56 protein-coding genes and 1 tRNA gene (2 of these 57 running past the window's edge) are annotated in these 56673 nt (G+C 65.7%); 41 read left to right on the forward strand and 16 right to left on the reverse strand.

Features of this window, described 5'->3' with window-relative positions:
- Positions 1–1122 carry the 5' portion of an aromatic acid exporter family protein gene (locus KTR40_RS01610; RefSeq protein WP_139027527.1) on the reverse strand. Its footprint begins 6 nt before the window's first position, so 1122 of the gene's 1128 nt are visible here — the first part of the coding sequence; it begins with the start codon at positions 1120–1122; its stop codon lies off the left edge, out of view.
- A gap of 256 nt (positions 1123–1378) precedes the next feature.
- On the opposite strand from KTR40_RS01610, the gene pstS reads away from it, so the two are divergent.
- The 5 genes from pstS (at position 1379) to KTR40_RS01635 (ending at position 5946) form a co-directional block, all read left to right on the forward strand.
- The gene (gene pstS, locus KTR40_RS01615; protein WP_139027528.1) at positions 1379–2500 is read left to right on the forward strand and encodes a phosphate ABC transporter substrate-binding protein PstS; all 1122 of its coding nucleotides are present in this window, start codon (positions 1379–1381) and stop codon (positions 2498–2500) included.
- Between the two features lie 106 nt (positions 2501–2606).
- Positions 2607–3539: a phosphate ABC transporter permease subunit PstC gene (pstC, locus tag KTR40_RS01620; RefSeq protein WP_139027529.1), complete on the forward strand. Its 933-nt coding sequence runs from the start codon at positions 2607–2609 to the stop codon at positions 3537–3539.
- Positions 3540–4652: a phosphate ABC transporter permease PstA gene (pstA, locus tag KTR40_RS01625; RefSeq protein WP_139027530.1), complete on the forward strand. Its 1113-nt coding sequence runs from the start codon at positions 3540–3542 to the stop codon at positions 4650–4652.
- 80 nt (positions 4653–4732) lie between these two features.
- Positions 4733–5512, forward strand: coding sequence for a phosphate ABC transporter ATP-binding protein PstB (gene pstB / locus KTR40_RS01630; protein ID WP_009357830.1), 780 nt, complete (start codon positions 4733–4735; stop codon positions 5510–5512).
- Between the two features lie 170 nt (positions 5513–5682).
- Entirely contained in the window at positions 5683–5946 is a 264-nt protein-coding gene (locus tag KTR40_RS01635) for a hypothetical protein (protein ID WP_139027531.1), read from the forward strand.
- 66 nt (positions 5947–6012) lie between these two features.
- Here the strand turns inward: KTR40_RS01635 and KTR40_RS01640 are convergent, their stop codons facing one another.
- From KTR40_RS01640 to KTR40_RS01655, 4 genes are all read right to left on the reverse strand, one after another.
- Positions 6013–6420 (reverse strand): hypothetical protein, encoded by a 408-nt coding sequence (locus KTR40_RS01640; RefSeq protein WP_139027532.1) that lies wholly within the window; start codon positions 6418–6420, stop codon positions 6013–6015.
- A gap of 207 nt (positions 6421–6627) precedes the next feature.
- Complete coding sequence (locus tag KTR40_RS01645) at positions 6628–7641, reverse strand: inorganic phosphate transporter (protein WP_139027533.1); 1014 nt, start codon at positions 7639–7641, stop codon at positions 6628–6630.
- Position 7642: 1 nt separating this feature from the next.
- The gene (locus tag KTR40_RS01650; protein WP_139027534.1) at positions 7643–8260 is read right to left on the reverse strand and encodes a DUF47 domain-containing protein; all 618 of its coding nucleotides are present in this window, start codon (positions 8258–8260) and stop codon (positions 7643–7645) included.
- Between the two features lie 315 nt (positions 8261–8575).
- On the reverse strand, positions 8576–9235 hold the full coding sequence (locus tag KTR40_RS01655) for a hypothetical protein (protein ID WP_139027535.1): 660 nt from the start codon (positions 9233–9235) through the stop codon (positions 8576–8578).
- A 188-nt stretch (positions 9236–9423) separates the two neighbouring features.
- On the opposite strand from KTR40_RS01655, the gene KTR40_RS01660 reads away from it, so the two are divergent.
- From KTR40_RS01660 to KTR40_RS01685, 6 genes are all read left to right on the forward strand, one after another.
- Positions 9424–9496: transfer RNA gene (locus tag KTR40_RS01660), tRNA-Lys, on the forward strand.
- Between the two features lie 182 nt (positions 9497–9678).
- Positions 9679–10695 carry a LacI family DNA-binding transcriptional regulator gene (locus tag KTR40_RS01665; RefSeq protein ID WP_228405080.1) on the forward strand — a complete coding sequence of 339 codons (1017 nt, stop codon included), beginning with the start codon at positions 9679–9681 and terminating at the stop codon, positions 10693–10695.
- Between the two features lie 119 nt (positions 10696–10814).
- Positions 10815–11648, forward strand: a complete 834-nt coding sequence (locus KTR40_RS01670; protein ID WP_228405081.1) for a DUF4397 domain-containing protein — start codon at positions 10815–10817, stop codon at positions 11646–11648.
- 124 nt (positions 11649–11772) lie between these two features.
- Positions 11773–12495 carry a class F sortase gene (locus tag KTR40_RS01675; RefSeq protein ID WP_228405082.1) on the forward strand — a complete coding sequence of 241 codons (723 nt, stop codon included), beginning with the start codon at positions 11773–11775 and terminating at the stop codon, positions 12493–12495.
- A 50-nt stretch (positions 12496–12545) separates the two neighbouring features.
- Positions 12546–13124, forward strand: coding sequence for an RNA polymerase sigma factor (locus tag KTR40_RS01680; protein ID WP_139027539.1), 579 nt, complete (start codon positions 12546–12548; stop codon positions 13122–13124).
- Complete coding sequence (locus KTR40_RS01685; RefSeq protein WP_228405083.1) at positions 13111–13980, forward strand: anti-sigma factor; 870 nt, start codon at positions 13111–13113, stop codon at positions 13978–13980. The genes KTR40_RS01680 and KTR40_RS01685 overlap by 14 nt, the downstream gene beginning before the upstream one ends.
- Here KTR40_RS01685 and KTR40_RS01690 read toward each other — a convergent pair.
- Positions 13942–14481: a hypothetical protein gene (locus KTR40_RS01690; RefSeq protein ID WP_228405084.1), complete on the reverse strand. Its 540-nt coding sequence runs from the start codon at positions 14479–14481 to the stop codon at positions 13942–13944. The genes KTR40_RS01685 and KTR40_RS01690 overlap by 39 nt on opposite strands.
- A gap of 174 nt (positions 14482–14655) precedes the next feature.
- On the opposite strand from KTR40_RS01690, the gene araB reads away from it, so the two are divergent.
- From araB to araA, 3 genes are read left to right on the forward strand one after another with little or no spacing between them, the layout of a single operon-like run.
- On the forward strand, positions 14656–16404 hold the full coding sequence (araB, locus tag KTR40_RS01695) for a ribulokinase (RefSeq protein ID WP_139027542.1): 1749 nt from the start codon (positions 14656–14658) through the stop codon (positions 16402–16404).
- Positions 16401–17114 carry an L-ribulose-5-phosphate 4-epimerase gene (locus KTR40_RS01700; protein WP_139027543.1) on the forward strand — a complete coding sequence of 238 codons (714 nt, stop codon included), beginning with the start codon at positions 16401–16403 and terminating at the stop codon, positions 17112–17114. Before araB ends, KTR40_RS01700 begins: the two co-directional genes overlap by 4 nt.
- A gap of 45 nt (positions 17115–17159) precedes the next feature.
- Entirely contained in the window at positions 17160–18680 is a 1521-nt protein-coding gene (gene araA, locus KTR40_RS01705) for an L-arabinose isomerase (protein ID WP_228405085.1), read from the forward strand.
- Positions 18681–18731: 51 nt separating this feature from the next.
- Here the strand turns inward: araA and KTR40_RS01710 are convergent, their stop codons facing one another.
- On the reverse strand, positions 18732–19628 hold the full coding sequence (locus KTR40_RS01710; protein ID WP_228405086.1) for an ANTAR domain-containing protein: 897 nt from the start codon (positions 19626–19628) through the stop codon (positions 18732–18734).
- Between the two features lie 390 nt (positions 19629–20018).
- On the opposite strand from KTR40_RS01710, the gene KTR40_RS01715 reads away from it, so the two are divergent.
- From KTR40_RS01715 to KTR40_RS01785, 15 genes are all read left to right on the forward strand, one after another.
- The gene (locus KTR40_RS01715; RefSeq protein WP_228406223.1) at positions 20019–21509 is read left to right on the forward strand and encodes an alpha-N-arabinofuranosidase; all 1491 of its coding nucleotides are present in this window, start codon (positions 20019–20021) and stop codon (positions 21507–21509) included.
- 137 nt (positions 21510–21646) lie between these two features.
- Positions 21647–22231, forward strand: a complete 585-nt coding sequence (locus tag KTR40_RS01720; RefSeq protein ID WP_228405087.1) for an HhH-GPD-type base excision DNA repair protein — start codon at positions 21647–21649, stop codon at positions 22229–22231.
- 258 nt (positions 22232–22489) lie between these two features.
- Entirely contained in the window at positions 22490–23614 is a 1125-nt protein-coding gene (gene chvE, locus KTR40_RS01725) for a multiple monosaccharide ABC transporter substrate-binding protein (protein ID WP_228405088.1), read from the forward strand.
- 94 nt (positions 23615–23708) lie between these two features.
- Complete coding sequence (gene mmsA, locus KTR40_RS01730) at positions 23709–25238, forward strand: multiple monosaccharide ABC transporter ATP-binding protein (protein ID WP_139027547.1); 1530 nt, start codon at positions 23709–23711, stop codon at positions 25236–25238.
- A 5-nt stretch (positions 25239–25243) separates the two neighbouring features.
- Positions 25244–26530 (forward strand): multiple monosaccharide ABC transporter permease, encoded by a 1287-nt coding sequence (gene mmsB / locus KTR40_RS01735; RefSeq protein WP_228405089.1) that lies wholly within the window; start codon positions 25244–25246, stop codon positions 26528–26530.
- Between the two features lie 195 nt (positions 26531–26725).
- Positions 26726–27730, forward strand: coding sequence for a LacI family DNA-binding transcriptional regulator (locus tag KTR40_RS01740; RefSeq protein ID WP_228405090.1), 1005 nt, complete (start codon positions 26726–26728; stop codon positions 27728–27730).
- A gap of 53 nt (positions 27731–27783) precedes the next feature.
- On the forward strand, positions 27784–28335 hold the full coding sequence (locus KTR40_RS01745) for a cysteine hydrolase family protein (RefSeq protein WP_139027550.1): 552 nt from the start codon (positions 27784–27786) through the stop codon (positions 28333–28335).
- Positions 28336–28539: 204 nt separating this feature from the next.
- Positions 28540–28842: an urease subunit gamma gene (locus KTR40_RS01750; RefSeq protein ID WP_139027551.1), complete on the forward strand. Its 303-nt coding sequence runs from the start codon at positions 28540–28542 to the stop codon at positions 28840–28842.
- A gap of 11 nt (positions 28843–28853) precedes the next feature.
- The gene (locus KTR40_RS01755; RefSeq protein ID WP_228405091.1) at positions 28854–29207 is read left to right on the forward strand and encodes an urease subunit beta; all 354 of its coding nucleotides are present in this window, start codon (positions 28854–28856) and stop codon (positions 29205–29207) included.
- The gene (ureC, locus tag KTR40_RS01760) at positions 29204–30961 is read left to right on the forward strand and encodes an urease subunit alpha (RefSeq protein ID WP_228405092.1); all 1758 of its coding nucleotides are present in this window, start codon (positions 29204–29206) and stop codon (positions 30959–30961) included. Before KTR40_RS01755 ends, ureC begins: the two co-directional genes overlap by 4 nt.
- A 23-nt stretch (positions 30962–30984) precedes the next feature.
- Entirely contained in the window at positions 30985–31464 is a 480-nt protein-coding gene (gene ureE, locus KTR40_RS01765) for an urease accessory protein UreE (protein WP_228405093.1), read from the forward strand.
- 150 nt (positions 31465–31614) lie between these two features.
- Complete coding sequence (locus KTR40_RS01770) at positions 31615–32283, forward strand: urease accessory protein UreF (RefSeq protein WP_228405094.1); 669 nt, start codon at positions 31615–31617, stop codon at positions 32281–32283.
- Positions 32284–32308: 25 nt separating this feature from the next.
- Positions 32309–32926 (forward strand): urease accessory protein UreG, encoded by a 618-nt coding sequence (ureG, locus tag KTR40_RS01775; RefSeq protein ID WP_139027556.1) that lies wholly within the window; start codon positions 32309–32311, stop codon positions 32924–32926.
- Entirely contained in the window at positions 32923–33888 is a 966-nt protein-coding gene (locus KTR40_RS01780) for an urease accessory protein UreD (protein WP_228405095.1), read from the forward strand. Before ureG ends, KTR40_RS01780 begins: the two co-directional genes overlap by 4 nt.
- Positions 33888–34976, forward strand: coding sequence for a HoxN/HupN/NixA family nickel/cobalt transporter (locus KTR40_RS01785; RefSeq protein ID WP_228405096.1), 1089 nt, complete (start codon positions 33888–33890; stop codon positions 34974–34976). Before KTR40_RS01780 ends, KTR40_RS01785 begins: the two co-directional genes overlap by 1 nt.
- A 41-nt stretch (positions 34977–35017) precedes the next feature.
- Here KTR40_RS01785 and KTR40_RS01790 read toward each other — a convergent pair whose 3' ends face one another.
- The 6 genes from KTR40_RS01790 to KTR40_RS01815 form a co-directional block, all read right to left on the reverse strand.
- The gene (locus KTR40_RS01790; RefSeq protein WP_228405097.1) at positions 35018–35476 is read right to left on the reverse strand and encodes a DapH/DapD/GlmU-related protein; all 459 of its coding nucleotides are present in this window, start codon (positions 35474–35476) and stop codon (positions 35018–35020) included.
- A gap of 98 nt (positions 35477–35574) precedes the next feature.
- Positions 35575–37899, reverse strand: coding sequence for a maltose alpha-D-glucosyltransferase (gene treS, locus KTR40_RS01795; RefSeq protein ID WP_228405098.1), 2325 nt, complete (start codon positions 37897–37899; stop codon positions 35575–35577).
- 125 nt (positions 37900–38024) lie between these two features.
- Positions 38025–38684 carry a GntR family transcriptional regulator gene (locus KTR40_RS01800; protein WP_139027561.1) on the reverse strand — a complete coding sequence of 220 codons (660 nt, stop codon included), beginning with the start codon at positions 38682–38684 and terminating at the stop codon, positions 38025–38027.
- A gap of 119 nt (positions 38685–38803) precedes the next feature.
- Positions 38804–39823: a transketolase family protein gene (locus KTR40_RS01805; protein WP_228405099.1), complete on the reverse strand. Its 1020-nt coding sequence runs from the start codon at positions 39821–39823 to the stop codon at positions 38804–38806.
- Positions 39820–40692 (reverse strand): transketolase, encoded by an 873-nt coding sequence (locus KTR40_RS01810; RefSeq protein ID WP_228405100.1) that lies wholly within the window; start codon positions 40690–40692, stop codon positions 39820–39822. Before KTR40_RS01810 ends, KTR40_RS01805 begins: the two co-directional genes overlap by 4 nt.
- 35 nt (positions 40693–40727) lie before the next feature.
- Complete coding sequence (locus KTR40_RS01815) at positions 40728–42065, reverse strand: MFS transporter (RefSeq protein ID WP_228405101.1); 1338 nt, start codon at positions 42063–42065, stop codon at positions 40728–40730.
- Between the two features lie 181 nt (positions 42066–42246).
- On the opposite strand from KTR40_RS01815, the gene KTR40_RS01820 reads away from it, so the two are divergent.
- The 9 genes from KTR40_RS01820 to KTR40_RS01860 all read left to right on the forward strand — a co-directional run bounded on the left by KTR40_RS01820 (position 42247) and on the right by KTR40_RS01860 (position 51065).
- Entirely contained in the window at positions 42247–43071 is an 825-nt protein-coding gene (locus KTR40_RS01820; RefSeq protein ID WP_228405102.1) for a sugar phosphate isomerase/epimerase, read from the forward strand.
- Between the two features lie 91 nt (positions 43072–43162).
- Entirely contained in the window at positions 43163–43936 is a 774-nt protein-coding gene (locus tag KTR40_RS01825; RefSeq protein ID WP_228405103.1) for an SDR family NAD(P)-dependent oxidoreductase, read from the forward strand.
- A 62-nt stretch (positions 43937–43998) separates the two neighbouring features.
- A complete protein-coding gene (locus KTR40_RS01830) occupies positions 43999–45744 on the forward strand; it encodes a dihydroxyacetone kinase family protein (RefSeq protein WP_228405104.1) in 1746 nt (581 codons plus the stop codon).
- The gene (locus tag KTR40_RS01835; RefSeq protein ID WP_228405105.1) at positions 45741–46232 is read left to right on the forward strand and encodes a ribose-5-phosphate isomerase; all 492 of its coding nucleotides are present in this window, start codon (positions 45741–45743) and stop codon (positions 46230–46232) included. Before KTR40_RS01830 ends, KTR40_RS01835 begins: the two co-directional genes overlap by 4 nt.
- 106 nt (positions 46233–46338) lie before the next feature.
- Positions 46339–47052: a FadR/GntR family transcriptional regulator gene (locus tag KTR40_RS01840; RefSeq protein WP_139027568.1), complete on the forward strand. Its 714-nt coding sequence runs from the start codon at positions 46339–46341 to the stop codon at positions 47050–47052.
- Positions 47053–47273: 221 nt separating this feature from the next.
- The gene (locus tag KTR40_RS01845; RefSeq protein WP_139027569.1) at positions 47274–48644 is read left to right on the forward strand and encodes an MFS transporter; all 1371 of its coding nucleotides are present in this window, start codon (positions 47274–47276) and stop codon (positions 48642–48644) included.
- Positions 48645–48671: 27 nt separating this feature from the next.
- A complete protein-coding gene (locus tag KTR40_RS01850; protein WP_139027570.1) occupies positions 48672–49445 on the forward strand; it encodes an SDR family NAD(P)-dependent oxidoreductase in 774 nt (257 codons plus the stop codon).
- A 135-nt stretch (positions 49446–49580) separates the two neighbouring features.
- The gene (locus KTR40_RS01855) at positions 49581–50021 is read left to right on the forward strand and encodes an SRPBCC family protein (RefSeq protein WP_139027571.1); all 441 of its coding nucleotides are present in this window, start codon (positions 49581–49583) and stop codon (positions 50019–50021) included.
- A gap of 291 nt (positions 50022–50312) precedes the next feature.
- Positions 50313–51065 (forward strand): GAF and ANTAR domain-containing protein, encoded by a 753-nt coding sequence (locus tag KTR40_RS01860; protein ID WP_139027572.1) that lies wholly within the window; start codon positions 50313–50315, stop codon positions 51063–51065.
- Here KTR40_RS01860 and KTR40_RS01865 read toward each other — a convergent pair.
- On the reverse strand, positions 51050–51340 hold the full coding sequence (locus tag KTR40_RS01865; RefSeq protein ID WP_139027573.1) for a hypothetical protein: 291 nt from the start codon (positions 51338–51340) through the stop codon (positions 51050–51052). The genes KTR40_RS01860 and KTR40_RS01865 overlap by 16 nt on opposite strands.
- Before the next feature lie 175 nt (positions 51341–51515).
- Positions 51516–52367 carry a helix-turn-helix transcriptional regulator gene (locus KTR40_RS01870; protein WP_370633156.1) on the reverse strand — a complete coding sequence of 284 codons (852 nt, stop codon included), beginning with the start codon at positions 52365–52367 and terminating at the stop codon, positions 51516–51518.
- Positions 52368–52442: 75 nt separating this feature from the next.
- Between KTR40_RS01870 and ilvD the strand changes: the two genes are divergently transcribed.
- Both ilvD and KTR40_RS01880 read left to right on the forward strand, forming a co-directional pair.
- Positions 52443–54308: a dihydroxy-acid dehydratase gene (gene ilvD, locus KTR40_RS01875; protein ID WP_228405106.1), complete on the forward strand. Its 1866-nt coding sequence runs from the start codon at positions 52443–52445 to the stop codon at positions 54306–54308.
- An 85-nt stretch (positions 54309–54393) separates the two neighbouring features.
- On the forward strand, positions 54394–54858 hold the full coding sequence (locus tag KTR40_RS01880) for a phage tail protein (protein WP_228405107.1): 465 nt from the start codon (positions 54394–54396) through the stop codon (positions 54856–54858).
- A 31-nt stretch (positions 54859–54889) separates the two neighbouring features.
- On the opposite strand, the gene KTR40_RS01885 is transcribed toward KTR40_RS01880, so the two are convergent.
- Positions 54890–55657 carry a FadR/GntR family transcriptional regulator gene (locus KTR40_RS01885; RefSeq protein WP_228405108.1) on the reverse strand — a complete coding sequence of 256 codons (768 nt, stop codon included), beginning with the start codon at positions 55655–55657 and terminating at the stop codon, positions 54890–54892.
- A 141-nt stretch (positions 55658–55798) separates the two neighbouring features.
- Here KTR40_RS01885 and KTR40_RS01890 point away from each other — a divergent pair, with 141 nt between their 5' ends.
- On the forward strand, positions 55799–56673 hold the 5' portion of the coding sequence (locus KTR40_RS01890; RefSeq protein ID WP_139027578.1) for an ABC transporter substrate-binding protein. It continues 421 nt past the right edge of the window; the window shows 875 of its 1296 coding nt (coding positions 1–875); the start codon lies at positions 55799–55801; its stop codon lies off the right edge, out of view.

Consider the following 56673-nt stretch of genomic DNA (forward strand, 5'->3'; position numbering starts at 1 on the left):
CGCGGGCAGCACGTCCCGGGCCTCGCGGGCGTCCATGCCCGTGGCTTCCAGCAAATCCACCATCAGCGGCCGGTAGAGCATCACCACCGTTTCGCCCTCCAGCCGCTGCACCCCCAGGAGCTTCGGATGCAGGCGCAGGGCGATCTCGCTGAGGTCCTGGCGGGCCGTGCGCATGTGGGCGCGGCGGACGCCGTCGTGCGTTTCCGCCAAGCCGAGCGAAAGCTCGTCAATGGCGGCAGCGGTCTCCTGCAGCACCTCCGCGATGTTTTCCGTGGCCTCATCGGACAGTGCCGCGTGGTTGATGGCGCTGGTGAGGCGGCGGGCGAAGACGCGGCTGTTCCGCAGCGCAAGGTCGATGAAATCGAGCGAGCGTTCCAGCCGGTCCAGCTCGTCCCGGTGCCGGCGGTACGCGGGCGCGAGGCGTGCCACTTCGCCGGATGCGCGGAGGGAATGCCTCATCGCGTCCACCAGGGGCTGGCAGTTGCGGCCACGGACCAAGGCGTGCCAGGCCTGGGTGGAGTCGCTGTTGATGAGGGCGTCGGCGCATTCGCGCAGCACCTCCGCCAGCTCGTGCAGGAGTTTCTGCACGTCCCTGCGGGGCTCACGGCGGGGGTCCTTCGGCGCGAGGATGGTCACCAGCAATGCGAACAGCCCGCCCACCACGGCGTCGATGCTCCGGGTGAACGGCCCGCCGGACGGTGCCGGAAGGAGCACCACCAGCAGCGACTGCAGGGCCAGCTGGGTGGTGAAGATGTTTCCGCTGTCCAGGAAGCGGGCCAGCAGGATGGAAAACAAAAGGACGACGGCGGCCTGCCAGATTCCAGCGCCCAGCCAGTGCAGGAGCAGGTCGCCCACCGCGATGCCGATGGTGCAGCCCAGGCCGACCTCCAGGACGCGCCGCAGCCGGGGTTCCCGGGAAAACCCCAAGGCGATCAGCGAGGAGGTGGCCGCAAACAGCGGGCCGGAATGGCCCAGCACGTACTCAGCGAAGGCATAGGCGCCTACGGCGCACACGGTCATCTGGACCGCGGGGACCAGCGAGTTCCGGCTGCGGATCAGGCCGGTGCGGAAGCGGCCGCGCAGGAACCGTCTGCCTGCTGAGAGTCCTGCTGCGGGAGCCATGCCGTCCAGTGTATTTGCTGCCCGGCCCCTTTCATTTCCGGTGCGCGGCGCCTTACGGCCCAACATGTGATCTGCGCAATGGTGACCGGGCATATGTAAACGAATATCCGGCCGCCGTTAATCCTCCGTTAACCTTGGGCAGGCAATCCCGTTACCTGCGGACCCTAACTTCGATGAAGGTACAAAACGTACGCATCGCGCAACAGGGTTCTCCGTCCCTGCCCGCATATTGAAAACCCTGGAAGGGGTACATCCAGTGAAGGCACTCCGCTTCGGCCGCCACGCGGCTATCGCTGTTCTCGCAGCCGGCGCTCTCGCGCTTACCTCCTGCGGTTCAGACAACGCCACGAACACCTCGCCCACCGGCAACCAGGCGCCCGCAGGCCCCAAGGTCACCGGCACCCTGACCGGCATCGGCGCATCCTCCACGGGTGCGGCCATGGACGCGTGGAAGGCAGGCTTCGCTTCCGCAAACCAGGGCGCCACCGTGCAGTACTCCCCGGACGGCTCCGGCGCAGGCCGCAAGGCCATCATCGACGGCTCGGCCCAGTTCGCCGGTTCCGACGCCTACCTCAAGGACGAAGAGCTCGAGGCTTCCAAGGCTGTCTGCGGTCCCGAGGGCGCCATCAACATCCCGGTTTACATCTCCCCGATCGCCGTGGCCTTCAACCTTCCCGGCATCACCGAGCTGAAGCTGGACGCAGCTACCGTGGCCAAAATCTTCCGCGGCGAAATCGCCAAGTGGAACGATCCCGCCATCGCCGCCCTGAACGAGGGCGTCACCCTGCCGGACCTCAAGGTCACCCCCGTGAACCGCTCGGATGACTCCGGCACCACCACCAACTTCACCGATTACCTGGCGTCGGCCGCACCCGAGGTCTGGACGGACAAGGCCGCCGGCATCTGGCCTGCAGCCCTGCAGGGCGAGAACGCCAAGGGCACCTCCGGCGTTGTCAAGACCGTCACCGACACCCCCGGCGCCGTGACCTACGCTGATGACTCAGCCGTGGGCGGCAAGCTCGGCACCGCCTCCATCAAGGTGGGCGAGGACTTCGTCAAGATCTCCGCCGACGCCGCAGCCAAGGCCGTCGAGGCAGGCAAGGCCGTTGAGGGCCGTTCAGCCAACGACGTCGCCATCAAGCTGGACCGCAAGACCACCGCCTCGGGTGCATACCCGGTGGTGCTGGTTTCCTACCACATTGTCTGCAGCGCGTACGACAAGCAGGAAACCGTTGACCTGGTCAAGGCCTTCGAAAACTACGTAGTCTCCGAGGAAGGCCAGCAGGCCGCCGCGGATTCCGCCAAGTCGGCCCCGCTTTCCTCTACTCTTGCAGAGAAGGCAGCCGCGGCTATCGACTCCATCAAGGTCAAGTCCTAATAACCGCTCTGAAACCGGGTTCCCCGCCTGCCGAAAGGCAGTGCGGGGAACTTGGCTTTGGACAGCACATCTTTCCTGAATCAGCTACCGACCGAAGGGCCGTCGAATGACCGCCACCCCCCTGACAAGTACCCAGGGCGCCGGGCGCGCCGGGGACAAAATCTTCTCGGGCGCCGCGCTGGCCGCCGGCTGCCTCATTCTTGCCGTCCTCTTCGGCGTCGCACTCTTCCTGGTTGTTCAGGCAATCCCCGCCCTGACGGCGCCGGCCGACGAAATCCAGGGCGGTGCGGGCTTCTTCGCCTACATCTGGCCGATCGTAATCGGCACGCTCATCGCAGCGGTCATCGCCCTGGTCATCGCCACGCCCATCGCCATCGGCGTCGCCCTGTTCATCTCGCACTTCGCCCCCCGCGGACTCGCTTCCGGCCTGGGCTACGTGGTGGACCTGCTGGCCGCCATCCCGTCCGTCATTTACGGCGCTTGGGGTGCGGCCTTCCTGGCCCAGGAAATCTCGCCCGCCTACAACTGGCTCGCCGCCAACATGGGCTGGCTGCCGATCTTCCAGGGCCCGGCCTCCGCAACCGGCAAGACCATCCTCACCGCAGGAATCGTCCTGTCCGTGATGGTCCTGCCCATCATCACTTCCCTGTCCCGCGAAATCTTCCTCCAGACCCCCAAGCTGCATGAGGAAGCCGCGCTCGCCCTGGGCGCCACGCGCTGGGAAATGATCAAGATGTCCGTCCTGCCATTCGCACGGCCCGGCATCATCAGCGCCGTCATGCTGGGCCTGGGCCGTGCCCTCGGCGAGACCATGGCCGTTGCCCTGGTGCTCTCCTCCGGCGCCCTCACCGCCAGCCTGATCCAGTCCGGCAACCAGACCATCGCCGCGGAAATCGCCCTGAACTTCCCGGAGGCCAGCGGGCTCAAGGTCAGCACCCTGATCGCCGCCGGCCTGGTCCTCTTCGTCATCACCCTGGCCGTGAACATGATCGCGCGCTGGATCATCACCCGGCACAAAGAATTCTCGGGAGCCAACTAAATGACCTCCACGCTTACCCCTGTGCGCAGCAAGCGCTCGGCCCTCACCAAGGGCCAGTTGCCCAAGTATGCGCCGTACGTCGTCCTGGCCGCCGCGCTGATCCTGGGTGCTGCCATCATGGCCCTGGTGGGCTTCAACCCCGTCGGCTGGGGCATCGTCTCGGCGTTGCTGTTTGCCATCGGCTTGGTCTCCTGGAGCGGAGCCGTGGAAGGCTCCCGCAAGGCGAAGGACAAGCTGGCCACCTGCCTGGTGGTGGGGTCCTTCCTGATCGCACTGCTGCCCCTCATCTCTGTGATCTGGACGGTGCTGGTCAACGGCGTCCCCGGACTCCTCAACCCGGGATTCCTCACAAGGTCAATGAACGGCGTCACCGGTGTCTATGACAACCGTGCCGTAGAGGAAGGCGCCCCGGTCCTGGGCGGCATCTACCACGCCCTTATCGGCACCATCCAGATCACCGTCCTGGCCACGGTCATCTCGGTGCCGGTGGGCCTCCTGACCGCCATCTACCTGGTGGAGTACGGCAACGACGGCCGCCTGGCCCGCGCCATTACGTTCTTCGTTGACGTGATGACAGGCATTCCGTCCATCGTGGCAGGCCTCTTTGCCGCGGCCTTCTTCTTCGCCGTCGTGGGCCCCGGCACCAAGACCGGCGCCGTTGCCGCCGTCGCGCTTTCCGTGCTCATGATCCCCGTGGTGGTGCGTTCCAGCGAGGAAATGCTCAAGATCGTTCCCAATGAACTGCGCGAAGCCGCGTACGCCCTGGGCGTGCGCAAGTGGAGGACCATCGTCAAGGTTGTCATTCCGACGGCGATTTCCGGCATTGCCTCGGGCGTCACCCTGGCGATCGCACGCGTCATCGGTGAGACGGCGCCCATCCTGGTCACCGCGGGCTTCGCCACCAGCATCAACTCCAACGTGTTCAGCGGCTGGATGGCTTCGCTGCCCACGTTCATCTACACCCAGATCCTGAACCCCACCTCGCCGGCCAACCCGGACCCGTCATCCCAGCGCGCCTGGGGCGCAGCCCTGGTGCTGATCATCCTGGTGATGGTCCTCAACCTTGGCGCCCGGCTGATCGCCCGGATCTTTGCCCCCAAGACGGGCCGCTGACCGCTTCCAGCCCTCGTCCCTTCCGGTCCTACCCGCCGGAACCTAGACTTCAATTCATACCCAGTTAGTGAAGGAACACCATGTCTAAGCGCATCGACGTCAAGGACCTGAACGTGTACTACGGCGATTTCCTCGCCGTGGAGGACGTCACCATCAACATCGAGGCCAAGTCCGTCACCGCGTTCATCGGACCCTCGGGCTGCGGAAAGTCGACCTTCCTGCGCACGCTGAACCGCATGCACGAGGTCCTCCCCGGCGCGCGCGTGGAGGGTGAGGTCCTGCTGGACGGGGACAACCTGTACGGCCCGGGCGTGGACCCCGTGACCGTACGCTCGCAGATCGGCATGGTGTTCCAGCGGCCCAACCCGTTCCCCACCATGTCCATCCGGGACAATGTGCTGGCCGGCGTGAAGCTGAACAACAAGAAGATCTCCAAGGGCGAGGCCGACGTCCTGGTGGAACGCTCGCTGAAGGGTGCCAACCTGTGGAACGAGGTCAAGGACCGCCTTGAGAAGCCCGGCTCGGGCCTCTCCGGCGGACAGCAGCAGCGACTCTGCATTGCCCGTGCCATCGCCGTGGAGCCGCAGGTGATCCTCATGGACGAGCCGTGTTCGGCACTGGACCCCATCTCCACGCTGGCCATTGAGGACCTCATCAACGAGCTCAAGGACCAGTACACGGTGGTGATCGTGACGCACAACATGCAGCAGGCAGCCCGCGTCTCGGACCGCACCGCTTTCTTCAACATCGCAGGCACCGGCAAGCCCGGCAAGCTGATCGAGGTCGGGGACACGCATACCATCTTCAGCAACCCCACCCAGAAGGCCACCGAGGACTACGTCTCGGGCCGGTTCGGATAACCCGCTGGTTTTGGCCCACGCGCCCCGCAGCCCGAGCAGGAATCCTTCCTGCTCGGGCTGTCTGCTGCAGCAGAGAAGTCGTGCAAAAAGTGGTGGCGATGACTGGCGGTATTTAGTACGCTTGGCTAGATACTTTGGGAACTAGTAAATAGAAGACTCAGGAGTTTTCCTTGACGCAGATGGCAAACGGCCTTCGGGTCCATCATCCCAACGGGCCTGAAACCTGCGCCGATGGGGAGCACCTCTCCGCCGTGTGGCGCACCAGTTCCTATCTGGAAAGCATCCAGTGGGAACTCGATGCCGCCCACGAGTCCCTTAGGCAGGCAGTGCGGCAGGCCGCCAGTTCCGGCGTGGACCACGGTGCACTCCTCCAGGCGGCCAACCTGACGTCCGAGGAACTGGAAGCGGCCCTGCTGGACGCCCCGCGCGCCTGAGCCGGCGCCGGACCGCCTGGCCCGCCTGGCCAGCAAGGGCTTCAGCGTCCGGGCCGTCGGCGGCTGCTAGTCCGGGATTTCAAGCTGGAAGCCGCACCGGCAGCGCATGACCTTGGTGGGCAGCGAGACAACGTTCAGTCCTCCTCCGCCGTTGCTGCTGCGGTAGCTGAGCCGTTCGATCTCGAACGCGGCTTCCTCCATGGGGAACCCGCAGTGGATGTAATCGTCCCCGAAGAGGATGACCTGGGCCATCCAGCGCACCTGGTGCAGCGCTGCGGCCACATCCCGTGCATAAGCGAGGTGTTCCTGGAACAGGCCGCAGTCATTGCAGGTGTACGCGGCAAGGACCAGGTCCCCGTTGGCCGCGCCCACCGACCTGATGGCGTGGATGGTCAGTTCATGTTCGGTTCCGCAGGTTTCGCAACGGAGCCGCCGGGGCTGTGGCAGGGAATGCCGGGAATCCGATCTGGACATGATGCCTGGTCTTTTCCGCGTGGTGCGTCCATGCCGCCGGATGCTGCAGCGGCTATCCGCGGCCGTGCACCCGGCGGCGGATGTCAGGACCCTGGCAACTTGCGCTGTAACCGCGAAATTCCGGGGACCTACTTTCGAATCTACGGCACGGTCAACGGCCTGTATAGGGGAAGCGAAGCCTTGCAGGAAGCCGAGCAGGCGCCGGGTTCAGCGGGCCACCGGAGTGAGTGCCAGGGCCAGCACGAATGCCAGCGCGGCCGTAACCGCCGGGGTGAGGATCCAAAGCCCCACGATCCGGATCACCAATTTCCGGTTGGTCACGGAAAAGTGCTGGTTCTCTCCGGCGCCGAGGACGGCCGATGTGACGGTGTGCGTGGTGGACAGCGGCCAGTGAAGCCCGATTGCACCCACAAAAAGCATCACCGCGCTGAAGATCTGGGCCACGGAGCCCCGCAGCGGGTCCACCCTGGTGATCTTGTAACCGATGGTGTGCGAGATCCGCCAGCCCCCGAACATGGTCCCGGCAGCTATCATCACCGCCGTCACCACCATCACCCACAGGGGCATGGCGCCGCCGTCGGAATACCCTGCTGCCAGCAGCGCCAGCAGGAGCACGGCGCTCACCCGCTGCCCGTCCTGCACACCGTGCCCAAAAGCCACCGCCCCGGCCGCCACGGCCTGGCTTCGGCGGAAGCGGTGGTTGACCACGTTGGGCTGGGTGTACCGTGCCGCCCATGTGGCCGGATAAACCAGCAGGAATGAGCCGCTGTAAGCGACAAGCGGGGACAGTACCAGCGGAAGCACCACCTGGAAGAGCAAGGATTGGTCCACGCCTCCAACGCCGGTTCCGCCCACTGCAAGGCTGGCCAGCCCGGCACCGGCAAGGCCGCCCACCAGGGCGTGGGTGGACGAGGCGGGAATGCCCCGCCACCACAGCAGGATTCCCCAGGCGCAGGCACTCGCCAGCCCGGCCACCAGGATGCTGAGGCCCTCGGGCCCCGGGGGAAGGCTGATCCAGGCCCGGCTGATGGCCACCGCCAGGCCGGCGCTTACCAGGGCGCCAAGGAAGTTGAAGAAGGCCGCCAGGAGGACCGCCACACTGGGTGTGAGTGCCCTGGTGCGGACGGCAAGCGCAACGGAGGTGGACGCGTCGCGAAAGCCGTTGAGGAATGCGAACGCCGCGGACAACAGGACCACCAGGCCGAAAATGAGCGGCGTCACCTCACGATTCCTTGACGATGAGGCTGCCCACCTGGGTGGCGATCCGCCGCATGTCCTTGGTGACTTCCACCAGCTGGTTGGCGATATCCCGATTGCGGGAGTACTGGGCCCATTTCATGTCCGCGATCATGTCCGCCACCCAGACGCGGTGGGTCCGTTCGGCGCGTTTGGTGAGGCGGAGGATTTCGATCCAGTAGTCCTCGAGGTCATCAAGGTTGTTGAGCCGGCGCATGGCATCCACCGTCAGTTCCGCCTGCCGGCTGATGATCTCCAGCTGGTCGGCGGCACGTTTGGGCAGCCGCTCCAGCTTGTACAGGGCCACCAGCTCTGCAGCCGCGTCCATCTTCTCCATCGCCTCGTTGAGGTAGCGGGAGAGCGCGTACATGTCCTCGCGGGGGAGCGGGTTCACGAAACTGGAGCGCATGTGCGTGAGGAGGGCGAAGTGCAGCTCCGCGGACTTCGCCTCGTGGTTGTGCATGTCCTCCACCAGTTTGCCGTGTTCAGCAGCAGGGACGCCAAGAATTTCGGCCAGGGTGGCGGTGGCCAGCACGATCTGCTGGGCCAACTGTGAAAGGAGGTCCAGCCCGGCGGGCTCCTGGGGGAAAAGGCGCAGCTTCACGTGTTTACCGGTCTCCGGGGAAAAGTACGGGCGGGGCGTTGCTGCCGTGTGACTTGACCCCGGCACGCAACTGAGCCAACTCTACCGGCCCGTAACTTGGCGCCCGCAAACAGGGCCGGAATGTCCCGAAGGACGGCAGGAAAAGTGGCAGAAAAATGGTGCCGAACCGGATACGCCTCTCGGCGGTAGGCCGCTCTAGGCGGCTAATTGTTGAAGCCCGGGGGTTTCGCGGCTCGGCACCGATTTCAGTTTTCTACTTTGGCTGGCGCAAGTCAATCTTGACAGATGGGGCAAGGACGGGGCAGGCCGCCAGGTTCAGTCGAGTTCGCCCAGCCGCCACGCGTTCGCGGCGTGCTCCAGGTCCTCAGCGGTCTTCACCAGCTGGTGCGAGTTCCGGGTGAGCTTGCTGGCCTGTGCTTCGTTGCCGTGCTCGGCACCGTCGGCGATGGTCGCCTGGCCGAGCGCCACAACCCGGCAGAAGGCTGCGGAACGCTCCAGCGCGACGTCGAACTCGCCGTCGAACGCGCCGGAGAGGATGGCATCGGCCATGGCCCGCATCTCATCGGCGCCCGGCGGCTCGGCCGCCCCGGCCACCACGTTGGACACCTGGGCGGTATCCTTGCCGGCCCTGAAGTACACAGAGATGCGCTCGGGGTCCTGGACCGTGGCAGCCCGCAATGCGTAGAGGCGCCACAACGCGCCGGGAAGTGAACGGGCCGGACTTTCCGCCCACATTTCCGCGATGGCCTCCAGCCCCTGCTCGTCGGCCAGTTTCACCAGGCGCTCAGTGACCACGGGATCGTCACTGTCGCGGCCATGGCGAACCAGGGCCTGGGCCGCGAGGTGGGCCGCCTCCGAAACGCGCGCGGGATCCGCGCCCCCGGCAAAGGGCTCGAAGTCGATGGGAGCGAAGGGCTTGGGCTTATGGTGCCGGTTCGCGCCGCCGTAAGGACTGGATCCTGCTTGCTCACTCATGCCCCCACGCTACTCCTGTGCCAAGGTGGAAATCGAGCATCCGTTCGCCTTGCCCGGCGCATGATTCCGCGCCCGACGGCGGATGGGCAGCTCCGTGCGAACGCGCCGGAACCATGGGTTAGAGTATTAACGTCCAGAAATGGATTGGGCCGAGGTGGGCAGCGCTTACAGCGTGAACCACCCGGCGGGGGCCTTTAGCTCAGTTGGTAGAGCATCGGACTTTTAATCCGTGGGTCGTGGGTTCGAGCCCCACAGGGCCCACTCTTTTAGCGAAGAGTGGAAAACCCCCGGTTCCTTGCAGCAGCAGGCAGCCGGGGGTTTTTATTTGTGGTCCCGGCAGAGCGTGGCGTTCCTAAGCTTGTTCGCGGTTCCTGACCTTGAAGGTTGGGATTCGCGAACAAGCCCAGGACTGCCGGCAGGTCCGCAGCAGGCAGAATAGGCACATGGCAAAAAGCAGCAAGGGGCGGATGCCGCGCCTGGAGGACGTGGCGGACAAGGCCGGGGTTTCCCACCAGACCGTCTCCCGGGTGATCAACAACCACCCCAACGTGAGCGCAGCTACGCGGGCAAAGGTGGAGGCCGCCATTGCCGAGCTGGGGTACCGCCGGAATACCGCGGCCCGGAGCCTGGTGACCCGGCGCTCACAGACCATCGGCGTCCTGGCCAGCGAGCTGTCCCAGTACGGTCCGGCCAACACGCTCCTGGGCGTGGAACAGGCCGCCCGGAATGCCGGTTATTTTGTCAGCATTGCAGCCCTGAGAGAGGTAAGCAGGGATGCCATTTCCGACGCCGTCAACCACTTCATGGACCAGGCCGTTGACGGAATCGCGGTGCTGGTGCCCCACGCCGATACCCTGCTTGCCCTCGAAGAGATGCGGCTGCCAGTGCCTGTGGTGGCGGTGGGGTCCCTCGGCAGCAGCACTGTCAGCGGGGCCATGGTGGACCAGCGCGCGGGCGCCCAGTTGGCCGTCGCGCACCTCATCAGCCAGGGCCACCGCCGGATCGGCCACATCGCCGGACCGCAGGACTGGACGGACGGCTCGGAACGGGCCGAAGGCTGGCGCGAGGCACTCGGGGCCGCCGGTCTGGCGGACGACCTCCTGGTGCAGGGCGACTGGAGCGCCGGCAGCGGATACGAGGCTGGCCGCAAGCTCGCCGCCGGGCGGACCGCAACGGCGCTTTTCGTAGGCAACGACCAGATGGCGCTCGGCGTGCTGCGCGCCTTCGCTGAAGCGGGGGTCCGGGTGCCCGACGATGTCTCCGTGGTGGGGTTCGACGACCAACCGGAATCGGGGTACTTCACGCCGCCGCTCACCACGGTGCGGCAGGACTTCGAGGAGCTGGGCCGGCGCTGCATGGACATCATGCTCAAGGAGATCGAAGCCGGCGCCGACGTCAGCTCCACAGTGGTCACGCCGGAACTGGTCCTCCGGGCGAGCACCGCCCCGCCCGCCGCCTAACCGCGCCAGAAAAAATTCCTAACAAATTTCCATGCAAGTGCATCCAACTCTGATGCTGCGCCGGTAGTAGGGGTGTAAGCAAAAAACGCCCGTACGGCGGGCCGATCAAGGAGAAGGACATGCGCAACAGGATCTTCACAGCAGGCGCCGGAGCAGCGGCAATCGCAGCTGCCATCGCTCTCGCCGGCCCTGCACAGGCGGCGGAAGGGGACGCCCAGCTTTCCGTCCTCCATGGCGTCCCGGGCCTTACCGTGGACGTTTGGGTCAACGGCGACCGAACGCTGGACGACTTCACTCCCGGCAGCCTGGCCGGTCCGCTGGCACTGCCGCCAGGGGCCTACGAACTGGCCATCACCGCCTCGGATGCAGCCGATGCGTCCGCAGCCGTGATCGGCCCGGTCAGTGTCACCCTGGCCGCCAACGGCAACTACACCGCCGTCGCCAACCTTGACGCAGCGGGCAACCCCACGGCCAACCTCTTCACCAACAACGTTTCCCAGATCGAGGCCGGCAAGGGCAAGCTGACCGTCCGGCACACAGCCGCCGCCCCGGCCGTGGACGTCCTGGCCGGCGGTGCCCCCGTGGTGTCCAACCTCGCCAACCCGAACGAACAGACGCTCACGCTGGACCCGGGCACCGTTTCCGCTGCGGTTGCCGCCACCGGAACCACCGCGCCGGTTATCGGTCCGGCCGACGTCACGATCGCCGAGGGTACGCACACCATTGTGTACGCCTGGGGCAGCCTGGCGGACAAGAACCTCCAGCTCGCCGTCCAAACCATCGAGGGGCTGCACTCCGCTCCCGCCTCCGTGCCGGGAGCCCGTGACGGCTCCGGCGATGCTGCTCCGACCAACCCGGCCGCACTCACTGTCGGTCTTGGCGCCGCAGCCCTGGCCCTGCTCCTCGGCGGCCTGGGCGTAACCCGCACCGCCGCCGCCCGCCGGGCAGAGTAAACCCCACGGCAGAGTACGCCCCCACTGGCGGCCGCCCGGTGAAAGCCGGGCGGCTGTCCCCTTCCCATCAGGTGCAGGTTCCCGCCCAGGGACTGACGCGAGAAAGGCCGGACAGGTGGTCCCGATGCAAGTGAACGCCGGACAGGCACAAACAGGTACGACGACGGCAGGGGAGTACCGCCGTCGTCCTTCCGTTTTTTCCGGGGCCGCCGCCCTGTTGGCCGTGGCCCTGCTGCTTCCCGCCTGCGCGGCCGACCCCTCGCAGCCGGCTCCGTCCTCCCCGCCGGCAGCCAGCCAGGCAGCTGCGCCGGCTCCAGTCCAGTCGGAAAGCCCCGCGGCCGCCGGGACTGCTCCCGTTCCGGACATTCCCGTGCGGCCCGCCACGCCGGAATCAACGGCAGCGGCACCTTCCCCGGTTTCGCTCACGGTGGCCGGAACCTCCATCGACATGCCCGTGGTGCCGGTGGGAGTTGTGGAGGGCGGGGCGATGGAAATACCCGACGCCTTCGACCGGGCTGGCTGGTACCGTTTTGGCCCGGCCCCGGGCGCGGCGGCGGGTACAGCGGTAATCGCCGGGCACATTGACACGAAATCGGATACTGCACCGTTCTCGCAGCTGAAAACGGTGGCCGCTGGAACGCTGGTGCAGGTGGGCCGCCAGGGTGCGCCTGCCCTGAACTACCGGGTGGTCAGCGTGGAGCTGATGGCCAAGGACAGGTTTGACGGCAGCTCAGTGTTCCGGCGCTCGGGTCCGCATGAACTTAAGGTGGTGACCTGCGGTGGCAAATGGCTGGACGAACGAATGGACTACAGCGACAATGTGATTGTCACCGCGGTCCTTGAGTGAGCGGTGATGCTGCCTTGATTTCCGCCACCGACGCCGCGAAGGAGCCACGTTTGGTACCTCCCGACCAGGCTCCGCGGGGTTGGGAAGACGAGCTCACACCCTCCTTCCTGGCCGGGGATGAACGCGCCCTGGCTGCTGCCTACCGTGAATTCGCGCCGCTGGTACACACCCTTGCACTGCGTTCGCTGCCCGACCGTTCGGCGGCGGATGATGTCACCCAGGAGGTCTTCATCCGCGTGTGGCGCTCCCGGAGCACCTTCAACCCGCAGGTTGCCAGGCTTCCCGCCTGGATCGTGGGCATCACCCGGAACGTCATCTCGGACACCCTGTCCGCCTCGGCCCGGGAAGCGCGGAAAGCCCTCGCGGCGGCGGGAGCCGGCATGGCGGACGAAGCCGGGAACGGCCTTGAAGATGCCGAACTCCTGGCCGACAGGCTCCTCCTGGATGGGGAACTGGACAGGCTTGGCGAACCCCAGGGCTCCATCATGAAGCTGGCCTTCTACGATGACCTGACCCATGAGCAGATCTCGCGGAAACTCGGCCTGCCTCTTGGTACCGTCAAGAGCCATATCCGCCGCAGCTTGTCCCACCTGAGAAACAGATTGGAGGTAAACCATGCCGCATCTTGATCCGGAAGAGTTGAGCCTCCTTGCCCTGTATGACGACTGGGACGACGGCGGCAGCAGGGAACACCTGCGGGCCTGCCCTGAGTGCGCGGCGGACTTCGCTGCGCTTCGCCGGGCCGTGGACGCGGTCAAGACGACGCCGGATGCCGGCAGCCTTGAGCGCCCCGGCCCCCAAGTGTGGGCGGGGATCCACAGGGAGCTGGGCCTGTCCGCGGCCGTGCAGGAAGATCCGTTGGCCAGGGCTGAGGCCGGGGCCGGGCAGGCAGCGGCAGGGCCCCAGGCGGCGGGCGAGCGCCAAGCGGGGGCCGAAGCCCAGGCGGCGGCCGAACGTGGGGCGGCGGAGGGCCGCAGGGAGGCAGCCAGCGGTCAGGCCGCGGCGGGGCCTGTTTCCCTGCAGGACAGGGCTGGAACCGGCCCTGCCCGGCGCCGGACCACAGCCTGGTGGCAGCGCCCGGGTACCTGGATGGCTGCTGCCGCGGCGGCTGTCCTGGTCACTGCGGGAGCTGTCTGGTCGCTCAACCAGGCGCCCCGGCCGCTTGCTGAAGCAGACCTTACGCCCCTTGCCCAGTTCTCCGCCGCCGGTTCGGCAAAGGTGGTGGAGGCAGCGGACGGTTCCCGTGCCCTGGAGATACAGCTCAGCAAGGACGAGGCGAAGGGCTACCAGGAAGTCTGGCTGATCGCCCCCGACCTCTCCAGGCTGGTGAGCCTTGGTGTAATGAATTCCGATTCGGGAACCTTCCAGTTGCCCGCCGGCCTGCAGCTCTCGGAATACCCCATTGTTGACGTCTCGGACGAGCCCGTGGACGGCAATCCCGCCCATTCAAGCGTCAGCATCGTCCGGGGCACGCTCAACACCTGAGCGGCTCCGCCCTTGGACCGCTGACAGCAACGTGGCCCCTTGGGTGGCCAAAACCGTGGCCGCCAGTGCGGCTGCGGCGTGGAGGTGCAGCATCAGGTGCGGGGAGTGGGCAGCGCCGGATCCTTCCGCGGAAGGTGTTGCCGGGTCCGGCGCCCGCGGGTCCGGCGCTCCTCCGTGGTGGCCGGGAAGGGAAAGGCCGCTGGCTGTGGAAAACGCGTCGAAGGCCTGGTGCAGCAGCTGCTGCACCAGGCCGGCGGCGAGCAGTACAGCCCACCCCGGGAGCCGGCGTTCGCCCGAGATCGAGGCAGCTATCGACGCGGCCATCCCCAGCAGGGCAGCCAGGGCGGTGACGATGAGGATGCCGGGTGCCTGGCCGCCGGCAACCACGTGGGCGGCCAGGCCCAGCCCGGCGGAAAGGGGGCCGGCGAGCCACGCAGGGGAAGCGCCCCGTGTGGTCCGGCTGGAGCCTGCAGGTGCCGGCGCGGTTGATGCACCCTCCATCGCTTCCTCCCGTGGCCGTCTTTCCAGTCTTCCTGCCTTTACCCGGGCTGCCTGCGAATATGCCTGGAACCCACAATCGTTTCCTCTTGACTTTCCCCTGTTGACTTCACTTCTGTTAGCGCTCACAATTGTGGTCAGGCCGCGAAGCTGCGGCAGCTATGGAGGAAGCTTCTTATGGACGCAGTGGGTACCCCGGATACATTCGTTGTCGGCGTAGACTACGGAACGCTCTCGGGCCGTGCGGTGGTGGTGCGGGTTCGGGATGGCAAGGAACTCGGCAGCGGTGTCTACGACTATCCGCATGCCGTGGTGACGGATTCCCTCCCGGAGGACGTGGCTGGCCGCGGCGATGACGGACGAACGGTGCGGCTTCCCGGCGAATGGGCCCTGCAGGTACCGAACGACTACCGGGAGGTCCTGCGCAACGCGGTTCCCGCCGCTGTTGCCGAGGCGGGGATTGACCCGGCCGCCGTCGTCGGCATTGCCACGGACTTCACCGCCTGCACCATGGTGCCGGCCAAGGCGGACGGCACGCCGCTGAATGAAGTGCCAGGGTTCGAACGCCGTCCGCACGCCTACGTGAAGCTGTGGCGCCACCATGCGGCACAGCCGCAGGCTGACAGGATCAACCAGTTGGCCGCCGAGCGCGGCGAAACCTGGCTTCCCCGCTACGGCGGGCTCATTTCCTCTGAATGGGAGTTCGCCAAGGGCCTGCAGCTGCTGGAGGAGGATCCGGAAGCCTACGCGGCAATGGACCATTGGGTGGAGGCTGCTGACTGGATAGTCTGGCAGTTGTGCGGCGAGTATGTCCGCAATGCCTGCACCGCCGGCTACAAGGGCATCTACCAGGATGGGCGCTACCCATCCACGGACTTCCTGGCCGCCCTGAATCCGCAGTTCAAGGATTTCGTCAGCGCCAAACTGGAGCACACCATCGGCCGCCTGGGTGAAGCCGCCGGGTACCTGACTGCCGAAGCCGCGGCCTGGACCGGGCTGCCGGAGGGCATCGCCGTGGCTGTGGGCAACGTGGACGCCCACGTCACTGCCCCGGCCGCGAAGGCTGTAGATCCGGGCCAGCTGGTGGCCATCATGGGCACCTCAACCTGCCACGTCATGAATGGCGCGGAGCTGCGTGAAGTGCCCGGAATGTGCGGGGTGGTTGACGGCGGCATTGTTGAAGGGCTGTGGGGCTACGAGGCCGGCCAGTCCGGAGTGGGGGACATCTTCGGCTGGTTCACCAAGTACGGCGTGCCCCCCGAATACCACCAGGCGGCCGAGGCAGCGGGACTGGGCATCCACGAATACCTCACGGAGCTGGCTTCGCGGCAGGCCATCGGTGAGCATGGCCTGATCGCTCTGGACTGGCACTCGGGCAACCGCTCGGTCCTGGTGGACCACGAGCTTTCCGGCGTCGTGGTGGGGCAGACCCTCGCCACCCGGCCTGAAGACACCTACCGCGCGCTACTGGAGGCCACCGCCTTCGGCACCCGCACCATCGTGGATGCTTTCCGCGGCTCGGGCGTCCCCGTGGAGGAGTTCATCGTGGCCGGCGGCCTGCTCAAGAACCCGCTCCTGATGCAGATCTACGCGGACGCCACCGGCCTGCAACTCTCCACCATCGGGTCCGCCCAGGGTCCGGCATTGGGGTCCGCCATCCATGCGGCCGTCGCAGCCGGCGCCTACCCGGACATCCGGGCTGCAGCCGCCGCGATGGGCTCGGAACCGGGCGAGGTGTACACGCCGATTCCCGAAAACGTGGCCGCCTACGAGGAGCTGTTCCAGGAGTACAAGGCCCTGCATGACTACTTCGGCCGGGGCACCAACGATGTGATGCACCGGCTCAAGGCCATCCAGCGCAGGGCTGCCGGTCCCGTCTTTGCCGCCGGCGCTGCTGCCGAGGCTCCTGTGGAGGTGTCCGCATGAGCGCCGAAAAGGCAGCGGGAGCCGGAATCCTGGAAACCATCGCCGGCGTCAGGGAGGAAGTCTGTGCCCTGCATGCCGAGCTGACCCGGTATGGGCTGGTGGTATGGACGGCGGGAAACGTCTCCGCCCGGGTCCCCGGCTACGAGCTGATGGTCATCAAGCCCTCCGGCGTCTCCTACCAGGACCTGACCCCGGAACAGATGGTGGTCACGGACCTGTACGGCGAGCCTGTCGCGGGAGGCGCAGCAGGTGCGTGGGGCAACCCGCCGCTCTCGCCGTCGTCGGACACCGCAGCCCATGCCTACGTCTACCGGCACATGCCCGAGGTGGGCGGGGTGGTGCACACACACTCCACCTACGCCACGGCCTGGGCGGCGCGCGGTGAAGCCATCCCATGCGTGCTGACCATGATGAGCGACGAATTCGGCGGATCCATTCCGGTGGGGCCATTCGCGCTGATCGGTGATGACTCGATCGGCCACGGCATCGTGGAGACGCTGAAGAACTCGAACTCGCCGGCCGTGTTGATGCAGAACCACGGCCCGTTCACTATCGGCAAGGACGCCAAATCCGCGGTCAAGGCCGCCGTGATGTGCGAGGAAGTGGCCCGCACGGTCCACATCGCACGGCAGCTGGGTGAGCCCATCGCCATCGACCAGGGCTCCATCGACTCCCTCTACGCCCGCTACCAAAACGTCTACGGCCAATAGCCGGCCCGCCCGGCCGGCCCCCACAACTTACTTCCAGGAGCATCCATGAGCACTGCAGCAAACACTTCCCTTGACGGTTTTGAGGTCTGGTTCCTCACCGGCAGCCAGCACCTCTACGGCGAGGACGTCCTTAAGCAGGTGGCCGCGCAGTCGCAGGAGATCGCCAACCAGCTCAACGCCGCCTCATCGGTTCCGGTGCGGATCGTGTGGAAGCCGGTCCTCACCGACTCGGACTCCATCCGCCGCACGGCACTGGAGGCCAATGCGGACGACTCCGTCATCGGCGTCACCGCCTGGATGCACACCTTCTCTCCGGCGAAGATGTGGATCTCCGGCCTGGACCTGCTCCGCAAGCCGCTGCTGCACCTGCACACCCAGGCCAACCGGGACCTGCCGTGGGCGGACATCGACTTCGACTTCATGAACCTGAACCAGGCCGCGCACGGCGACCGCGAGTTCGGCTACATCCAGTCCCGCCTGGGCATCGCCCGGAAGACCGTCGTCGGGCACGTCTCCAACCCCGAGGTGGCCCGCCAGGTCGGTTCCTGGCAGCGTGCCGCCGCCGGCTGGGCCGCCGTCCGCACCCTGAAGTTGACCCGCTTCGGCGATAACATGCGCAACGTCGCCGTCACCGAAGGCGACAAGACCGAGGCGGAGCTGCGCTTCGGTGTCGCGGTTAACACCTGGTCCGTCAACGAGCTCGCCGAGGCCGTGCACGGCGCCGGGGAGTCCGACGTCGACGCGTTGGTTGCCGAGTACGAGGACCTTTACGACGTGGTTCCGGAGCTCCGCGCAGGCGCGGCCCGCCACGAATCGCTGCGGTACGGCGCGAGGATCGAACTGGGCCTGCGCAGTTTCCTTGACGCCAACGGCTCCGCGGCGTTCACCACCTCCTTCGAGGACCTCGGGGCCCTCCGCCAGCTCCCCGGCCTGGCCGTGCAGCGGCTGATGGCCGCAGGGTACGGCTTTGGCGCCGAGGGTGACTGGAAGACCGCCATCCTGGTCCGCGCCGCCAAGGTGATGGGCGCCGGCCTGCCCGGCGGCGCCTCCCTGATGGAGGACTACACCTACCACCTGGAGCCCGGTTCGGAGAAGATCCTGGGCGCGCACATGCTCGAGGTCTGCCCCTCGTTGACCGCCGCGAAGCCCCGGCTGGAGATCCACCCGCTGGGCATCGGCGGCAAGGAAGACCCCGTGCGGCTGGTGTTCGACGCCGATGCCTCCCCGGGCGTCGTCGTGGCCCTTTCGGACATGCGGGACCGGTTCCGCCTGGTGGCCAACGCCGTCGACGTCGTGCCCCTGGACCAGCCGCTGCCCAACCTGCCCGTTGCCCGCGCCCTATGGCAGCCAAAGCCGGACTTCGCCACCTCCGCCGCCGCCTGGCTCACGGCCGGCGCCGCGCACCACACGGTCCTGTCCACCCAGGTGGGCATGGACGTGTTCGAGGACTTCGCTGAAATCGCCAGGACCGAGCTGCTGACCATCGATGAAGGAACCACCATCCGGCAGTTCAAGAAGGACCTGAACTGGAACGCCGCCTACTACAAACTGGCCGGCGGGATCTAAACTCCCGGGTCGGAGGCCGATTCACCGCCTATGCAGCCCCGCCTATGCAGCTCAGTGGCCGAAGTGGGCGCGGGGCGGACCCTCGGGCAACCGCTCCAGGATATCCTCCGCCACCCGGCGCACCTTGATGTTCCGGTGGCTGGAAGCCTTGGCGAGGATGGAGAACGCCTCGTGGTACGAGCACCGGTTCTGTGCCATGATCACGCCGCAGGCAACGTTGATTGATGTCCGGCTGTCCAGCGCGGAGCGCAGGTCGGTGGCCATGGACCTGGCCGAGTGGAGGCTGATGGCCATGCCCAGGCTCTTCGCGGCAAGTCCGGCGAAGGTGCGGGCTTCGGCGATGACCTGCAGCGGGAAAGCCTTGGCGTCCTGGGCGAAGAATGCCAGGCCGGCGGCTGTCTCGCCAAAAGCGGCTCCGTCCGCGGCCGCGCTTTCGGCGCCGTCGGTTCCCACCCGCAGCCGTACCCCCATGGCGCTGCCGAACCCCGCCAGTTGCAGCTGCGTGGAATACCGCGGCCACCGGAAGTCGCCGTTCCGCTGGAGTACCGCCACGGGATGGCCGCCGGACAGGACCTCGTTCAGCGGGCCCTCCTTGGTTTCCTGTTCCCATTCCAGGAGCCTGGCCACATCTTCCGAGGTGCCGGTGGCTGTTGGATTCCTCTTAGGCTGGTGCACCACCACTCCGCACTCGATCCGGAGCCCCGTGGCCTGGATAACTGTCCGGACGGTTGCGGCCGCCAGCAGGTCGAGGGATTCGAGCAGGCTGTTGGTGCCGGTGACCAGGTCAAGCAACAGCCCGTCCTGGGCGCCGGACTCGGCCGGGCTTCCAGGGGCGGGACGTGCCGGCGCCTGCCGGTGGTTCAGGCCCTGCTGGGAACGAAGAGGGCCGGCGACGGCTGGGGGAGAGGCCTTGGTCTCAAAGGCCTCCTCGTCGCCGGCCCCGCTCAATACCCGCGTCCGATGGACCGGGAAACCCGCGCTTACCTGCTGTGCGTGCATTGCCGTCTCACACCCCCTAGTGAGCCAAGTACTACAAGCCAGAACACGTCTTGTCTCTGAGAAAAACCTAGTTCGGACGCTGGGGCCGGCGAACGCGTAAGAAGTACCCGACTTTGAGATTAGGTACTACTTGGATTTCCGCCCCGCCACGAGGCCGTGGGCGTCCCTCCCAGGTCCGGCGTGCGGTGATCCGGGCCGATCCCCCTGCGGCCCCTCCCGCAGCCCGTGCGGACCGTGCTTGACTCCTGCCGCCGCAGCACGAACAATGCTATCTATAACGTTGTAAAAATATGAGACAAGGATGTTTTAGTGACAGAACCAGCCGCAGCCAAAATCACCATGGACCCCGCCTTCGTGGTGGGACCGGTCCGCCGGCGCACTTTCGGTGCCTTTGTTGAGCACCTCGGCCGGTGTGTGTACACCGGTATCTTCGAGCCGGAACACCCCGACGCCGACGAGGACGGGTTCCGCCGGGACGTGCTGGAGCTGACCCGTGAGCTGGGCGTGTCAACCGTCCGTTACCCGGGCGGGAACTTCGTTTCCGGCTACCGCTGGGAGGACGGCGTGGGGCCGGCGGACAAGCGGCCGGTGCGGCTGGACCTGGCCTGGCATTCCACCGACCCCAACCTGGTGGGCGTGGACGAGTTCGCCAAGTGGTCGGCCAAGGCCGGCGTCGAGCCGATGATGGCCGTGAACCTGGGCACCCGCGGCACGCAGGAGGCGCTTGACCTGCTGGAGTACTGCAACATCGACGGCGGCACCGCCTTCTCTGACCAGCGAAGGGCCAACGGTGCGGAGAACGGCTACGGCATCAGGATGTGGTGCCTGGGCAACGAGATGGACGGGCCCTGGCAGATTGGGCACAAGAACGCTCTGGAGTATGGCCGCCTGGCAGCGGACACTGCCCGCGGAATGCGGATGATCGACCCCGACCTGGAGCTTGTGGCCTGTGGCAGCTCCGGGCCCAGCATGCCCACCTTCGGAGAATGGGAGCGCGTGGTCCTTTCCGAAACCTACGAGCTGGTGGACCTGATTTCGGCCCACCAGTACTTCGAGGACTTTGGCGATCTGCAGGAGCACCTCTCGGCCGGGCACCGGATGGAAGCTTTCATCCGTGACATCGTCAGCCACATCGACCACGTGAAGTCGGTGAAGAAGTCCGCCAGGCAGGTCAACATCTCCTTCGATGAGTGGAACGTCTGGCACATGAGCCGCGACGAGTCCCGCGTCCCCACCGGCAAGGACTGGCCCGTGGCCCCCGTCCTCCTCGAGGACACCTACACGGTGGCGGACGCCGTCGTTGTGGGCGACCTCCTGGTCACGCTGCTTAGGAACACGGACCGCGTCCACTCGGCCAGCCTGGCCCAGCTGGTGAACGTGATCGCCCCGATCATGACAGAGCCCGGCGGCCGCGCGTGGAAGCAAACCACCTTCCACCCGTTCGCCCTCACTTCCCGCCACGCTTCCGGAACGGTGCTGCAGCTCGCTGTCGAATCCCCGCTGGTCACCGGCGGCAAGACGGCGGACTTTGCCGCGGTGTCCGCCGTCGCGACCCATGACGCCGGGAAAGGCGAGGCGGTCGTCTTTGCCGTCAACCGCTCGGCCACGGAGGCGCTCAGCCTGGACGCCGCGGTGTCCGGCCTGGGCGGCGTGCGCGTGGTGGAGGCCCTCACCTACGCCAACAAAGACCCCTACTGGCAGGCAACCGCTGATGATTCGACGTCGGTCCTGCCGGCCGAAAACATCACGGCGAAGGCCGACGGCGGCCGCCTCACCGCCCAGCTCCCGCCCGTGTCCTGGTCCATGATCCGCCTGGCGGTCAACCAGTAGCCCTGCACCCGAGTTTTGTCCAGATATGCGGAGATAAACCGCGTACAACCCTGCATACCTGGACAAAAACTCCGCGGGGAGGGTGCATGGGGACGGTCGGGAGGGGTGCATGACGACGGCGGTCCTCCTCTGGGAGGATGGACCGCATGGAATTGCACATCACAGGGGATCCTGCCGCGGACAAGTTGCTGAGCGAGGACGCCTTCGCACTGCTGACCGGTATGCTGCTGGACCAGCAAGTGACCATGGAGTCCGCGTTCGCGGGGCCGGAGAAAATCAGGACGCGGATCGGATCCATGAAACCCGCGGCCATCGCGGCGCAGGAGCCGGGGGCATTTGTGGAGATGTTCAAGGAACGGCCCGCAGTGCACCGCTTCCCCGGCTCAATGGCGGCTCGTGTCCAGGCGCTCGCCGAGACCGTCCAGGGCGAGTGGGGCGGCGACGCCACCGCGATCTGGACCAAAGGCGGCCCTGACGGTGCTGAAGTGCTGCGCCGGCTGAAGGCGTTGCCCGGCTTCGGCGAGCAGAAGGCAAAGATCTTCCTGGCACTGCTCGGCAAGCAGTGCGGACTCCAGGCGCCGGGCTGGCGTGAAGCCGCGGGGCATTATGGGGAAGAAGGCTCCTACCTCTCGGTGGCGGACATTGTGGACCCGGAGTCCCTGGCCAAGGTACGTGCCAGCAAGCAGGCGGCCAAGGCAGCTGCGAAAGCCGCAAAGGCCTGACCTGCCGTTCCGTCGGGGCCGGTTCGCGCCCCGTAGCAGAATTGTGACTTGCTCCATAGCCCAAGCCCGGGTTAAGCTCGTGCACTGTTAGCGCTAACAGTACCGACGCTTCCGGCCATGCCTTGTCCGGGTTCGACGGCGCCAGGCGCTGCTTGGAGCACCCGGGAACGCTGCAAAAATCCCGGCTCAGCGGGAGGCATCGATGCCTTCCGCTCCAGCACCGATGCGTGGCTGAAGTGGCCGCGGGAGGAGAATAGCGTGAAAATCAGGAAACTCGTGGGCGCCATAGCCGTCGCCCTGGCACTAACGGTGGGCGCCACCGGCTGTGGGACCCGCGGAGGGGCCGCTGAATCCGGCGGCACGGCCAACCCGAGCCAATCACTCGTCGGCATCTCCATGCCGACCCAGACGTCCGAGCGGTGGATAGCCGACGGGAACAATGTGGAGAAATCGCTGAAGGAACTCGGCTACAAAACCGACCTTCAATTCGCCAACGACGACATCCCGACCCAGGTGTCACAAATTGAGAACATGCTGACCAAGGGCGTCAAGGCCTTGATCATCGCCGCTATCGACGGCACCACCCTGACGGACGTCCTCGCCAAAGCCAAAGAGCAGGATGTCAAAGTGATCGCCTATGACCGGTTGATCAACGGCACGCCTAACGTCGACTACTACACGACCTTCGACAACTACACAGTAGGCGTTCAGCAGGCCACTTCACTCCTGACCGGCCTCGGGCTCCTTGATGCCCAGGGCAAGAAGGTGGACGGCGTTGGCCCTTTCAACGTCGAACTGTTTGCGGGAAGCCCTGACGACAACAACGCCAACTTCTTCTGGACTGGTGCCATGGACACCCTGAAGCCGTTCCTTGACGCAGGCGCCCTCAAGGTTCCCAGCGGCCAGACCAAATTCGAGCAGGCCGCCATCCTGCGCTGGCAGGCCCCTGTGGCCCAGAAGCGGATGGAAGACATCCTCACTGCCGCCTACAGTTCAGGGCAGAAGCTCGACGGCGTCTTGTCCCCTTACGACGGGCTTTCCATCGGCATCATCTCCGCTCTCACGAGCACCGGTGGGTATTCCGGAGGGAACCTTCCGGTCGTGACCGGCCAAGACGCTGAGAAGGGGTCGGTCAAGTCCATTATCGCCGGGGAACAGTACTCGACGATCTTCAAGGACACCCGGGAGCTCGGCAAGCGGGCCGTGAAGATGGTCGACGCCGTCCTCAAGAACGAGGAACCGGAAACCAACGACACCACCACCTATGACAACAAAGTCAAGGTTGTTCCGGCCTACCTGCTGGAGTCCGTGATTATCACCAAGGACAACTACAAGCAGGAACTGATCGACTCCGGCTACTACACAGAAGCTGACGTCAAGTAGGAGCCGGTGAGGTTGCGGCCGGGTGTTCCTGGCCGCAACCTCGGCAGCCCCTGCATGCAGGAGCCAGGCTTCCGCGAGTCAGCGGGAAATGACCATGAACGTACCCATTCTGCAAATGCGGGGAATCACCAAGACATTCCCCGGCGTGAAGGCCCTCCAGGACGTCACTCTGGATGTGAACCGCGGCGAGGTGCATGCCATCTGCGGCGAAAATGGCGCAGGCAAATCCACCTTGATGAAGGTGTTGTCCGGGGTTTACCCGCATAACACCTTCGAGGGGGACATATTGTTCGAGAACGAGCCCTGTGACTTTGCGAGCATCAGCGACAGTGAGAAACGCGGCATTGTCATCATCCATCAGGAACTCGCCCTCAGCCCCTACCTGTCGATCGCCGAGAATATTTTCCTGGGCAACGAACTGTCGACGCGGGGTTGGGTGGACTGGCGCAAGACGAACCTTGAGGCAGCCAAGCTGCTGGCCCGCGTGGGCCTGAATGAAAACCCCGTTACGCCCATCCAGCACATCAGTGTTGGAAAGCAGCAACTCGTCGAGATCGCCAAGGCACTCTCCAAGGAAGTCAAGCTGCTCATCCTCGACGAGCCCACCGCTGCGTTGAACGACGAGGACTCCAATCATTTGCTGGATCTCATCCTGCACCTGAAGGCACAAGGCGTCACCAGCATCATCATCAGCCACAAACTCAACGAAATCCGGAAGGTGGCCGATGCCGTCACGATCATCCGGGATGGCAAGACGATCGAGACGCTGCGCCTGAACGAAGGGGAGATAACCCAGGAACGGATCATCCGCGGAATGGTCGGCCGGGACCTGGAAAGCCTCTACCCGGAGCGGACTCCGGTCATTGGCGAGGAGGTCCTGCGCATAGAGGACTGGTCCGTGCAACACCCCCAGGACCACACGCGCACGGTAGTCCAGAATGCGAGCCTGCACGTGCGGAAAGGCGAGGTTGTTGGGTTGGCGGGGCTCATGGGAGCCGGCCGCACGGAACTGGCCATGAGCGTCTTCGGGCGTACCTACGGCCGGGCCGTATCAGGGCGGGTGCTCAAGTACGGCAAGGAGATCAATACCTCCACGGTTTCCGACGCCATCCGCCAGGGAATCGCCTATGCCACGGAAGACCGCAAGCACTACGGGCTGAATCTCATTGAGGACATTAAGCGCAACATCTCCATGGCCAGCCTGGGCAAACTCGCCAACAGGGGCTGGGTGGACAAGAACGAAGAAACGGCTGTGGCCAACCGCTACCGAACCAGCATGAACATCAAGGCTCCCACGGTTGCCGCGATTACCGGGAAGCTCTCGGGTGGAAACCAGCAAAAGGTTGTCCTCAGCAAGTGGATGTTTTCGGACCCCGACGTCCTGATCCTTGATGAACCGACCCGGGGTATTGACGTTGGGGCCAAATTCGAGATCTACACGATCATCGCGAGGCTTGCTTCCGAGGGAAAAGCCGTCATCGTCATCTCCTCGGAACTCCCCGAGCTCCTGGGCATCTGCGACAGGATCTACACCATGTCGGCGGGCCGCGTCACCGGCGAGATCCCCATTGCCGAGGCGTCCCAGGAGACGCTCATGCACTACATGACCCAAGAAAAGGAATAGCGACCATGTCCGCCTTACGAGAATCACTCGGTTTCCTGACGAGCCGCCTCCGCCAGGTCGGCATCTTTGTCGCCCTGATCCTGATCGTCCTACTCTTCCAAATACTCACCGACGGCATCCTGCTCCAGCCGCAAAACGTGACAAACCTCGTAGTCCAGAACAGCTACATCCTGATCCTGGCCATCGGCATGGTGATGGTGATCATCGCCGGCCATATCGATCTTTCTGTCGGGTCCATCGCCGGCTTCATCGGTGCGGTGTCGGGGGTGATGATAGTCCACTGGGGCTGGGCGTGGTGGATCGCCATCCCCGCCTGCCTGCTGGTGGGGGCCTTAGTGGGTGCCTGGCAGGGGTATTGGATCGCCTATGTGGGCATCCCGGCCTTCATCGTCACCCTCGCCGGAATGCTGATCTTCCGCGGCCTGACCTTGATCACACTGAAAAACCAGCAGATCACACCTTTTCCTGAGGAACTGCGCGCGTTGGGCGGGGGCTTCCTGCCGGACATCACGGGGGGTAACTCGGTACTCGAAATCCTCACCGTCATCCTGGGAGTGGGCGGCACGGCGGCCATCGTGTTCCAAGCCCTCAAAGAGCGCCGCGTGCGCCGGAAATATGATCTTGAAAACGAGCCCATGGCGTGGTTCGCCATCAAGACGGCCTTCATCGCGGTGCTGATGCTCATCATCACGTTCCTGCTGGCGAGCTACCGCGGAACTCCGATCGTCCTGATCGTACTGGCAGCTTTGGTCATCATCTACTCGGCACTGATGAACAACAGCATCTTCGGCCGGCACATCTACGCAATCGGCGGCAACCTCCACGCGGCAGAACTTTCAGGTATTAAGACCAAGGCCGTCACCTTCCGGCTTTTCGTCAACATGGGTGTCCTGGCAGCCCTTGCAGGCCTGGTCTTCACCGCCCGCCTCAACTCTGCCCAGCCTGCAGGCGGTACGGGCTTCGAGCTGGACTCCATCGCGGCGGCCTTCATTGGCGGTGCTGCTGTGCAGGGTGGCGTGGGCACCGTCGCCGGAGCCATGATCGGCGGGCTGATCATGGGCGTGCTGAACAACGGAATGTCCATCCTTGGCCTTGGCACCGACTACCAGCAACTGATCAAGGGCCTGGTCCTCCTGGTGGCCGTTGCCTTTGACATCTTCAATAAAAACCGGGTCGGGGGAGGACCCGCCATGTCCACCCGGTTCAAGCTCCGGAGGACACCGCCGGCCAGCGAGCAGAAGACGGCAGCCACCGAGCCGGTCGAGCCCGTGGGGACTGCCCGCGGCCAGTGAAGCCGGGAGCATCGGCTCTTCCCCGGTGGGAACGCTGACGCTGAGGTGCCTCGTCCAACCGGACCGTAGCTGGTGCGGCGATACGTTCGAAATGTATCGCCGCACCGGCTTTTGGTCTTTCCTGGGTCCTGCACGGCTTCGATTTTCTGCAACGATGTATGGCAGGAACTGGCGGAACCACACAAAGGAGCCACGATGGCGGTCACCATGAACGACGTTGCGAGGGCGGCGGGGGTGTCGCTCAAGACCGTCTCCAACGTGCTCAATGACTACGAATTCATCCGGCCTGCCACCAAGCAGCGGGTCCTGGACGCCATCGCGGAGCTGGGCTACGAGGCCAACCTGACCGCGCGCAGCCTCCGGTCCGGGAAAACCAGGATGCTGGGCCTGGTCCTCTCCGACCTCTCCGCGCCCTACTACGCGGAACTGGCGTCAAGGCTGATGAAGGCGGCGTCCCGGCGCGGGTACCGGGTCCTGGTGGAACAGTCGGACGCGGTGGGCGAGGTGGAACTGAACACCCTGCAGGGCCCGTTCCGCCAGCTCACCGACGGGCTGCTGTTCACTCCGCTGGTGATTGACGCGGACAGCATCGCCGGCCGCCTGGGCACGAAGCCCCTGGTCTTGCTGGGCGAGCACATCCTGGATCCCCGGTTCGACCTTGTCACCATGAAGAACGCTGAAGCTGCTGCCGCCCTCACCACGCACCTGCTGGCGGGCGGCCGCCGCCGGATTGCCGTGGTCGGTGCCCACCCCGGGGAGGCAGCGGGCAGCGCGGGCCTGCGCCTCAACGGCTACCGCAAGGCGCTGGACAATGCAGGGGTGCCGTTTGATCCGGCCCTGATCGCCCCCTGCGAGTGGCGCCGGGACAACGGCGCCGCTGCCGTGGCCGGCCTCCTGGACAACGGCGTGCAGTTCGACGCCGTGTTCGGCCTGAATGACGTCCTGGCCCTGGGGGCCATGCACGAGCTGCTGATCCGCGGCATCCGGGTTCCGCAGGAGGTGGCCGTGGCGGGCTTCGACGACATCGACGAGGCCCGGTTCGCCGCACCCTCGCTGACCACCATCTCGCCCGGCATGGAGGAAATCGCGGAACGCTCCATCGGGCTGCTCATCGACCGGATCGAGGGGCGCACTGCGGAGGAGCAAGGGGTGCACGTGGAGGCCGGTTTCCGGCTGGAGGTCCGCGAGTCGGCACCGTAGGGGTTGTTCCTGTCGAGGTTTCGCCGGGCACGCCACGGGGTACGGTTCCGGACATGATTGCACTTCTTGTCATCGACATGCAGAACGCATACTTCGAGGCGCCCGAACTTGCCGCGCAGCAGGAAAGGCTGGTGGCGTCCTGCAACAGGCTGCTGGAGGCCTTCAAGGCGAGCGGCCACAAGGCCCTGATGGTGGGGACGGAACACGAGCGGGACAAGTCAACCTGGACGCTGAACATGCTCGACGACGACCAGGGCTTCATTTTCCGCGGCACCGAGCAGGCGCAGGCTGTACCTGGACTCGCCCTCGACGGACTGCCGCAGCTGAACAAAACACGGGACAGCGCCTTCGTGGGCACCAACCTGCTGTCCCGGCTGCGCAACTGGGGCGCGGATGAGGTGGTCCTCGCCGGGGTGTCCACCCACAACTGCATCGCCCAGACCGGCGCAGACGCCTTCGCCCACAACATCCGGGTCACCTACGCCAGGGACGCGATGGCCTCCGAGGACACCCAGGACGCTGCGGACATGCTGCGCATCCTCTCCACCAGCTACCGCCAGCCCGTCCAGTCCACCGAGGAGATCCTCGCGCGGCTGGCCCGCTGAGCCTCCCCGCCTTTTGGAGCCGCCGACGGCGTGTCCCGGCGACGCGCCGTCGTCATCGCCTTCCCTGCGCCGAGACCTGGGGAAATTCAGCGCAACGCCGGGCGTGCACGCGGAGAGCCCGCGCTAACAAACCTGAAACGTGGCCGAAACGTCCGCCACCTACTGTGGGTCCCACGCCGTCCGATGGCTGCCGAAGGGACCCTCATGCATTTGATGCCACGTGAGCAGGAAAAGCTTCTGATCGTGGTGGCCGCCGACCTCGCGCGCCGCCGCCAGGCCCGCGGGCTCAAACTCAACTACCCCGAGGCCGTGGCCATCATCAGCTACGAACTGATCGAGGGCGCCCGCGACGGCCGCACTGTGGCCGACCTGATGAGCTATGGCACCACCCTGCTCAGCCGCGGCGACGTCATGGAAGGCGTACCCGAGATGATCCACGACGTGCAGATCGAGGCCACCTTCCCCGACGGCACCAAGCTCGTCACCGTCCACGATCCCATCCGCTGAAGGGGCAGGCCATGATCCCAGGAGAGTACGTCCTCCGGCCCGAGCCGGTGACGGCAAACGCCGGACGGGAGGCGATTGAGCTGCCCGTCACCAACACTGGCGACCGGCCCGTGCAGGTGGGCTCGCACTTCCACTTCGCCGAGGCCAACCGCGCCCTGGCCTTCGACCGGGAAGCCGCCTACGGGCGCCGGCTGGACATCCCCGCCGGGACCGCTGCACGGTTCGAACCGGGTGACTCGCGGAGTGTGCGGCTGATCGAACTGGCCGGGTCCCGCGAGGTGTTCGGGCTCAGCAACGCTGTGAATGGAAAGCTCGACGGCGGCACCCGCACGGGCGGGTCCGTCACGGAAGGGGGCGGCAAGTGAGTTTCGAGATTCCCCGCCGGCAGTACGCCGATCTGTACGGCCCGACGACGGGCGACGCCATCCGCCTGGCGGACACCGAGCTGTTCCTCGAGATCGAGCGCGACCTCACCGTCTACGGCGAGGAAGTGGTGTTCGGCGGCGGCAAGGTGATCCGTGACGGCATGGGCCAGAACGGCCAGGCAGTCCGAGACGGTGTCGGTTCCGGCAGCGGTGTGCCGGACACCGTGATCACCAACGCCGTGATCCTTGACTACACCGGCATCTACAAAGCGGACGTCGCCCTCAAGGACGGGCACATCTTCAAGATCGGCAAGGCCGGCAACCCGCAGATCACCGACGGCGTGGACATCGTGATCGGCGCCAGCACCGAAATCATCGCCGGCGAACGCAAGATCCTCACCGCCGGGGGCGTTGACACGCACATCCACTTCATCTCCCCGGACCAGATCCCAACGGCCCTGACCAGCGGCATCACCACCATGATCGGCGGCGGCACCGGCCCGGCCGAAGGAACCAAGGCCACCACCGTGACGCCCGGAAAGTGGCACATCCAGCGAATGCTCCAGGCCGCCGAAGGCTTCCCCATGAACATCGGCCTGTTCGGCAAAGGCCATGCATCCGCCGTCGAACCCCTGGCCGAGCAGATCCGCGCCGGTGCCATCGGCCTGAAGGTCCACGAGGACTGGGGCGCCACCACCTCCTCGATCGACACCTCGCTGACGGTGGCCGACGAGTACGACGTCCAGGTGGCCATCCACACGGACACCCTGAACGAGTGCGGCTTTGTGGAAGACACCATCCGAGCCATCAACGGCCGGGTCATCCACACCTTCCATACCGAGGGAGCAGGCGGCGGGCACGCGCCGGACATCATCAAGATCGCCGGCATGCCCAACGTCCTGCCAGCCTCCACCAACCCCACCCTGCCGTACACCCGCAACACCATCGAAGAGCACCTGGACATGTTGATGGTGTGCCACCACCTCAACCCGGACATCCCCGAGGACGTGGCGTTTGCCGATTCCCGGATCCGGGCCGAAACCATCGCCGCCGAGGACGTGCTGCAGGATATGGGGATCTTCTCCATCACCTCCTCCGACTCGCAGGCGATGGGCCGGGTGGGCGAGGTCATCACCCGCACGTGGCAGGTGGCGGACAAGATGAAGAAGCAGCGCGGGGTGCTAACAGCTCCTGGCGGCGGGATTGAAGATGACTCCCACGGCAGTGCCGGCAGCGACAACTTCCGCCTCAAGCGCTACGTGGCCAAGTACACGATCAACCCGGCCATCGCCCAGGGCATCGCGGACTCCGTCGGCTCCGTGGAGGTGGGCAAGTTCGCCGACCTGGTGCTGTGGGACCCGGCGTTCTTCGGCGTAAAACCCGAGCTGGTGCTCAAGGGCGGCCAGATCGCCTCCGCACTGATGGGTGATGCCAACGCCTCCATCCCCACCCCGCAGCCGCGCACCATGCGGCCCATGTTTGGCGCGTTCGGCAAAGCTGTCCAGCAGTGCTCCATCACGTTCCTGTCCCAGGCGGCCATCGACGCCGGCGTCCCCCGCGAACTCGGGCTGGAGAAGGTGATCCGCCCCGTCTCCGGCATCCGGGCGCTCACCAAGGCCGACCTGAAATACAACGACGCCACCCCGGACATCCAGGTGGATCCGGAAACGTACCAGGTAAAGGTCGACGGCGAGGACGTCACCTGTGAGCCGGCCGACGTCCTGCCCATGGCCCAGCGCTACTTCCTCTTCTAGAACTTCGAACGTCGGAGCCACACGTGATCATCGAAAAAGTCCTCGGCAACCTGCACGAACTGCCGGACCCGCACGCCTACGCCGGGCTGCACCAGGAAAAAGTGGTCCTCCCCAGCGCGCAGCTGGTCAAACGCATCCAGCGGGCCACCACAGACCACGGCAAGGAAATCGGCATCCGCCTGCCCGCAGGCTCCGGCGACCTGCGGGACGGGGACATCCTCCACGTCGAAGCGACCAACATGATCGTGGTGTCAGTCCTGCCCACCGACGTCCTGGTCATCGCTCCCCGAACCATCCACGAGATGGGCGTCGTGGCCCACTCCCTCGGCAACCGGCACCTCCAGGCCCAGTTCTTCGACTCCGCTTCGGAATATGAAGCCGACGTCATGGTGTGCGCCTACGACCACACCGTCGAGGACTACCTTATCCACGTGGGTGCGCCCTATACCCGCCAGGAACGCGTCATGCCTGTGCCTTTCCGCCATGCTGAACACTCGCACTAATAACCTTGTCGCCGCGCTGCGCGCTCTACGGGAGGTGCAGCTTGGGTGCGCCGCCCCGGATTGGGGGCCGTGCCCGCTCCGCGGTGCCCGCCACGCCGCGGCCCCCAATCCGGGCCGTCGCGATGCTCCGTCCCGTTGGGCGGCAGTGCGGTGAGCAGTTACCAGCTTGCTCTTCAACAGTTGGTTGACTCTGCTCTTCCTACTGGGGCTTTTGCGCACTCCCTTGGGTTTGAGACGTACCTCGATCGGGAGCTCGTTCTTGATGAGGGGTCTTTCGGGGAGTGGTTGTCTGTTTTTGTCTCGCAGTCGCTTACCTACTCTGACGGGCTGGCCATTCGCTTCCTTTATGAGGGCTGGGACTTGGGGGAGCTGGATGTGCTGTTGTCTGCCTCTTTGCTCCCTCGGCAGGTTCGGGAGGCCAGCCTCAAGATGGGCTCGCGGTTGCTCGAGATCGGTGGGGAGGTTTTTCCCTCGCCTGCGCTGGAACTGTACCGGGACCTGGTGAGCAGCGGCCGGGCCGCGGGGCACCAGCCGCTGGCGTTCGCCGTCGTCGCCCGTTCCCTCGGGGTGCCGCTGCCGGAGGCGTTGGCCGCCTACCTTTTCGCCACCGCCACCTCACTCACGCAGAACGCCGTCCGCGCCATCCCGCTCGGCCAGAACGCCGGCCAGCGGCTCCTTAGGCAAGCGGCCGACGGCGTTGCCGCCGCCGTCCAACGCATCCCGCACCTGACGCCGGACGACTTAGGGGCCGTCAGCCCCGGACTGGAAATTTCGCAAATGCGGCACGAACGCCAACGTGCCCGGATGTTCATGAGCTAACTGTGCTTTTTACTGAGGAGGAACAATGGCTGAACCCATCAAGATCGGCATCGGAGGACCCGTCGGTGCCGGTAAAACCCAGCTCGTGGAGCGGCTCACCCGGCACATGAGCGGCGGGATCTCCATGGCCGCCATCACCAACGACATCTACACCATCGAGGACGCCAAGATCCTCGCCGCCAACGGCATCCTGCCCGTGGACCGGATCATCGGCGTCGAAACCGGCGGCTGCCCCCACACCGCCATCCGCGAAGACACCTCCATGAACACCGCCGCCATCGAGGAGCTCAAGGCCCGGCACCCGGACCTGCAGGTGATCTTCGTCGAATCCGGCGGCGACAACCTCTCGGCAACCTTCAGCCCTGAACTCGTCGACTTCTCGATCTACATCATCGACGTGGCCCAGGGCGAAAAAATCCCCCGCAAAGCCGGCCAGGGCATGATCAAGTCCGATCTCTTCATCATCAACAAAACCGACCTCGCACCCCACGTAGGCGCTGACCTCGCCGTCATGGAGCGGGACTCCAAAGAATTCCGCGGAGCAAAGCCGTTCTGCTTCACGAACCTCAAGACAGATGAGGGGCTGGACAAGGTCATGGACTGGATCCGGCACGACGTCCTGATGCTCGACCTCGCAACATGAGCACGACGACGGCGCCAAGTTCCGCGCGTCCCTCGCCGGGCCCTGCGCCCGCGGGTGGAAGGGGCCGTGCCCGCTCCGCGGTGCCCGCCACGCCGCGGCCCCTTCCACCCGCGTCCGCTGATCGGGCCCCCACGGGGGAGCTTGAGCTTGTGGTCGCCTTGCGTGGGGAGCGCTCGGTTGCGTCGCATCAGTATCATCGGGGCGCTCTTCGGGTTTTGCGGCCGCATTATCTTGATGACTCTGGGCAGGTTTGCTATGTCGTTGTGAATCCTGGTGGTGCCTATCTTGGGGCGGATCTCTTTCTTGTTGATGTTGAGGTGGGGGATGATGCTGACCTGCTGCTGACAACCCAGTCGGCTACCAAGGTTTACCGGACTCCCGGGTCTTTTGCTGAGCAGCGGATGACTGTGCGGCTGGGGGAGGGGGCCCGGCTGGAGCTTCTGCCCGACCAGCTCATCGCCTACCGGGAGGCCAGCTACCGGCAACGGACGCACCTCACTGTCCATCCGTCGTCGAGCCTTGTTATGACCGAAGTTGTGACGCCGGGCTGGTCGCCGGACGGTGCTGCCTTCCGCTACGAGGAAGTGAGGCTGCGGAACGAGATCCACGTCGAGGCGGAGGGCGGCACTGAGCTGCTGGCCTTGGACAACCTGCTCATCCGCCCGCCGTCTGCCGATGTAACGGGTTTGGGATTCATGGAAGGCTTCAGCCACCTCGGGTCGCTGATCGTGGTGGACCCGCGCGTGGACCAGGCGCTCGCCGACGAGCTGCACGGCATCACGGGGGACGCAAATGCCCTGGCCGGGATCTCCCTCACCCGCACCGTGGGCGGAACCACGGGGCTGGTCCTGCGCTCGCTGTCGAACAGCACCGGGGAACTGAACAGGCTCTTGGGGGACTGCATCTCGCTCCTCCGGGAGCGGTGGCACGGGCAGGGACCGCTGAACCTGAGGAAGCACTGATGACTGCCCTCGGGACTATCACCACGCTGTACCGGCAGCGGGAAGCGCTGCCGCTGCGGACCCGCCTGCTGTGGATGTTTGGTGCCGTGGCCGCCCTGCACACGGCCGCCGTCGTACTCCTGCTGGCCGGCAACGCAGGCGCCGCGGGCGGGACCGGCGCGCAGGCGCTCACGTGGGGGCTGGTGCTGACCGCCTACCTGGCCGGCGTGAAGCACAGCTACGACTGGGACCACCTGGCAGCCATCGACAACTCCACCCGGAAGTTCGTTGCGCAACGGCAGGACCCGGTGAGCGTCGGGTTCGCGTTCAGCCTTGGCCACAGCTCCGTGGTCACCCTGGCGGGTGTGCTGGTGGCTGCCGGCGCCGCAGTGGTGGGGGAGCTCATGCAGGACGGATCAACCGGCAACCTGGTGCTCGGGCTTGTGGGCAGCGGTGTGTCCGGGCTGTTCCTGTTGGCGATGGGCCTGTTCAACGGTTCAGCGTTCGCGCGCTCGGCCCGCGCCTACCGCCGGGCACGGACCGGGGCGCCCATCAACCCCTTGGACCTGGAGCCGCGGGCACTTGTGGCGCGACTCCTCGCGCGGCCGCTGGCCAGGGTGCGGCGGCCGCGGAACATCTACGTGGTTGGCTTCCTGTTCGGGCTGGGCTTTGACACCGCCACAACAGTCGGTCTCCTGATGATGACGACGGCGGCCTCGCTGGCCGGGGTGCCGGCATTCGCCTTGCTGGCGCTGCCCCTCGCGTTCACCGCAGCCATGACCCTGTGCGATTCGCTCAACGGGGTGGCCATGATGCGGCTGTACCGCTCTGCCCTCGACGATCCTCAACGGAGGCTCGGCTTCAACGCCCTGGTCACCGGGATCTCGGCGGTGTCCGCCCTGTTCATCGCGGTCATCACCCTGGGTGGCTTCGTCAACGCCGCCTTCGCGCTGGAAGATCCCCTGACGGTGTGGCTGGGATCCATCGACCTGGGCGACGCCGGCCTGCTGCTGGTGGCGCTGCTGGCTGCTGTGTGGGCCGCGGCGGCCCTGAAGGCGAGGAGCCAGGATAAGCGGGCCCACGGATTTTCCGGCCCTGAGCCCGTGTGAAGCCAACGCCATGCCGCCCGCGACGGCGCCAATGGCACGGCTCAGGCGGCTATCCGGCCCCTGCCCTTGACGTGGGTCCGGTTCTTCCCAGGGACCGGCCGGGGGCGTTTCGCCTGCGAGCCGGACAGGACCTGTTCACCGTCGGGCACGGTAGCGTCCGTTTCCAGGTGGGTGCCGTGCTCAATCAGCACGCTGGAACCGATCCGGGAATGGCTCCCGATGTGCACCCGGTTTCCCACCACGGTCCCGCGGCCTACGCGCACGCCGTCGCCGATCACGGTCCGCTCGCCCACCGTGGCGTCGCGGTCAATCCAGCTGCCGTGGCCTATCCGGCAGCCCGGGCCGATCCGGGCGCCGCTCTCCACGTACGTCATGGCGCCGATCCGGGCGCTCTCGGCCACAACGGCGCCGGGCGCGATAAGCCCGCCGCCGTTGGCATGCCTGACGTACCGGGTGACCTTCCCGGCGTCGTCTTCTACTGATACAAACTTCGCGTTCATTCAATCCCTCGTTCGAATGAGCGGAACTTTCCGCACATTCAGTTAACGGCGCGGAACTCAAGGGGATTCCCGAACGGTGCCTAGGAGCCCTTGTGTCCCTATGGCGAGACCGCTCCGGGCTGTCCACCTTCTTCCTGTCCAGGGGCGGCCTCCTGTTCGGCCTCATGCTCTGCTTCCGGCTCAGTGAGCTGCAGGACGGTTCCGTGGAAAGCGGGCAGTTCCAGGAAGAAACTGTGCAGGTCATCCACCTGGCCAACGGCGTCGCCACTGAAAAGGTCGTGGACGGCAGCCCCGGGCACCAGGTGGCTGGACTGGATGCTGCCCGCAATATCCTGGTCCGAGAAATTCAGCACGGTGACGCCCAGCGCACCGCTTTCCAGCCGGATGACCATCACCAGCAGGCCGCGGTTGGAAACGTCCGGTACATCGAGCAGGGCCCCGGTGGCTATCCCGCTTTCCTCGCGCACGGCCAGGATCCGCTGGAGCCGGCTGGCATAGGAGTCCGGGTTCCGCAGCTGCTCCGGGAGCGGGCCGTAGAGGCTGCGCGCCCTGGGCATTCCGGAGGAGGACGCTTCCGCGTCCGGGCTGGTGCCCATGATGTCGTGGGCGCCGCGGTTGATCCAGCGGGTGTCGCCCTGGGCGGTGAGCTCCTCGACGCTCTTCCGGTCCAGCGCGGTGATCCCGGCCAGGTCCCAGCCGGACAGGGCGAAGACCCCGGGCTGGAGCGCGTTGTACATCGAGAGGAGGATGTGCACGTCAAGGATCCGTGCTTCCTCCTCGGCGGAGATGGCGTGCGGGTCCCGGATTCCCAGTGCGGCCATGATGAAGCTGACTGAGGTGCAGGCGATGCCGTTCGTGGTGAACACCGCGTTGTAGGGTGCGTTCTCGCCGGTCAGCCGTTCGCGCATGGTCTGCTGCACCTGCTCAGCGAGCTGGGCGCCGGTGAGCTCCTGCCCGTTGAGTTCGAACAGCTCGTCCCGGTGCCCGGCGGCGAAGTGCATCAGCTCGTAGGTCAGCTCATCGTGGTTTTGCAGGGCGTGCACGAGTGAAGCCTGGTCCACGCCGATCTCCATGGAAAGCCGAAGCGTGAGCCGCAGGAGCTCGGTATCCGCGGTGACAAGGGCGTAGTGGTAGGCCGGCCTGGTGATGAAGTCGTAGGAAAGGTCGGGGCCTGCCTCGGAGGTCGCCTTGATGTCGTCGATGGTCAGGTTCAGTTCCTGGAAGGAGAACCCGCCCACCTTCCGGATCATGGAGCCGATGAGCTGGTTGGCCGCCTCGGACAGCGGGTGCCCCTCGGACCAGCCGGGCTGCTCTTCGGCGCTCTTCTCCACTCCGAGGAATCCGTTGGCGTCCAGCCGGAGCGCGCCGGTGCCCAGGTCAACCAGGGAATGCAGCGCATCGCCTACCACCAGGCGCATCCCCGCAAACGTGGGGTCCAGCCAGTTGATGGACGGCTGGCCTGCCTTGAAGTAGTGGAGGTAGACCCAGCGGCGCGTCTTCCCCGTGGTGTCCACGATGGGCCGGGTTGCGCTCCAGTTGGTTTCCTTGACACCGGGCTCATAGAAAATGACGCGCTGCAGCCTGCCGATGATGTAGCCGGCCTTCTGCAGTGACTGCTCGGCGTCCGGGCTCAGGTTTACCGAGTCCTGCCCCTCGGGCACGTCCGGCAGCAGGTGCCAGTCCTCCTCGGGGATGTCCACCATGTGGTAGATCCCCGGGTAGTCCCGGAAATTCATCTCGGCCAGGCGGAAGTCGGCTCCCTTGCCGGTGTGCCCGGGAACGATGTCGTCAATGATGGTGCCGCCGTGGTCCGCAGCAACCTCGCACATCCGGCGGAATTCATCCTCCGTGCCGAACACGGGATCAATCGCCATGCTGATCCTGTCGAAGTGGCCGTCCACGCTGGGCGTTTGGGACCAGCCGCTGATGCCGCCGGCCAGTTTGACCGGGCCCGTGTGGATGGCGCGGATGCCTATCTGGCTGAAGGCTTCCCACATGGCGGGGTCACCCAGGGCCGAGAGGAAGGACTGGCTGGACCTGGTGATGAAGGACAGGGGATATGCGGTGAACCAGACAGGCGCACGTTCAACGGCAGCCCGGGGATTCGGGTGGGCGTACGAGTTCTGCCACATGCTGGCCTGCCCTGAGAGCTGCCTGGCCAGTGTATTGGCGTCTCCCAGCATTGCCTGGTTCCGCAGCCATTCGACGTACGCCGTATTGCGCCCGTCGAATTCGAAGGACGGTCTCGTGGCAAAGTACTGGCGGCGCCGCGCCGTCGGCCTCAGGGCCTTGGGCCGGGCAGGGTAGAACTGTTCGTCGAAATTGACGTCAGGTTCTACCGAAGGTTCAGCAGCTGTTACTTCATCCTTGCCGGCAACGGTCTCCGCTTCATAAACACCGTCGCTGGCCATCGGTTCCCGCATACAGTCCTCTTCCTACACGTCGATTCCGCAGTCCCAAGGCGCACTGCCTGACACCCTTCCCATAGTCCCAAGTACCCGGGGGCGCCGAGACTATTCGGGTGAACTACGAAACTACCAAGAAACGGCTAGGCCACGAGGTTGGCCGCGGCAGTGTCCATATGTTCCCGGATGGTTTTCCGGGCCAGTGAGGCGTCACCGGTTTCGATGGCCGCCACAATGTCGTGGTGCCGGTCCACGCTCATGTTCTTCACGCCCTTTTCGAGCCCGGCGAACATGATGGACATCCTGATGGACCCTTCCAATGATTCCCAGGTGTGCAGGAGCGTCTCGTTGCCCGTGAGCCGGCAGAGCGTCCGGTGGAACTCCAGGTCGGATTCGACGCGCTGCTGCAGGCTTTCCTTCTCGGCTGCCGTCATGGCATCGATGGCTGCGCGGAGGGACGTGATGACGTGCTGGCGGTCCGGCAGTTCACAGAGCGTGCGGGCGGCCAGCGATTCCAGGGCTGCGCGAACGGTGTAGATGTCCCGGATTTCTTTTTCGTCCAGGTGGCGGACGGAGAGCCTGCCGCGGGGCCCGGCGGAGACCAGCCCTTCCTGTTCGAGCTGGCGCAGGGCTTCGCGCAGGGTTCCCCGGCTGATCTGCAGCATCTCGGAAAGTTCGGTTTCCACCAGGTGGCGTCCCGGTTCGAGTTCTCCGCTGGTGATGGCGGTGCGCAGTGCCGAGAGTGCCTGTTCGCGCAGGCTCTTTTTTTGCAGTCCCAGCAGCGGGGCGGTCAGTCCGGCCATGGCCTCTGTCCTCAATGTTGTAAGTCGACTGTTTACAGTCGGTCGTACTTTCGATGGTACGGCAGAAAGCACGGGACCGGCCGGGCCGGCGCCGTGCTTTCTGCGATGCGGGACGGGTGCTAGCCGAGCTCGGCGAGAACCTTGGCCACGATGCGGTCCACGGCCAGGCCGTAGCGGCTATGCAGGGTTGGCAGGGCGCCGGCGTCCAGGAACTGGTCCGGAAGTGCCACCGGCACCACGCGTTTGCCAATGCCTGCGGTGACGACGGCGGAGGCAACGGTTTCGAACAGGCCGCCCACCACGGAGTGGTTCTCCAGGGTGACGGCGAGCCGGTCCGTGTTGATCTCCGCCAGGACCGTTGCGGCGTCGAACGGCTTGATGGTGGGGGTGTGCACGACGGCGACATCCACGTTGTGTGCCGCCAGTGCCTTGGCTGCCTGGAGGGCGCGCATGGTCATCAGCCCCGAGGAAACGAACACGACGTCATTGCCGCCGCGCAGCACCTTGGCCTTGCCGAGTTCGAACGTGTAGCCGTACTCGTCCAGCACGGTGGGCACGTTGCCGCGCAGCAGGCGCAGGTAGGTGGGTCCGTCCGATTCTGCCAGCTGGGGGACGGCCTGCTCGATGTCCACCGAGTCGCACGGGTCCACGATGGTCAGGTTGGGCATGCCGCGGAAAATCGCCATGTCCTCAGTGGCCTGGTGGCTGGGGCCGTACCCCGTGGTCAGGCCGGGAAGGCCGCCCACGATGTTAACGTTCAGGTTCGGCTCGGCCGCATCCAGGCAGAGGAAGTCGTAGGCGCGGCGGGCAGCGAACACGGAGTACGTGGACGCGAACGGCACCAGGCCTGTTTCTGCGAGCCCGGCGGCGGCGCCGAAGAGCAGCTGCTCCGCCATGCCCATCTGGAAGAAGCGCTCGGGGAAGGCCTGCGCGAAGATGTGCATGTCCGTGTACTTGCCCAGGTCCGCGGTGAGGCCAACGATCTTGTCGTTCTCCTGCGCGGCCTTGGCCAGTGCGTGCCCGAACGGTGCCGAGGACGTTTTCTGGCCGGGGTCCGCGAAGGAGGCGATCATCGCAGAGGTCTTGAGCTTCGGCTTCACAGCGGCCGTGGTGTTGGGGGCCTCGGCGGTGGTGCTCACTTGGTGTCTCCTTCAGCGGCTTCGTAGCCGGCGGTCAGCTGCTCGCGGCAGACCTGCCATTCGTGTTCGTCGATGCGCATGAAGTGCGCCTTTTCGCGCTCCTCCAGCAGGGGCACGCCGCGGCCCACCTTCGTGTCGCACAGGATCACCGAGGGGCGTCCGACGGCGGCGGCCTGGGCGGCTGCGTTGTCGAACGCTGCCAGCAGCGCGCCGACGTCGTTCCCGTCCACCCGCTGCGTGTACCAGCCGAACGATTCCCACTTCTCGGTCACCGGCTCGGTGCGCAGCACCGTTTCCGTCTTCCCGTCCGCCTGGAGGGCGTTGATGTCCACCATGGCGGTGAGGTTGCCCAGCTGGTGGTGGTGTGCACCCATGGCGGACTCCCACGTGGAGCCTTCGTCCAGTTCGCCGTCGGACAGGAAGTTGAACACCCGGGCGTCCGAGCCCTGGTAGCGCAGGCCCAGGGCCATGCCCACTGCGATGGTGAGTCCGTGGCCCAAGGAGCCGCCGGAGATTTCCATGCCCGGCGTGTAGGTGGACATTCCGGACATCGGCAGCCGGGAATCGTCCGAGCCGTAGGTCTCCAGCTCCTCGACCGGGACAATTCCGGCCTCTGCGAGGGCCGCGTAGTGGCCGATCGCGTAGTGGCCGGTGGACAGCAGGAACCTGTCCCTGGGCTCCCAGTGCGGATCCTCAGCCCGGAAGCGGAGCTGGTCAGCGTACACCGTGGCCAGCATGTCCGCGGCTCCCAGGGCCTGGCCCACATAGCCCTGGCCCTGGACCTCGCCCATGTTGAGGGCGTGGTGCCGGATGCGGTAGGCCGCGGCGCTGACCCGCGCCAACCGGTCATGGACTATATCTGCGGACATTACTGGCTCCGTGGTCGATTCGTGGGTGATGGTCATTAGACGGTCACCGAATGCGGGGTGCTTTTGGTGGCTTCCTCAGCCAGCTGGCGTTCGCGCTTGCCCCAGGTCTCCCTGGTGACGAGGGCAGCCCAGAGGCCGATCGCTGCGTAGAAGCTGAAGAGGAGCGCGGGGCCCATCCAGCCGAGGGCTACGAACAGCAGGGTGGTCACGAAGGGCGTGAAGCCGGAGACCATAGCGGAGATCTGGTAGGCCAGGGAGGCCCCGGAGGATCGGGTCTTGGCCTGGAACAGCTCCGGGAACCACGGTCCCTGGGCGCCGGCAAGCGAGTTCTGGCAGACGGCGTAGGAGATGACGATCGTGGCAATGACGAAGATGAACAGTCCGGTGTTCACCATCAGGAACATGGGGATGCCGAACAGGGCAGCGAAGGCGCAGGACCAGATGTACAGGGGCCGGCGTCCGATGCGGTCCGTAAGGCGGGCCCAGGCCATGGTGGCGAAGATACCGATTGCCGATGCGATGCAGAGGGCCACGAGGGTTTCGGTCTTGTTTGCGAGCTGCTGGGTGTGCAGGTAGGAAATCATGTAGGTGACGGACACCGCGTAGCCTGCAGTCTCGGCGATGCGCAGGCCGATGCCGCGGACAATGTTCCGCCAGTCGGTCTTGATGACCTCCGTGATGGGCGACTTAACGATGGAGCCGCTCTCCTTGACCTCGTCGAAGACGGGGGACTCCGGGACCTTGGAGCGGATGATCAGGCCGACGGCGACGAGCACGATGCTTGCAAGGAACGGGACACGCCACGCCAGTTCACCGCCGAGGTTCACGCTGACCAGGAAGACGAGGTTGGCCAGGAGGAGGCCCACCGGGAAGCCGGCCTGGACGATGCCGGTGTACTTGCCCTTGGACTTCCAGGGTGCGTGCTCGTAGCTCATGAGGATGGCGCCGCCCCATTCGGCGCCGAAGGCGAGGCCCTGGACGATGCGTACAAACACCAGCAGCGCCGGTGCCAGCAGGCCAACCTGTTCGTAGGTGGGCAGCAGGCCTATGAGGAACGTGGCCACACCCATGAGGATCAGGGAGGCAACCAGAACGGGCTTGCGGCCCACCTTGTCACCCAGATGGCCGCCGATGATGCCGCCGATGGGGCGTGCCGCGAAGCCGACGCCGAGGGTGGCGAAGGCTGCAAGCGTTCCTGTGACGGGATCGCCGGTGGGGAAGAAGGCTGTTCCGAAGTAGAGGGCCGCAGCGGTGCCGAAGCCGATGAAGTCGTAGGTCTCAATAACGGCGCCGACGCCGGAGCCGATGGCGACGCGCTTGGCATCCTTGGTGCCGTGCACGTGGCCACGCATTTTTAGAGCTTCGTTGCTCATGGAGTTTCCCTTTCGAAAAGCGGTCCGAGGGGATCCGGCCGCTGTCGACTGTTAACAAATGATATCCCCAGTGTGACGCGCCTCATGCTGACTGTCAACAGTCAATGTTGGAAGTTGACTGTTGACAATAAAAGGGCTTACGGTGATTCACGTCACCACCCGCCCATCCAGAGGAACGACGATGTTCAACTCCCGACTCGGCTGCTCATCCATCAGCTTCAGGCACCAGGCCCTGCCTGCTGCCCTGAAAACGATCGGCGGCCTGGGCTTCGAAGAGATCGATCTCGGCGCCCTCCCCGGCGTCTGCGACCATGTCCCGTACAACCTGGATGCAGCCGCCGTCGGCGCGATAACAGCCGAGGTTGGTGCCTCCGGACTGCGGGTCCGTTCCGTCAACGGGGACATCGGCGACCTCAACGCAGTGCTCGACGCCGGGCAGCAGGCCGGGCGCGAACGGCACCTGGAGGCGTTGCTGACCCTCACTCGGGATACCGGCGCGAAGGCGCTCGTCCTCCCGTGCGGTGCACTCAGCCACGAACCGGTTCGGAACCTCGACGGGGACCTGGACCTTATTGCCGCCCAGCTCACCTCCGCCGGGCAGCGCGCGGCGGAGTTCGGCGTCGAACTTTGGACGGAGTCCCTGCACTTCCTGCGGTTCTGCTGGAACCTCGACCGCGCGGAACTGCTGGCACAGCGCCTGGCGGGCACCGGCGTCGGAATCGTCATGGACTTCAGCCATATCGTCGCCGCCGGCGAGGACCCGCTGGAGTACCTCCGGCGCCACGAGGGCCGGATTTCCCACGTCCATCTCCGGGACGCCGTGCCGGGGAACATCAACCTCAGCATCGGCAACGGGCATGCCGACTTTGCCGCAGGCCTGAAGCGGCTCGCCGCGGATGGCTACCAGGGGCACTTCTCCCTTGAACTGGAGACCCGCGACGTCACCCATGACGAGCGTCCCGCTGCTGCCGCCAAAGCCGGCAGCTTCATCACAGACCTGATCTGACCATCGACTGTTCCGTATCTGCCGTTTTGAACGTCCAGAACGACAGCTGCGGAGCAATCGATCCACCGAAACAGAACCCAAGGAGCACATCATGACCACCATCCAGCGCACCGCCGTCCTCACCGGGGCAACCTCGGACCGGGGCATCGGCATCACCACCGCACGCCGCTACGCCAACCAGGGCTGGGCCGTGGTGATCCTGGACCTCGACGGCGAGAAGTCCGCCAAGGTCGCGGCCGAAATCGGCAACGAATTCAACGTCCCCGCCTTCGGCCACGAGATCGACGTCGCCAACGAAGCCTCCGTCACCGCCGCCCAGGCCGCCGTCGCCGCCGAAGTTGCAGCCGGCAACCTGCCGCCGGTGGGCGCCCTCGCCAACATCGCGGGCATCACCTCCCCGGTCCCGTTCCTGGAGACCACCCTTGAGCTCTGGCACAAGGTCATGGACGTCAATGCCACCGGCACCTACCTGGTGACCAAGGCATTCCTGCCGGACATGATCGCGAACGGCTGGGGCCGCATCGTTAACATGTCCTCGGTCTCCGCCCAGCGCGGCGGCGGCGTGTTCGGCAAGGTCCCCTACTCCGCAGCCAAGGCCGCCATCCTGGGCTTCACCAAGGCACTGGCCCGTGAGCTCGGCACCACCGGTGTGACCGTCAACGCCATCACCCCCGGCGCCGTGGACACCAACATCCGCGTGGGAAGCACCGAGGAGCAGGAAGCCGCCATCAACGCCGGCATCCCGCTGGGCCGCAACGCCACCACCGAGGAAGTTGCCGCGGTGATCACGTTCCTCTCCTCAGAAGACTCCGCCTACCTCACCGGCACCACCATCGACATCAACGGCGGCAGCCACATCCACTAAAGCGGCCGCATCTTTCGGAAGTCCCTCAGGTCCGCCCAGAAACACACGGCAGAGAGCTCATCATGACGAAAATCTTCAACAACCCTTCGGAATTTGCCGAGGAGGCCCTGGCGGGGTTCTGCGACGTCCACGCGGACCTGGTCCGCCAGGTCCCCGGCGGCGCCGTGCGGCGCTTCCGGCCCCCGCAGCCCAAGGTCGCCGTCCTGGCGGGCGGCGGGTCTGGACACTACCCGGCCTTCGCCGGCCTCATCGGACCTGGATTTGCCGACGGCGCAGTGGTGGGCAACATCTTCACGTCCCCTTCGGCGCAGCAGGCCTACGCCGTGGCCAAGGCAGCAGAGTCCGGCGCCGGCGTCGTCCTCACCTACGGGAACTACGCCGGCGACGTCATGAACTTCGGCATGGCCAGCGAGCGCCTGGCTGCGGAGGGCATTGCCGTGGAGAACGTCCTGGTCACTGACGACGTCGCCAGCGCCCCGCCGTCGGAATCCGCCAAGCGCCGGGGCATCGCCGGTGACTTCACCGTCTTCAAGGTCATGGGTGCCGCAGCCGAGGCCGGCGCAGACCTCGCCGAGGTGGTCCGCCTGGGCCGGAAGGCCAATGACCGGACCCGCACCATCGGCAGCGCGTTCTCCGGCTGCACCTTCCCTGGCGCGGAATCGCCGTTGTTCTCCCTGCCCGACGGGCAGATGGGGCTGGGCCTGGGCATCCACGGCGAGCCCGGACTGTTCGACACCGCCTTGCCGTCCGCAAAGGAGCTGGGCCGCGAGCTGGTGACCCGCCTCCTGGCAGAAACTCCGCCCAATGCCGGCGAACGGATAGCAGTCATCCTCAACGGACTCGGATCCACCAAGCACGAGGAGCTCTTCGTTCTCTGGGGCACCGTGGCGCCGCTGCTCCGCGCCGCCGGATATACCCTGGTGGCGCCCGAAGTCGGGGAACTCGTCACCAGCCTGGACATGGCCGGGGTGTCGCTCACCGTCACCTGGCTGGACGGGGAATTGGAACCGCTGTGGCTCGCCCCCGCCGAAACGCCCGCCTACCGCCGCGGGAACGCGGTCCGGGAGTCAGGCGCCGCCGCCGTTGAAGGAACGTCCGACGACGACCCAAGCGCTGCCCCGTTCGTTGCCGCCGAGGCCTCCCGCCAGTACGCCACCGCGTGCCTTGCCGCGCTGCAAGCGACGCAAGCCCTGCTGCACGACGCCGAGGAGCGGCTCGGCAGGATGGACGCCATCGCCGGAGACGGCGACCACGGGCGCGGCATGGTGCGAGGGATCGACGCCGCCGCCGCGGCTGCGTCCGCTGCCCTGAACCAAGGGGCCGGAGCAGGCGATGTGCTGGCAGCTGCCGGAGATGCCTGGGCCGACAAGGCGGGCGGGACATCCGGCGTCCTGTGGGGAGCCGGACTGCGGGCCTTCGGCGAATCTGTTGGAAACAGTTCGGCCCCGGAACCCGGGCAGCTCGCAGCGGCGGTCAGGGCATTCGCTGACCGGATCGTGCAGCTGGGGAAGGCAGAGACCGGCGACAAGACCATGGTGGACGCGTTGCTGCCGTTCGCTTCCTCCTTTGCCGCCCTGGTGGCGGCAGGAGTGGAACCGGACCGGGCATGGGAGGACGCTGCCCGCGACGCGACGGCAGCCGCCGAAGCAACGGCCGGCCTCCTGCCGCTCAAGGGCCGGGCCCGCCCGCTGGCCGAAAAGAGCCTGGGCACACCGGACCCGGGCGCGACGTCGCTGGCCATGATCTTCACCGTCATGGGTCCGCACCTCACCGCAACCGCCAGCGAAGCTGTTGGAGCGCGGCAATGAACACTGAAGGGCAGCCCACGGGACTGAGGCTCATTGTAGGCGCGGACGAGGCGGGAGTGGACTACAAGGACAAGGTCCTTCAGGACCTCCGGCAGGATCCCCGGGTCAGCGAAGTGATCGACATTGGCGTCAACCGGTGCGATGCTCCCGACGACTTCACCAGGCCATACCCCTATGTGGGAATCGCGGCGGGCGAAATGATCAGGGACGGCGCCGCTGACCGGGCCATCCTCTTCTGCGGCACCGGAATCGGGGTGGCCATCGCTGCGAACAAGGTGGAGGGAATCCGGGCCACCACCGCCCATGATTCTTTTTCCGTGGAACGCTCAGTCCTGTCCAACGACTGCCAGGTCCTCACCATGGGCCAGCGCGTGGTGGGCATTGAACTCGCCCGCCGGCTGGCCAAGGAGTGGATCGGTTACACCTTTGACCCGGCCTCCGCGTCCGCTGGCAAGGTCAAGGTCCTTACGGACTTCGAGGGCTGCTAAGCCCGGCCCGCTGCGGGAAACAGGTCACGATGCTGATCCGCGCAACATTGGACAGTAAAGTTTAGAGGGCCCGTACCGGCGGGCAACTCTAGGGCAGGAGCCAAGGATGGGCCGCAGGACACTCGTTGACGACCTCGTCGACGGCCTGCTCGACGACATCCTCTCCGGCAAGCTGAAACCGCACGACGCCATCCCGCCCGAGGCCGACATCGCCAAGGCCTATGACGTCAGCAGGCTCACGGTCCGCGAGGCGCTCAAAGCGCTAAGGGCGCAGAACATCCTGTACGTCAAGGCAGGGCGCGGAACATTCGTGAACCCGACAGACAACTGGACGGGGCTGGACGCGATCTTCAAGGCCGCCTCGCATGGAAACGCTGCGGACCAGGTTTCAGTGGGGCTGATCGAGATGCGGCGCATGGTGGAAACCGGTGCGGCGTCCCTGGCCGCCAAGCGGCATACCCCCGAGCATGCCCGGCAGATGGAGCAGTGCATCGCGGACATGAAGCGCTTCCACGAGGCGCGGGACCTGGACCGTTTTGTGGAAGCCGACATCGCATTCCACGACGTGGTGCTCAGGGCCTCGGGCAATCCCTTCGTCCGGGCACTCTTCGCGCAGTTGGGGCAGCTGCTCTACATGACCCGGCGGGAAACCTCGGCTGTACCCGAGATCCAGCTCCACGCCATCGAGTACCACCAGAAGGTCATGGAGAGCATCGTCAGCGGCGACGCCGAGCTTTCCCGGCGGGTCATGGATGACCATATGGAACAGACGTACCGCGACTACGAGCGCTACGTCCAGCACCCTGAATCCCAGGGCTAGAGCTGCACGTGACCGTTGGCACCCCGAGCGCCACATCACCGGTTTGCGGTGCCCTTCTCCGCGGGGCTTGACGTAATCCGGATCACCCTTCTATGATCTTTCTCATGTTGCTTCGTCAGATGTCAGACATCTGATCCAAATTGCAAGCAGACGGAAAATCCCCACTTCCCCTCGGACGCGCCGCCCCCAATGCGCCGCGTCCGCCAGATAGAAGGTCGACGATGACTTCACTCTCCATGCCGTCCGCAGGACTGGGCGAACTCGGCGAGCGCACGCTCCGCAAGGTCCGCCGCCGCGTCATGCCGCTGATTGTCCTGCTTTACTTCATTGCCTACCTTGACCGCAATAACGTGGGCTTCGCCAAGCTCACCATGAGCGAGGACATCGGCCTCAGCGCCGCCGCCTACGGGCTTGGCGCCGGCATCTTCTTCCTGGGCTACGCCCTGCTTGAAGTTCCCAGCAACGCCGGAATGTACCGCTTCGGCGCCCGCAAGTGGCTTGCCCGGATCCTCATCACCTGGGGCATCTTCGCCACCGCCATGGCGCTGGTCAACGGCGAAAGCACCTACTACATCATCCGCTTCCTGCTGGGTGCTGCCGAGGCCGGGTTCTTCCCCGCGATCCTCTTCTACCTGACGCTGTGGTTCCCCGCCGCGCAGCGCGTCACCGTCCTGGGCATCTTCATCCTGGCCCAGCCCATTTCCAACGCCCTGGGCGCACCGGTCTCCGGACTCCTGCTGCAGATGGACGGCATCATGGGACTGCAGGGCTGGCAGTGGCTCTACATCATCGAGGGCATCCCCGCCATCCTGCTTGGCCTGCTGACTCCGATGCTGATGACGGACCGTCCCCGTGACGCCAAGTGGCTCAACACTGAAGAACGCGAATGGCTCGCCACCACCATGGAAGCCGAACTTGCTGCCAAGTCCAAGGTCGGGAGCCACAACTTCCTGGCCGGCCTCAAGGACAAGCGCACCCTCACCTACTCGGCCCTGTACTTCGGCCTGGTTTGCGGCATCTACGGACTGGGCCTCTGGATGCCCACCATTGTGGCCGCCCTTGGCAAGTTCTCCACCGCCGAGGTGGGCTTCATCGTCCTCATTCCGTACTCCATCGCCGCGGTCTTTGTCTACTTCTGGAGCAGGCGGGCGGACCGCACGGGCAAGCGCGCCTGGCACACCTCCGTCAGCATGGTTCTGGCCGGCATGGGCCTCCTGGCAGCGGGCTACCTGCTCCCGGTCAACCCCATCCTTGCCCTGATCGCACTGACCGCTTCCGCGATGGGCATCTACGGCGCCATTGCACCGTTCCTGTCCATGCCGTCCGCCGCACTCACCGGTGCAGCCGCTGCTTCCGGACTGGCCCTGGTCAACTCCCTCGGCAACCTCGGCGGCTTTGTGGCCCCGTACGCCGTGGGCCTGCTCAAGGACGCCACCGGCAACAACCAGAGCGGCCTGCTGTTCCTGTCCTTCTGCCTGTGCGTCACGGCAGTGGCCACGTACTTCTACGCCCGGAAACGGCCTGAGGGCGACGCCGCCCTGGACCCTGCAGTTGCCGCTGCGGCAGCGGTCAACGCAGCCAAAGTCTCCTGAACCGAACCCCTGACGAAAGATATACCTGTGACAACCACCGCATTTCCCGCTGAACGTACCGTCGTCCTGACCGGGGCCGCGTCTGCCCGCGGCATCGGCCGCGCCACCGCGGACCTGATGGCCAGCGAGGGCTGGTCCATCGCAATCCTTGACATCAACGCCGAAGACGCCAAAGCCGCGGCCGCGGAGATCGGCTCCAACCGTGCAGTGAAGGCAATCGGAGTGGGCGCGGACGTGTCCGACGCCGCTTCCGTGGACAGGGCCATCAGCGAAATCGAAGACTCGCTGCCGCCCATCGTTGCCCTCGCCAACCTTGCCGGCATCAGCTCGCCCACCCCCTTCATGGACACCACCGTGGAGGAGTGGGACAAGGTATTCGCCATCAACATGCGCGGCACCTTCATCGTGTCCCAGCGCGTGCTCAAGGGCATGATTGAGCGCAAGCTCGGACGCATCGTGAGCATTTCCTCGATTTCCGCGCAGCGTGGCGGCGGCACCTACTCCAAGGTGGCGTACAGCGCCTCGAAGGCTGGAATCATCGGGTTCACCAGGGCCCTTGCCCGTGAGGTGGGGGAGTTCGGCGTGACCGTCAACGCCATCGCACCGGGTCCCATTGACACTGACATCATGGGCGGCACCCTCTCTGAGGAACGCAAGGCCCAGATGTCCGAGGGCATCATGATGGGGCGCGTGGGTACCCGCGAGGAAGTGGCCGCACTTATTTCCTTCCTGCTCGGGAAGGACGCCGGCTACATCACGGCAGCCACCTACGACATCAACGGCGGCCTGCAGGTCAGCTGACCGCACAGCCATGATTCACGGCAGTAGCGCCCCGGCGGGTTTCGTCCGGGGCGCTGCTGCTGTTTGTCGTACAGGGACCGTGCAGGGCCATCCCCGGGGGTGTGCTTCCCGGGTGCCTGTTCCTACACTGGGGTGATGATCACAGTCACCGGAAGTGTGGAAACCAAATTGTCCGCAGAGAAGGCCTTTGCCTTCCTGAGCGCGTTCGAGAACACCAGCGAGTGGGATCCCAACACCCCGGTGATGGAGAAACTGACGCCCGGTCCGGTGGCGGTGGGGCACCGCTACCATGCTGAGTCCGAGTTCCGCGGCAAGCGGCAGTCACTGGAGTACGAGGTCATCGAGCTGACGGAGAACCACATCAAGCTCCGCGGCGAGAACAAGTCCGTCACCGCCTTCGACTCGATCGACGTGAGCCCCGCCGCCCAGGGGTCGGTAGTGAAATATACCGCCGAGTTCAGCATCAAGGGGCCGGCCAAAATCGTCCAGCCGCTCCTGAAGCCGGCCTTTATGTCCCTGCGGGACCCCGCGCTGAACGGGATCCGGGACACCCTCAACTCCCTGGCCGCCGCATAGGCTCCCAACGTACCTGGTCACCGTCGGACGCGTGCCAGGAGGCGGCGGGCAGAAGCGCCGGGGCCCCGACGGCGGCTGGGCGTCGGGAATCCCCATAAAGCGGTGGACCGTGGGTCCTTCCGCCGTCACCGTGCTGCCGCGAACAGCCCCCGTGCGCGGGCTGGCGTTTGTCATGGAGCACACATTATGACCGCCTCGCAGGTAGGCTGGCATGTACCGTTCGGCAGTGAGCGGCCAAGGCGTTCATTTAATGGACGACGTGGCCTACGTGCTGTTCGGGAGGGGAAAGTGGTGGCTCACGCCGAAGCCGCGAATGACGATGTCTTCGCCGACGTCGCGCTGCATCTTCAGGACCTGGTGCTGGACAGCGCCAATATTGACGAGTTCCTTCGGGACCTGGCCAGCTATTCGGCGCGACGGCTGAGCAGCGGGGACCGGGAAATTCTCTGCGGCGTTGCTGTCGAGAGGCAGAAGAAGGCCACCGCCATCGCTGGCAGCGATCCCTGCATCCGCGTCCTTGACCAGCTCCAGAACAAGTACGGCGACGGACCGGGCATCACCGCCATGCGCACCATGGACACGGTCCTGGTCCCTGACGTGAGCCAGGAAAGGCGATGGCCTGCCTATGCCAGCGCGCTCTCCGGCCAGGGACTGTTCTCCGCTGTCAGCGTGCCGCTCGCGCTGGGCGAAGATACCCGTGGTGCGCTCAGCCTGTACAGCGTCCGGTTGCAGGCCTTCAGCAGCGAAGACATTGCCACCGTGCGGGCCTTCTCCGGACAGGTTTCAAAAAGCCTGCGGCTGGCACTGCGGATAGGCAAGTTGCAGGACACGAAGGACAGCATGAGCGCCGCCATGAAGTCGCGGACCGTGATCGACCTGGCCACCGGCGCCATCATGGCCCAGAGCCGCTGCAGCCAGCACCAGGCGTTCAGCGTGCTGCTGCAGGCCTCCAACACCCGGAACATGAAGCTCAAGGAGGTTGCCGCCACCGTGGTTGCATCCATCGCCGGCAGTTCCGGCACCTCCACCTACTTTGACGAGTAGGGTTCCTGCGAGTCGCTTCCCGCCTGGGCCAGGAGGGAGCCGCTGAACGGTGCCCGGGACAGCAGGCCTGCGGCAGCACAATGCTCGTTGACGGCCTGGGCCAACGCGTCCCTGTCTTTCGGGGGAAGGGTTGCCAGCCCGCTGCTGTAGTCCCGGATGTCCTCCTCGGAAGCGTCGCCGCCGAGGGCCAGGTATTCCAGCCACAGCTGGCCCATGTCCAGGGCGTGCTCCCGTATCAGTGCGCCGGTAAGGGCCTGCTGGTCCGCTGCGTCCACTGCTCCGTCCTTTCCTGGAAGTATTTCTTCCCCAGTGGAGGTTCGGAGCGGCGGCGCTGCTGGATGGGCGGGTGGTGGCTCTTTTCCTAAACCGGCTGTACCGCTTTTTCGGTTGCTGCGGACCGCCGCCCAGATAGATAACCTCGCCTATGGCAAGCATGAAGCCGCCACGAAGCTAGCTTCCAACAGCCAAAAGCCGCTGGATCTGCTCCGCCGCTTCGCTGTCCGGTGCCGGGGTGTAGACGACAAAGTGGAGGTCCGGCCGGTCCGACGGTGAAACCTGGTGGTGCTCCAGCCTCATGACCCCCACCGAGGGGTGCCGGAACAGCCGCTCCCGGGATTCGAACCCAAGGATGTCGTACCGGTCCCAGCCCTCCTTGAACTCCGGACTCGTCTGCTTGAGCCGCTCCACCTGGTAGGCCACGTCCGGATCGCCCAGCCGTTGCCCCGCTTCCGCCCGGAACTCGGCAAGGAACCGCCTGCTGGTGACATCCCAGTCGGGGAGCAGCTCCTTCACATAGGGGTCGGTGAAGACCAGCCACAGCAGGTTCCGCTCCGGGGCGGCCACGTTGGCGATGTTGGGATACAAGGCGGCGTAGGCCCGGTTCCACCCCGTAACGCTCCAGTCCGGGGCAAGCGCGAATGCCGGGTTAGGCCCCAATGCATCGAGGAGCCGCTGGATGTGCGCCGGTGCGTCAGCAGCTGCCGGACCGGAGGACACCGGCACGGAATACCCGCCCAGTGAAAGGACATAGGAACGGCCGGCCTCCGAAAGGTGCAGTGTCCGGACCACGGCCTCCAGGACTTCCCGGGAGGGCCTGATGTCCCGGCCCTGTTCCAGCCACGTGTACCAGGTGACGCTGACCCCGGAAAGGAAGGCCACTTCCTCCCGCCGGAGTCCGCGTTCGCGCCGGCGCGCCACCGGCGGCAATCCATATTCGGACCGTAGTGCCTGGTCGCGGCGTGCCCGCAGGTATAGTCCCAGTTCCTTGCGCTTCTCGCCTGCCTCTTTCACGCCCACTAACACTAGTAGTCTGGTACTCCTGCTACTAGTATCACCACTGTCTTCCGCCGCGCCGGCCTGGACGGCAGGATCGGTACCATGCCTCCTCTCCGTTCACGCACTGTCACCCACGGCCGCAACATGGCCGGCGCCCGCGCACTGCTGCGCGCTTCCGGCGTCGCCAACTCCGACATCGGCAAGCCGATCATCGCCGTGGCCAACTCCTTCACCGAGTTCGTCCCCGGCCACACCCACCTCGCCCCCGTGGGCCGGATCGTCTCCGACGCCATCCTCGCCGCCGGCGCTGTGCCCCGCGAGTTCAACACCATCGCAGTGGACGACGGTATCGCCATGGGCCACTCCGGCATGCTTTATTCGCTGCCGTCCCGGGACTTGATCGCCGACTCGGTGGAGTACATGGTTAACGCACACTGCGCCGACGCGCTGGTCTGCATCTCCAACTGCGACAAGATCACCCCCGGCATGCTCATGGCGGCCCTCCGCCTCAACATCCCGGTGGTGTTCGTCTCAGGCGGCCCCATGGAGGCCGGCCGCGTGACCCTGACCGACGGTTCTGTGCGCTCCCTGGACCTGGTGAACGCCATTGCCGACGCCGTGGATGAGTCCATCTCCGACGAGGACATCAACCTCATCGAAGAGAACGCCTGTCCCACCTGCGGGTCCTGCTCCGGCATGTTTACCGCCAACTCGATGAACTGCCTCGCGGAGGCCATCGGCCTTGCCCTGCCGGGCAACGGCTCCGTGCTCGCGACCCACACCGCACGCAAGGCGCTGTACGAGAAGGCCGGCGCCACCATCGTCGAGCTGGTAAAGCGCTATTACGACGGCGACGACGACTCAGTGCTGCCGCGCTCCATCGCCACCGCCAAGGCCTTCGACAACGCCATGGCCCTGGACATCTCCATGGGCGGCTCCACCAACACCATCCTGCACCTGCTGGCCGCCGCCCAGGAGGCGGGCGTGGACTACGGCCTGGCCGAGATGGACGCCAAGTCCAGGCAGGTGCCTTGCCTGGCAAAGGTGGCCCCGAACGTGGCCAAGGACAAGACCTACTACATGGAGGACGTGCACCGCGCCGGCGGCATCCCCGCCCTGCTGGGTGAGCTGAACCGCGGCGGGCTCCTGCACAAGGACGTCCACTCCGTGCACTCCGCCGACCTGGACGGCTGGCTGGATGATTGGGACGTCCGTGGCGGCAAGGCCACCGAGGAAGCGAAGGCCCTGTGGCACGCTGCCCCCGGCGGAGTCCGCTCCTCCACCGCGTTCTCCCAGTCGAACGAGTGGACCTCCCTGGACACCGACGCCGCGGAAGGCTGCATCCGCTCGGTGGAGCACGCCTACTCCAAGGACGGCGGACTGGCCGTGCTTCGCGGCAATGTGGCCATCGACGGCGCCGTGGTGAAAACCGCCGGCGTGGACGAGTCCATCTGGACCTTCGAAGGCCCGGCCGTTGTATGCGAATCCCAGGACGAGGCCGTGGAAAAGATCCTGAACAAGACCATCATGGAGGGCGACGTGGTGGTCATCCGCTATGAAGGCCCCCGCGGTGGTCCGGGCATGCAGGAAATGCTCTACCCGACGTCGTTCCTCAAGGGCCGCGGCCTGGGCAAGAAGTGCGCCCTCATCACCGACGGCCGCTTCTCGGGCGGCACCTCCGGACTGTCCATCGGGCACATCTCGCCCGAGGCTGCCTCCGGCGGCGCCATCGCCCTCGTGGAGGACGGCGACATCATCAGCATCAACATCAGTGAGCGCTCGCTCGAGTTGCAGGTATCCGACGAAATCCTCGCCGAACGCCGCGAAAAGCTCCTGGCCAACGGCGGGTACAAGCCCAAGGACCGGGACCGCCAGGTGTCCCCGGCCCTTCGTGCCTACGCCGCCATGGCGCTGTCCGCCGACAAGGGCGCCGTCCGGGACGTCTCGCTGGTGGAGAACCTCGGCTAAGCCGCCTTGGGGCCGGGAGAAATCCCGGCCCGTTCTCCTTCCTGATCTGCGACGATGTGCGAAGGACCATTCCCAGGAGGATCCATTGCCTTACACGGTTGATTTCAAGAACGTGTCCACCACAGGCCTGGAGTCGTCACCCGTCGCGGAGGCGCTGGCAGGGCTGCGGGCCAACGAGGCGCGCTACTACAAAACCAAGTACGGCCACGACTTCACCGTCACGCCGGCCGGCGAGGCTCCGGAGACCCTGGAGTACATCAACCACATCCTCGCCACCGAACAAAATCTCGCCATCTCCTCCCGCCCCCTGGAGGTCTCCTCGTTCGAAGTGGACGGCCTCCGCATGGCGTACGTGTTCTACGAATCCGGCCTGTCCATCAACGTCATGTACGGCATCGAGGAGGGGGCGAAGCGCGCCGTTGGCTTCAAGCTGTCCGAAGGGATGGAGGTTCCCGAGGAATTGGCGTCCAGCTTCAGGTTTGCGCGCCAGAAGTCAAAGCTCGCAGGCGTCATCCGCGGCTCCTACTTCGTGATCAAGGGCGAGTACTGAACACCTTTCCTGCTGGGGACTGAGCCAGGGGCTAGCTGGCTGACTGGCCTGTAGCGGGCGGTGGAGCGTCGGCCGTGCCCTGGCTGCTCGACCAGATCTGGCTCATCTCTTCGGTGGACTGCTCCACGATCCTGCTCATTGCCGCATGTGCTGCGGTCGCCTCGCCGCGCTGGATGGCGCTGGCCAGGTCCACGTGCAGCTGCAGGGCTTCGTGGTGCGGCAAGTGGGGCATCAAGCCGTGTTCCGTCCTGCCGGTGAGAACCTCCGCCACAAGGTTCTCCAGCTGGGAAAACATCGCATTGCCGGAGGCTTTGAGTATCGCGGCATGGAATTCCACGTCCAGCCGGAGGAACTCCTCCTGGTCTCCGCGTTGGCCGGCAGCCCATAGCCTGGCCGCAAGGGAGACGAGTTCGCTGCCGGCATCCCAGGAGGCCCGTTCGGCGGCGAGGCGGGCAGCCTGCGGTTCGATGGCTCCGCGAAGTTCATTGAGGGACTGCAGCTGCTCCAGCCGGCGGGAGGACGCCAGGCGCCAGCGGATCACCTGCGGGTCGTAGAGATTCCAGCACTCCTCAGGCTGCACAATCGTCCCGAACCGCCGGCGGGACTCCAGCATTCCCTTTGATGACAGCACCCTGGCGGCCTCACGGACCACGGACCGGGATACGTTGTGCTGCCCCTCCAGCTCGTCCAGCCTCAGGACGGAATGCGGCGCCCAATGCCCATCGGCGATGCCAAGCCCCAGGCTCTCGACCAACGCAGCATGCAGGTCGGTAGGGGACTCCGCCTTTGGGGTTTTCATAAATAAATCATACGGCTCGCTGGCAAGGGCTTGTCTAAGTCTGCCTTATTTCCCTATGATCGCTCCCAAGGCAGATGTAAAGATGCATTTGTAGGGCGGCTGGACAGTGACGTCAGCCCTCAGAAAGCAAAGGGAGTCGTAATGAAGCGACGTTCAATCGTGAAGTACGCGGCAGTCGCCGCAGCACTTTCGTTGGGGCTGACCGCCTGTAGCGGGGGCGGCGGAAGCACGGACGCCAAGGAATCAGGCACGGTACGTGTCACGCTGGCCAACCACGTCTGGACTGAAGGCATCAAGGCAGCCATTCCGGACTTCGAGAAGTCCAGCGGGCTCAAGGTGGAATTGACCCAGCTCGGCGAAGACCAGCTCTCGGACCAGTACAACGTCAAGCTCAACGCCGGCAGCGACGAGATCGACGTGATGATGTACCGCCCGCTCCAGGAAGGCAAGGCATTCGCCAAGAACGGCTACCTGGCCGACCTGACCGAAAAGGTGTCCTCCGATTCCGGCTGGGACTGGAAGGACTACCAGGAAGGCCCGGTCAAGGCCACCACCGCCGACGGCAAGGTTGTAGGCGTCCCGATCATCACCGAGCGCGAGGTCCTCTACTACCGCAAGGACCTGCTGCAGGCCGCCGGCCTCCAGGTTCCCAAGACCATGGAGGAGCTCGAGGCGGCAGCCAAGGCCATCAAGGCGTCCAACCCCGACGTCGCCGGCTTCGTGGCCCGCACCGGCAAGTCCGCCGCCGTCACCCAGTTCTCCAGCTTCCTGTACAGCTTCGGCGGTGACTTCACCGACTCCAGCGGAAAGTCCGCCGTCAACTCGGACGCTGCAAAGAAGGCCTACGGATACTACGGCGGCCTCATCAGGAACTACGGCCCTGCCAACGTCAGCACGGACATGAGCTGGCCCGAGGCTATGGCGATCTTCACCCAGGGCAAAGCCGCCTTCTACACCGAGGCGGACTCGCTCTACAAGAACGCCACTGATCCGGCCAAGTCCAAGGTTGCGGACAC

This window comes from Pseudarthrobacter sp. L1SW, from assembly GCF_020809045.1.
GTDB lineage: Bacteria > Actinomycetota > Actinomycetes > Actinomycetales > Micrococcaceae > Arthrobacter.

Excerpts from the sequence above, each read along its gene's own strand:
- KTR40_RS01825 (WP_228405103.1), top strand. The coding sequence starts at position 43,163 with ATGACCACCATCCAGCGCACCGCCGTCCTCACCGGGGCAACCTCGGAC.
- KTR40_RS01820 (WP_228405102.1), top strand. The coding sequence starts at position 42,247 with ATGTTCAACTCCCGACTCGGCTGCTCATCCATCAGCTTCAGGCACCAG.
- KTR40_RS01830 (WP_228405104.1), top strand. The coding sequence starts at position 43,999 with ATGACGAAAATCTTCAACAACCCTTCGGAATTTGCCGAGGAGGCCCTG.
- KTR40_RS01840 (WP_139027568.1), top strand. The coding sequence starts at position 46,339 with ATGGGCCGCAGGACACTCGTTGACGACCTCGTCGACGGCCTGCTCGAC.
- KTR40_RS01885 (WP_228405108.1), bottom strand. The coding sequence starts at position 55,657 with ATGAAAACCCCAAAGGCGGAGTCCCCTACCGACCTGCATGCTGCGTTG.
- ureG (WP_139027556.1), top strand. The coding sequence starts at position 32,309 with ATGGCTGAACCCATCAAGATCGGCATCGGAGGACCCGTCGGTGCCGGT.
- KTR40_RS01715 (WP_228406223.1), top strand. The coding sequence starts at position 20,019 with ATGGACCCCGCCTTCGTGGTGGGACCGGTCCGCCGGCGCACTTTCGGT.
- KTR40_RS01785 (WP_228405096.1), top strand. The coding sequence starts at position 33,888 with ATGACTGCCCTCGGGACTATCACCACGCTGTACCGGCAGCGGGAAGCG.
- KTR40_RS01655 (WP_139027535.1), bottom strand. The coding sequence starts at position 9,235 with ATGAGTGAGCAAGCAGGATCCAGTCCTTACGGCGGCGCGAACCGGCAC.
- KTR40_RS01745 (WP_139027550.1), top strand. The coding sequence starts at position 27,784 with ATGATTGCACTTCTTGTCATCGACATGCAGAACGCATACTTCGAGGCG.
- KTR40_RS01685 (WP_228405083.1), top strand. The coding sequence starts at position 13,111 with ATGCCGCATCTTGATCCGGAAGAGTTGAGCCTCCTTGCCCTGTATGAC.
- KTR40_RS01855 (WP_139027571.1), top strand. The coding sequence starts at position 49,581 with ATGATCACAGTCACCGGAAGTGTGGAAACCAAATTGTCCGCAGAGAAG.
- araB (WP_139027542.1), top strand. The coding sequence starts at position 14,656 with ATGGACGCAGTGGGTACCCCGGATACATTCGTTGTCGGCGTAGACTAC.
- KTR40_RS01755 (WP_228405091.1), top strand. The coding sequence starts at position 28,854 with ATGATCCCAGGAGAGTACGTCCTCCGGCCCGAGCCGGTGACGGCAAAC.
- araA (WP_228405085.1), top strand. The coding sequence starts at position 17,160 with ATGAGCACTGCAGCAAACACTTCCCTTGACGGTTTTGAGGTCTGGTTC.
- mmsB (WP_228405089.1), top strand. The coding sequence starts at position 25,244 with ATGTCCGCCTTACGAGAATCACTCGGTTTCCTGACGAGCCGCCTCCGC.
- KTR40_RS01665 (WP_228405080.1), top strand. The coding sequence starts at position 9,679 with ATGGCAAAAAGCAGCAAGGGGCGGATGCCGCGCCTGGAGGACGTGGCG.
- KTR40_RS01750 (WP_139027551.1), top strand. The coding sequence starts at position 28,540 with ATGCATTTGATGCCACGTGAGCAGGAAAAGCTTCTGATCGTGGTGGCC.
- KTR40_RS01640 (WP_139027532.1), bottom strand. The coding sequence starts at position 6,420 with ATGTCCAGATCGGATTCCCGGCATTCCCTGCCACAGCCCCGGCGGCTC.
- pstC (WP_139027529.1), top strand. The coding sequence starts at position 2,607 with ATGACCGCCACCCCCCTGACAAGTACCCAGGGCGCCGGGCGCGCCGGG.
- KTR40_RS01845 (WP_139027569.1), top strand. The coding sequence starts at position 47,274 with ATGACTTCACTCTCCATGCCGTCCGCAGGACTGGGCGAACTCGGCGAG.
- pstB (WP_009357830.1), top strand. The coding sequence starts at position 4,733 with ATGTCTAAGCGCATCGACGTCAAGGACCTGAACGTGTACTACGGCGAT.
- KTR40_RS01810 (WP_228405100.1), bottom strand. The coding sequence starts at position 40,692 with ATGTCCGCAGATATAGTCCATGACCGGTTGGCGCGGGTCAGCGCCGCG.
- KTR40_RS01675 (WP_228405082.1), top strand. The coding sequence starts at position 11,773 with ATGCAAGTGAACGCCGGACAGGCACAAACAGGTACGACGACGGCAGGG.
- mmsA (WP_139027547.1), top strand. The coding sequence starts at position 23,709 with ATGAACGTACCCATTCTGCAAATGCGGGGAATCACCAAGACATTCCCC.
- treS (WP_228405098.1), bottom strand. The coding sequence starts at position 37,899 with ATGCGGGAACCGATGGCCAGCGACGGTGTTTATGAAGCGGAGACCGTT.
- KTR40_RS01815 (WP_228405101.1), bottom strand. The coding sequence starts at position 42,065 with ATGAGCAACGAAGCTCTAAAAATGCGTGGCCACGTGCACGGCACCAAG.
- KTR40_RS01800 (WP_139027561.1), bottom strand. The coding sequence starts at position 38,684 with ATGGCCGGACTGACCGCCCCGCTGCTGGGACTGCAAAAAAAGAGCCTG.
- KTR40_RS01670 (WP_228405081.1), top strand. The coding sequence starts at position 10,815 with ATGCGCAACAGGATCTTCACAGCAGGCGCCGGAGCAGCGGCAATCGCA.
- KTR40_RS01740 (WP_228405090.1), top strand. The coding sequence starts at position 26,726 with ATGGCGGTCACCATGAACGACGTTGCGAGGGCGGCGGGGGTGTCGCTC.
- ilvD (WP_228405106.1), top strand. The coding sequence starts at position 52,443 with ATGCCTCCTCTCCGTTCACGCACTGTCACCCACGGCCGCAACATGGCC.
- KTR40_RS01835 (WP_228405105.1), top strand. The coding sequence starts at position 45,741 with ATGAACACTGAAGGGCAGCCCACGGGACTGAGGCTCATTGTAGGCGCG.
- KTR40_RS01790 (WP_228405097.1), bottom strand. The coding sequence starts at position 35,476 with ATGAACGCGAAGTTTGTATCAGTAGAAGACGACGCCGGGAAGGTCACC.
- KTR40_RS01690 (WP_228405084.1), bottom strand. The coding sequence starts at position 14,481 with ATGGAGGGTGCATCAACCGCGCCGGCACCTGCAGGCTCCAGCCGGACC.
- KTR40_RS01700 (WP_139027543.1), top strand. The coding sequence starts at position 16,401 with ATGAGCGCCGAAAAGGCAGCGGGAGCCGGAATCCTGGAAACCATCGCC.
- KTR40_RS01780 (WP_228405095.1), top strand. The coding sequence starts at position 32,923 with ATGAGCACGACGACGGCGCCAAGTTCCGCGCGTCCCTCGCCGGGCCCT.
- pstA (WP_139027530.1), top strand. The coding sequence starts at position 3,540 with ATGACCTCCACGCTTACCCCTGTGCGCAGCAAGCGCTCGGCCCTCACC.
- KTR40_RS01720 (WP_228405087.1), top strand. The coding sequence starts at position 21,647 with ATGGACCGCATGGAATTGCACATCACAGGGGATCCTGCCGCGGACAAG.